The 57,671-nt window shown below is 40.8% G+C and carries 52 protein-coding genes, 2 tRNA genes and 2 rRNA genes (1 of these 56 running past the window's edge); 19 read left to right on the top strand and 37 right to left on the bottom strand.

Annotated elements, in window-relative coordinates; translation table 11 throughout:
• Window positions 1-100: 100 nt before the first annotated feature.
• The 4 genes from NLX65_RS00005 to NLX65_RS00020 all read right to left on the bottom strand — a co-directional run bounded on the left by NLX65_RS00005 (window position 101) and on the right by NLX65_RS00020 (window position 5,401).
• Entirely contained in the window at window positions 101-433 is a 333-nt protein-coding gene (locus NLX65_RS00005; protein WP_260535794.1) for a hypothetical protein, read from the bottom strand.
• 285 nt (window positions 434-718) lie between these two features.
• Window positions 719-830 (bottom strand): 5S ribosomal RNA (rrf, locus tag NLX65_RS00010).
• 81 nt (window positions 831-911) lie between these two features.
• A 23S ribosomal RNA gene (locus tag NLX65_RS00015) occupies window positions 912-3,809 on the bottom strand.
• Window positions 3,810-4,531: 722 nt separating this feature from the next.
• On the bottom strand, window positions 4,532-5,401 hold the full coding sequence (locus NLX65_RS00020) for a hypothetical protein (protein WP_260535797.1): 870 nt from the start codon (window positions 5,399-5,401) through the stop codon (window positions 4,532-4,534).
• A gap of 966 nt (window positions 5,402-6,367) precedes the next feature.
• On the opposite strand from NLX65_RS00020, the gene NLX65_RS00025 reads away from it, so the two are divergent.
• Window positions 6,368-7,162 (top strand): thymidylate synthase, encoded by a 795-nt coding sequence (locus NLX65_RS00025; RefSeq protein WP_260535799.1) that lies wholly within the window; start codon window positions 6,368-6,370, stop codon window positions 7,160-7,162.
• A gap of 164 nt (window positions 7,163-7,326) precedes the next feature.
• Here NLX65_RS00025 and NLX65_RS00030 read toward each other — a convergent pair whose 3' ends face one another.
• Window positions 7,327-7,665, bottom strand: coding sequence for a hypothetical protein (locus NLX65_RS00030; RefSeq protein WP_260535801.1), 339 nt, complete (start codon window positions 7,663-7,665; stop codon window positions 7,327-7,329).
• A gap of 42 nt (window positions 7,666-7,707) precedes the next feature.
• On the bottom strand, window positions 7,708-8,184 hold the full coding sequence (locus NLX65_RS00035; protein WP_260535803.1) for an N-acetylmuramoyl-L-alanine amidase: 477 nt from the start codon (window positions 8,182-8,184) through the stop codon (window positions 7,708-7,710).
• A gap of 193 nt (window positions 8,185-8,377) precedes the next feature.
• Here NLX65_RS00035 and NLX65_RS00040 point away from each other — a divergent pair, with 193 nt between their 5' ends.
• The 3 genes from NLX65_RS00040 to NLX65_RS00050 all read left to right on the top strand — a co-directional run bounded on the left by NLX65_RS00040 (window position 8,378) and on the right by NLX65_RS00050 (window position 10,612).
• Window positions 8,378-8,881 (top strand): methylated-DNA--[protein]-cysteine S-methyltransferase, encoded by a 504-nt coding sequence (locus NLX65_RS00040; protein WP_260535805.1) that lies wholly within the window; start codon window positions 8,378-8,380, stop codon window positions 8,879-8,881.
• A 161-nt stretch (window positions 8,882-9,042) separates the two neighbouring features.
• The gene (locus tag NLX65_RS00045) at window positions 9,043-9,558 is read left to right on the top strand and encodes a metallophosphoesterase family protein (protein WP_260535807.1); all 516 of its coding nucleotides are present in this window, start codon (window positions 9,043-9,045) and stop codon (window positions 9,556-9,558) included.
• Window positions 9,559-9,853: 295 nt separating this feature from the next.
• Complete coding sequence (locus NLX65_RS00050) at window positions 9,854-10,612, top strand: TatD family hydrolase (protein ID WP_260535809.1); 759 nt, start codon at window positions 9,854-9,856, stop codon at window positions 10,610-10,612.
• Between the two features lie 417 nt (window positions 10,613-11,029).
• Here NLX65_RS00050 and NLX65_RS00055 read toward each other — a convergent pair whose 3' ends face one another.
• The 14 genes from NLX65_RS00055 to prmC all read right to left on the bottom strand — a co-directional run bounded on the left by NLX65_RS00055 (window position 11,030) and on the right by prmC (window position 22,324).
• Complete coding sequence (locus NLX65_RS00055) at window positions 11,030-12,346, bottom strand: CIS tube protein (RefSeq protein ID WP_260535811.1); 1,317 nt, start codon at window positions 12,344-12,346, stop codon at window positions 11,030-11,032.
• Between the two features lie 14 nt (window positions 12,347-12,360).
• The gene (locus NLX65_RS00060) at window positions 12,361-12,531 is read right to left on the bottom strand and encodes a hypothetical protein (protein ID WP_260535813.1); all 171 of its coding nucleotides are present in this window, start codon (window positions 12,529-12,531) and stop codon (window positions 12,361-12,363) included.
• A 174-nt stretch (window positions 12,532-12,705) separates the two neighbouring features.
• A complete protein-coding gene (locus tag NLX65_RS00065; RefSeq protein WP_260535815.1) occupies window positions 12,706-13,155 on the bottom strand; it encodes a phage tail protein in 450 nt (149 codons plus the stop codon).
• A 33-nt stretch (window positions 13,156-13,188) separates the two neighbouring features.
• Entirely contained in the window at window positions 13,189-13,644 is a 456-nt protein-coding gene (locus tag NLX65_RS00070; protein ID WP_260535817.1) for a hypothetical protein, read from the bottom strand.
• Window positions 13,645-13,706: 62 nt separating this feature from the next.
• Window positions 13,707-14,279: a palindromic element RPE1 domain-containing protein gene (locus NLX65_RS00075; protein WP_260535819.1), complete on the bottom strand. Its 573-nt coding sequence runs from the start codon at window positions 14,277-14,279 to the stop codon at window positions 13,707-13,709.
• Between the two features lie 90 nt (window positions 14,280-14,369).
• Window positions 14,370-15,830 carry a phage tail sheath family protein gene (locus tag NLX65_RS00080; protein ID WP_260535821.1) on the bottom strand — a complete coding sequence of 487 codons (1,461 nt, stop codon included), beginning with the start codon at window positions 15,828-15,830 and terminating at the stop codon, window positions 14,370-14,372.
• A 72-nt stretch (window positions 15,831-15,902) separates the two neighbouring features.
• On the bottom strand, window positions 15,903-16,754 hold the full coding sequence (locus NLX65_RS00085; protein WP_260535823.1) for a hypothetical protein: 852 nt from the start codon (window positions 16,752-16,754) through the stop codon (window positions 15,903-15,905).
• Window positions 16,754-17,314, bottom strand: coding sequence for a DUF4255 domain-containing protein (locus NLX65_RS00090; RefSeq protein ID WP_260535825.1), 561 nt, complete (start codon window positions 17,312-17,314; stop codon window positions 16,754-16,756). Before NLX65_RS00090 ends, NLX65_RS00085 begins: the two co-directional genes overlap by 1 nt.
• A 362-nt stretch (window positions 17,315-17,676) precedes the next feature.
• On the bottom strand, window positions 17,677-17,919 hold the full coding sequence (locus NLX65_RS00095) for a FoF1 ATP synthase subunit delta/epsilon (RefSeq protein ID WP_260535827.1): 243 nt from the start codon (window positions 17,917-17,919) through the stop codon (window positions 17,677-17,679).
• Between the two features lie 260 nt (window positions 17,920-18,179).
• Entirely contained in the window at window positions 18,180-18,326 is a 147-nt protein-coding gene (locus NLX65_RS00100; RefSeq protein WP_260535829.1) for a hypothetical protein, read from the bottom strand.
• On the bottom strand, window positions 18,286-18,972 hold the full coding sequence (locus tag NLX65_RS00105) for a hypothetical protein (protein ID WP_260535831.1): 687 nt from the start codon (window positions 18,970-18,972) through the stop codon (window positions 18,286-18,288). Before NLX65_RS00105 ends, NLX65_RS00100 begins: the two co-directional genes overlap by 41 nt.
• A 565-nt stretch (window positions 18,973-19,537) precedes the next feature.
• Window positions 19,538-20,488 (bottom strand): Ppx/GppA phosphatase family protein, encoded by a 951-nt coding sequence (locus tag NLX65_RS00110; protein WP_260535833.1) that lies wholly within the window; start codon window positions 20,486-20,488, stop codon window positions 19,538-19,540.
• Between the two features lie 53 nt (window positions 20,489-20,541).
• A complete protein-coding gene (locus NLX65_RS00115; RefSeq protein ID WP_260535835.1) occupies window positions 20,542-21,399 on the bottom strand; it encodes a porin family protein in 858 nt (285 codons plus the stop codon).
• 31 nt (window positions 21,400-21,430) lie between these two features.
• Window positions 21,431-22,324: a peptide chain release factor N(5)-glutamine methyltransferase gene (gene prmC, locus NLX65_RS00120; RefSeq protein WP_260535838.1), complete on the bottom strand. Its 894-nt coding sequence runs from the start codon at window positions 22,322-22,324 to the stop codon at window positions 21,431-21,433.
• 298 nt (window positions 22,325-22,622) lie between these two features.
• On the opposite strand from prmC, the gene hflX reads away from it, so the two are divergent.
• Entirely contained in the window at window positions 22,623-23,822 is a 1,200-nt protein-coding gene (gene hflX / locus NLX65_RS00125; RefSeq protein ID WP_260535840.1) for a GTPase HflX, read from the top strand.
• 23 nt (window positions 23,823-23,845) lie between these two features.
• Here the strand turns inward: hflX and NLX65_RS00130 are convergent, their stop codons facing one another.
• From NLX65_RS00130 to NLX65_RS00165, 8 genes are all read right to left on the bottom strand, one after another.
• A complete protein-coding gene (locus NLX65_RS00130; protein ID WP_260535841.1) occupies window positions 23,846-24,961 on the bottom strand; it encodes a bifunctional (p)ppGpp synthetase/guanosine-3',5'-bis(diphosphate) 3'-pyrophosphohydrolase in 1,116 nt (371 codons plus the stop codon).
• Window positions 24,962-25,303: 342 nt separating this feature from the next.
• A tRNA-Leu gene (locus NLX65_RS00135) sits at window positions 25,304-25,390 on the bottom strand.
• Window positions 25,391-25,463: 73 nt separating this feature from the next.
• Window positions 25,464-25,534: transfer RNA gene (locus NLX65_RS00140), tRNA-Cys, on the bottom strand.
• Between the two features lie 12 nt (window positions 25,535-25,546).
• On the bottom strand, window positions 25,547-27,313 hold the full coding sequence (locus tag NLX65_RS00145) for a 30S ribosomal protein S1 (protein WP_260535842.1): 1,767 nt from the start codon (window positions 27,311-27,313) through the stop codon (window positions 25,547-25,549).
• A gap of 491 nt (window positions 27,314-27,804) precedes the next feature.
• Window positions 27,805-28,476 (bottom strand): hypothetical protein, encoded by a 672-nt coding sequence (locus NLX65_RS00150; protein WP_260535843.1) that lies wholly within the window; start codon window positions 28,474-28,476, stop codon window positions 27,805-27,807.
• Between the two features lie 539 nt (window positions 28,477-29,015).
• Window positions 29,016-29,792, bottom strand: coding sequence for an enoyl-CoA hydratase/isomerase family protein (locus NLX65_RS00155; RefSeq protein ID WP_260535844.1), 777 nt, complete (start codon window positions 29,790-29,792; stop codon window positions 29,016-29,018).
• Window positions 29,793-29,995: 203 nt separating this feature from the next.
• Complete coding sequence (gene lpdA / locus NLX65_RS00160; RefSeq protein WP_260535846.1) at window positions 29,996-31,390, bottom strand: dihydrolipoyl dehydrogenase; 1,395 nt, start codon at window positions 31,388-31,390, stop codon at window positions 29,996-29,998.
• Window positions 31,391-31,466: 76 nt separating this feature from the next.
• Entirely contained in the window at window positions 31,467-32,954 is a 1,488-nt protein-coding gene (locus tag NLX65_RS00165; protein WP_260535848.1) for a potassium/proton antiporter, read from the bottom strand.
• A gap of 220 nt (window positions 32,955-33,174) precedes the next feature.
• Here NLX65_RS00165 and truA point away from each other — a divergent pair, with 220 nt between their 5' ends.
• Both truA and mnmE read left to right on the top strand, forming a co-directional pair.
• Window positions 33,175-33,936, top strand: coding sequence for a tRNA pseudouridine(38-40) synthase TruA (gene truA / locus NLX65_RS00170; RefSeq protein ID WP_260535849.1), 762 nt, complete (start codon window positions 33,175-33,177; stop codon window positions 33,934-33,936).
• A complete protein-coding gene (mnmE, locus tag NLX65_RS00175) occupies window positions 33,926-35,281 on the top strand; it encodes a tRNA uridine-5-carboxymethylaminomethyl(34) synthesis GTPase MnmE (RefSeq protein ID WP_260535851.1) in 1,356 nt (451 codons plus the stop codon). Before truA ends, mnmE begins: the two co-directional genes overlap by 11 nt.
• A gap of 508 nt (window positions 35,282-35,789) precedes the next feature.
• Here mnmE and NLX65_RS00180 read toward each other — a convergent pair.
• The 4 genes from NLX65_RS00180 to NLX65_RS00195 all read right to left on the bottom strand — a co-directional run bounded on the left by NLX65_RS00180 (window position 35,790) and on the right by NLX65_RS00195 (window position 38,872).
• On the bottom strand, window positions 35,790-36,155 hold the full coding sequence (locus NLX65_RS00180) for a hypothetical protein (protein ID WP_260535853.1): 366 nt from the start codon (window positions 36,153-36,155) through the stop codon (window positions 35,790-35,792).
• On the bottom strand, window positions 36,152-37,231 hold the full coding sequence (locus NLX65_RS00185) for a sodium:solute symporter family protein (RefSeq protein ID WP_260535855.1): 1,080 nt from the start codon (window positions 37,229-37,231) through the stop codon (window positions 36,152-36,154). The genes NLX65_RS00180 and NLX65_RS00185 overlap by 4 nt, the downstream gene beginning before the upstream one ends.
• 78 nt (window positions 37,232-37,309) lie before the next feature.
• The gene (locus NLX65_RS00190; RefSeq protein ID WP_260535857.1) at window positions 37,310-38,365 is read right to left on the bottom strand and encodes a hypothetical protein; all 1,056 of its coding nucleotides are present in this window, start codon (window positions 38,363-38,365) and stop codon (window positions 37,310-37,312) included.
• A gap of 132 nt (window positions 38,366-38,497) precedes the next feature.
• Window positions 38,498-38,872, bottom strand: a complete 375-nt coding sequence (locus NLX65_RS00195) for a hypothetical protein (protein WP_260535859.1) — start codon at window positions 38,870-38,872, stop codon at window positions 38,498-38,500.
• Between the two features lie 342 nt (window positions 38,873-39,214).
• On the opposite strand from NLX65_RS00195, the gene NLX65_RS00200 reads away from it, so the two are divergent.
• From NLX65_RS00200 to murC, 4 genes are read left to right on the top strand one after another with little or no spacing between them, the layout of a single operon-like run.
• Complete coding sequence (locus NLX65_RS00200; protein ID WP_260535861.1) at window positions 39,215-40,516, top strand: anaerobic C4-dicarboxylate transporter family protein; 1,302 nt, start codon at window positions 39,215-39,217, stop codon at window positions 40,514-40,516.
• A 24-nt stretch (window positions 40,517-40,540) separates the two neighbouring features.
• A complete protein-coding gene (locus NLX65_RS00205) occupies window positions 40,541-41,677 on the top strand; it encodes an anaerobic C4-dicarboxylate transporter family protein (RefSeq protein WP_260535863.1) in 1,137 nt (378 codons plus the stop codon).
• Between the two features lie 12 nt (window positions 41,678-41,689).
• Window positions 41,690-42,697 (top strand): glycosyltransferase family 2 protein, encoded by a 1,008-nt coding sequence (locus tag NLX65_RS00210; protein WP_260535865.1) that lies wholly within the window; start codon window positions 41,690-41,692, stop codon window positions 42,695-42,697.
• 57 nt (window positions 42,698-42,754) lie between these two features.
• A complete protein-coding gene (gene murC, locus NLX65_RS00215; RefSeq protein ID WP_260535867.1) occupies window positions 42,755-44,173 on the top strand; it encodes a UDP-N-acetylmuramate--L-alanine ligase in 1,419 nt (472 codons plus the stop codon).
• Between the two features lie 472 nt (window positions 44,174-44,645).
• On the opposite strand, the gene NLX65_RS00220 is transcribed toward murC, so the two are convergent.
• The gene (locus NLX65_RS00220) at window positions 44,646-45,320 is read right to left on the bottom strand and encodes an ankyrin repeat domain-containing protein (protein WP_260535869.1); all 675 of its coding nucleotides are present in this window, start codon (window positions 45,318-45,320) and stop codon (window positions 44,646-44,648) included.
• A 65-nt stretch (window positions 45,321-45,385) separates the two neighbouring features.
• On the bottom strand, window positions 45,386-45,586 hold the full coding sequence (locus tag NLX65_RS00225) for a hypothetical protein (protein ID WP_260535871.1): 201 nt from the start codon (window positions 45,584-45,586) through the stop codon (window positions 45,386-45,388).
• Window positions 45,587-46,174: 588 nt separating this feature from the next.
• Between NLX65_RS00225 and NLX65_RS00230 the strand changes: the two genes are divergently transcribed.
• Entirely contained in the window at window positions 46,175-46,933 is a 759-nt protein-coding gene (locus tag NLX65_RS00230) for a hypothetical protein (RefSeq protein WP_260535873.1), read from the top strand.
• A 126-nt stretch (window positions 46,934-47,059) separates the two neighbouring features.
• Window positions 47,060-48,592, top strand: a complete 1,533-nt coding sequence (locus tag NLX65_RS00235; protein WP_260535875.1) for an NTP/NDP exchange transporter — start codon at window positions 47,060-47,062, stop codon at window positions 48,590-48,592.
• A 162-nt stretch (window positions 48,593-48,754) separates the two neighbouring features.
• Here NLX65_RS00235 and NLX65_RS00240 read toward each other — a convergent pair whose 3' ends face one another.
• Genes NLX65_RS00240 through NLX65_RS00250 form a run of 3 tightly spaced genes read right to left on the bottom strand, consistent with a single transcriptional unit; the run spans window position 48,755 to window position 49,905 of the window.
• Complete coding sequence (locus NLX65_RS00240; RefSeq protein WP_260535877.1) at window positions 48,755-48,982, bottom strand: hypothetical protein; 228 nt, start codon at window positions 48,980-48,982, stop codon at window positions 48,755-48,757.
• Window positions 48,983-48,989: 7 nt separating this feature from the next.
• Window positions 48,990-49,463: an ankyrin repeat domain-containing protein gene (locus NLX65_RS00245; RefSeq protein ID WP_260535879.1), complete on the bottom strand. Its 474-nt coding sequence runs from the start codon at window positions 49,461-49,463 to the stop codon at window positions 48,990-48,992.
• A gap of 1 nt (window position 49,464) precedes the next feature.
• Window positions 49,465-49,905: a hypothetical protein gene (locus NLX65_RS00250; RefSeq protein ID WP_260535881.1), complete on the bottom strand. Its 441-nt coding sequence runs from the start codon at window positions 49,903-49,905 to the stop codon at window positions 49,465-49,467.
• Window positions 49,906-50,203: 298 nt separating this feature from the next.
• On the opposite strand from NLX65_RS00250, the gene NLX65_RS00255 reads away from it, so the two are divergent.
• From NLX65_RS00255 to NLX65_RS00280, 6 genes are all read left to right on the top strand, one after another.
• Complete coding sequence (locus NLX65_RS00255) at window positions 50,204-51,376, top strand: FtsW/RodA/SpoVE family cell cycle protein (RefSeq protein WP_260535883.1); 1,173 nt, start codon at window positions 50,204-50,206, stop codon at window positions 51,374-51,376.
• 310 nt (window positions 51,377-51,686) lie between these two features.
• The gene (nusA, locus tag NLX65_RS00260; protein WP_260535886.1) at window positions 51,687-52,928 is read left to right on the top strand and encodes a transcription termination factor NusA; all 1,242 of its coding nucleotides are present in this window, start codon (window positions 51,687-51,689) and stop codon (window positions 52,926-52,928) included.
• 35 nt (window positions 52,929-52,963) lie between these two features.
• On the top strand, window positions 52,964-55,705 hold the full coding sequence (gene infB / locus NLX65_RS00265; protein WP_260535888.1) for a translation initiation factor IF-2: 2,742 nt from the start codon (window positions 52,964-52,966) through the stop codon (window positions 55,703-55,705).
• Between the two features lie 49 nt (window positions 55,706-55,754).
• Complete coding sequence (locus NLX65_RS00270; protein ID WP_260535890.1) at window positions 55,755-56,123, top strand: hypothetical protein; 369 nt, start codon at window positions 55,755-55,757, stop codon at window positions 56,121-56,123.
• A gap of 12 nt (window positions 56,124-56,135) precedes the next feature.
• On the top strand, window positions 56,136-57,194 hold the full coding sequence (locus NLX65_RS00275; protein WP_260535892.1) for an RluA family pseudouridine synthase: 1,059 nt from the start codon (window positions 56,136-56,138) through the stop codon (window positions 57,192-57,194).
• A protein-coding gene (locus tag NLX65_RS00280; RefSeq protein ID WP_260535894.1) for a ComEA family DNA-binding protein crosses the window boundary here: on the top strand, window positions 57,121-57,671 show its 5' portion. The gene runs 85 nt beyond the window's last position; 551 of the gene's 636 nt are visible here — the first part of the coding sequence; it begins with the start codon at window positions 57,121-57,123; its stop codon lies off the right edge, out of view. The genes NLX65_RS00275 and NLX65_RS00280 overlap by 74 nt, the downstream gene beginning before the upstream one ends.

The raw sequence follows: 57,671 nt of genomic DNA on the forward strand, positions 1-57,671 counted from the left end.
AATTAGTCTTTGAAAAAAATAATCAAATCGCTTATCTTAACAACCTAACTGACACATTTAACTTAACGGACAACTTTAATACTTAAATTTTTACTGCCTGTCAGATTAAATCTTGACTACTACATATAATGAAATAAGTAACATTATATCTATCATCCGATGTATGCAAACCATTCATACATGCTTTCGGATATTTTACCATGACCTTTTCTAGACCTTTCCTCCCCCTTTGGAATAAAGCATTAAATTCAACACAGAATAAATTTGGGTATTCTTGCTTCACCAAATCGACTTTTTTGCTAACCTTACTTAAGTGATCTTGACCTATTTCCGGACTATCTATATATAATCCTTTACTTAAAAAAACACATTGCATCAACTGAGTGATACTGATCAACTCAAATAGAAAAGCTTTTATATATTTTCCACACATAGTTATATTAGTTTATAGGTGGGTATAAGCTCGCTTACATTAAAGCAGTTTTTAATATGATTTATGAAATAAATTATATTAAATCAACCTATACACGGCAATACACTATAGTTTTATATACTGCATATTTTTATGCTTGTGGTTTAAGTAACCTATATATTACCGAAGCAAGAAGGATTCCAAGGTTAAAGTAAGGAAGTAGGGGATTAAAGTAAGGGTTCAAAGGGCAAGAGTAAAAAAAATGCCATGCAATAAATCATCACTGCATGGCACAAAAAAAATAAAAGATGGCAACTACCTACTCTCCCGCGTATTACCGAAGTACCATCGGCGCTGCTGGGCTTAACTGCTCTGTTCGGAATGGGAAGAGGTGCACACCAGCGCTTTCGTCACCTTTATTTTTAATATTTTAATCTTTTGAAATTATACCAAATCAAAAGAAAGTAATTGACTACTGTAAAAGCAAAATCAAGAAAAAAACAAGAAACATTCGGGTAATTAGTATTGCTCAGCTTTGCCATTTCTAACTTTACACCTGCAACCTATCAAGGTCATCATCTTTAACCACCCTTATTGAAGTCTCATCTTGAGGCGAGTTTCGTGCTTAGATGCTTTCAGCACTTATCTCTTATAAACGTAGCTACTCAGCAGTGCAACTGACGTCACAACTGATACACCAGAGGTTTACCCAACCCGGTCCTCTCGTACTAAGGTCAGCCCCTCTCAAACTTCTAACGCCCGCAATAGATAGAAACCGAACTGTCTCACGACGTTCTGAACCCAGCTCGCGTGCCACTTTAATGGGCGAACAGCCCAACCCTTGGAACGTGCTTCAGCTCCAGGTTGTGACGAGCCGACATCGAGGTGCCAAACCTCCCCGTCGATATGAGCTCTTGGGGGAGATCAGCCTGTTATCCCCAGAGTACCTTTTATCCTTTTAGCGATGGCCCTTCCATACGGAACCACCGGATCACTATATCCGTCTTTCGACTCTGCTCGACTTGTTTGTCTCACAGTCAAGCACCCTTATGCTATTGCACTCTACGTACGATTACCATCCGTACTGAGGGTACCTTTGAAAGCCTCCGTTACTTTTTAGGAGGCGACCGTCCCAGTCAAACTACCCACCAAACACTGTCTCCTTATACAAAAGGATTAGATAACACATAGATAAAGGGTGGTATTTCAACGACGACTACTTACGCAGCCTCCCACCTATCCTACACATTATCCACATATTATCAATGTTAAGCTATAGTAAAGGTTCATGGGGTCTTTTCGTCCCATTGCGGGTAGACGGTATCTTCACCGCCACTCCAATTTCACCGAGCTCGTGGCTGAGACAGCGCCCAGATCGTTACACCATTCGTGCAGGTCGGAACTTACCCGACAAGGAATTTCGCTACCTTAGGACCGTCAAGGTTACGGCCGCCGTTTACTGGGGCTTCTATTCAGCGCTTCAATCTTGCGACTTAACACCTCCTATTAACCTTCCAGCACCGGGCAGGTATCAGACCTTATACTTCATCTTTCGATTTTGCAAAGTCCTGTGTTTTTGGTAAACAGTCGCCTGGGCCTTTTCACTGCGGCCTATTGACCCTCCTAAAAGGATCAATGAGGCACCCTTTCTCCCGAAGTTACAGGGCTATTTTGCCGAGTTCCTTGGCCACGAATCACTCGAACACCTTAGGATATTCTCCTCAACTACCTGTGTTGGTTTGCGGTACGGTTAGCTAGCACCTAACAATTAGAGGCTTTTCTTGGAAGTATGATTAGGGTCATTATCTACGCCCCCGAGGGATTGTAGTACTATCACCTTCGACAGATATGGTGGATTTGCCTGCCATACCTATATCTACGGGCTTTAACCTCCTAAATTCGTCAGAAGGCAGACCTTTCACTCCTTCGTCCCCCCTTCTCTATTACTAGCTAGTATCGGAATATTAACCGATCTTCCATCGCCTACGCCGTTCGGCTTCAGCTTAGGGCCCGACTAACCCATGGATGACAACCATCGCCATGGAAACCTTAGTCTTACGGTGTAATGGTTTCTCACCATTATTTTGGTTACTCATGCCTACATTTTCTTTTCTAATCAATCCACCAAGCATCACTACTCAGCTTCAACTCAATTAGAATGCTCTCCTACCCCTTGCTATACTTAAATAGCAAGGCCATAGCTTCGGTAATATACTTAATGCCCGTTCATCATCGACGCTTTGTCGCTCGATCAGTGAGCTGTTACGCACTCTTCAAATGAATGGCTGCTTCCAAGCCAACATCCTGACTGTCTAAGCAACTAAACCTTCTTAGTTCAACTTAGTATATATTTGGGGACCTTAGCTGATGGTCTGGGTTCTTTCCCTCTCGGATTAGGACCTTAACGCCCTAACCCTCACTCCTAAGCAAAACTGATAGTATTCGGAGTTCGTCTGGACACGGTAGGTTACCCCCCTAGTCCTATCGGTAGCTCTACCCCTATCAGTATACACTTAAGGCTGTTCCTAAAAACATTTCGGAGAGTACGAGCTATCTGCCGGTTTGATTAGCCTTTCACTCCTACCCACAGCTCATCCAAGGACGTTACAATATCCACTGGTTCGGTCCTCCACGTTGTTTTACCAACGCTTCAACCTGGCCATGGGTAGATCACCGGCTTTCGCGTCTAACTCCTCTGACTAAAACGCCCTATTCAGACTCGCTTTCGCTTCGGCTTTTCCTTTCAAAAGGATTTACCTTGCCAGAAAAGATTAACTCATAGGCTCATTATACAAAAGGCACGCCGTCATTTTATAAAAAAACTCCGACTGCTTGTAAGCGTATGGTTTCAGGAACTATTTCACTCCCTTATTCAGGGTACTTTTCACCTTTCCCTCACGGTACTTGTTCACTATCGGTCTCTTAGGAGTATTTAGCCTTACCGGATGGTGCCGGCAAATTCAGTCAGCCTTTCACCGGGACTGACCTACTCAGGATACTAACTAAACAAATAACAATTACCTTGACAGGGCTTTCACCTTCTATGGCTTACTTTTCCAAAATAATTTAAGTTTTTGTTATTCACTTTTAACAGCTAGTCCTACAACCCCATAACAGCCGAAACTGATATGGTTTGGGCTAATCCACGTTCGCTCACCACTACTTATGGAATCACTATTTGTTTTCTCTTCCTCTGGGTACTTAGATGTTTCAGTTCTCCAGGTTTGCCTCCCTTATTTAATTAAAGGGATACCCTACATAGGTAGGGTGGGTTGCCCCATTCAGAGATTTGCGGATCAAATCGCACAGCCAATCCCCGCAACTTATCGCAGCTTATCACGTCTTTCATCGCCTCTAAGAGCCAAGGCATCCTCCATACGCCCTTAATTATTTCTTACTTGCTCTTGAAATGGAAATAGACTGAATCCTAAAAAGGAATCCGCCTACCCTATTTTGCTTTTACAATAAGTCAAAGAACATCTTTCGAAACCTAACGGAGATCGACCTAGCACGCTTGCACCTTATCATTTGATGCCTTTACCGCTTTGATCTCTTCCACGTTGAATCGTAATACAAAGGTATAACTTTTTTTTTTAACCGCAAATATTTTTTTCAAATAAATGTGGTATTGCTTTGCATCATATCGCTTTTTTAATCTTACCTCCCCTATTTTTGCACGTGATCAGCCAATGGAGTCAAATTAAGGGAAAAGTATGCTAATACAGCAGTACAAAAAGTAGTCTATGGATAGATAGTTAAGTATACTCCTCTGCCCATGGCCGCCAATAAAAAGTTTGGCGCGCAGTAAAAGTAACGAAATGCTCTATTGTTCAGCGGGAAAAACAGAACTCGCCCACTACGTGGGCTCACACAAGCTGTTTTTCTGATCCGCTGCATAACAGCTCGTCTAAAGATTACAAGTTTACTGAAGCGCCAATTTTTTTTATCGGCGGCGATTAGCACCTTATGTTGACGCCATTGGAACAAACGCAATTAATATTATATTTTATTTGACAATCAATAAAATACACTACTTAAGTTGACCTCATTGAGTGATCAGCTAATGGAATTTTTATTCTGCTTTTTTGGAAAGACACTAGCTGTCCTAAATTGATCCCATTACTTACGCAAATTAAATAGATTCAACTTTTTTTTAGGATTAGGTTCTGGGTCTGTAGAGGGGTTAGGGCTCCAGTCACGCACAAGGACCATAACATAGAACGTTGACAACCTTGTCATATAATCCATAATAACATCTTGACTCTTTTTAGTATTTTCTTTTAAAATACCTATCGATTTCAATACGTTATTGATCTGATTTAAGAATTCATTCATACCATCCATTAATGAATCTAATTTCTTGAGCCTGAATTCTTTTAGATTTTCTATAGCTCCTAGTAACAATTTTGGGTCTTTAATTATATCTACATCGTGCTCTGCATCATCTCCATAGGTTTCTTTATAATACTTCTTGTACGTATCGTATAATTCGGACCTTTTCATTCTTGGATCTTTTATCGAATCAAGCATGTTACAGCTGAATGTTACAAATTCATTCACCTCTCTTTTGAGCACCTCGCATTCCTTCTCTCTAATTGCTATTAACTTTTTTAGGGCTACTGATAACGATATTAGGTATTTATAGTTACATGGATTTACCTTAGAAAATCCACGAATTTCTGTACAAAGCCTCTCATAGACCTCGTATGCTTTGATCTTATAATATTTTAGGGAAGGACTGTCATGTTCAGTTATCTTTTTATAACATTCATTATCTATAGGTAATTTAGGGAGTTCACGGGATTGTTCGGGATGATCGCTATTATTAGAAGATTTGCCTACTGCTTCTACAACCCCATTCTTAACCTGGCTTGTAGTACATCCAAATAAATTGATAAACAAACCATTAGATAAAGTCAATACTATTGGAAATTTTGTTTTTGAAAAGATAAAACCTTTGCGAATCGATTTATTTTTATTTATATCCATGATGTGTAATTGGTTGTCAGTTATAGTTTAGTTTAGTTTAATGCAGGGCCCAATGCATTGAGAAACGATGCCAATGGGCGTATCATGCACCTAAAGCTAAAGGGATCACTTGATATAGGGCGGTTTGTTGTCAGAGCATAACTGCACCTCTGAATGAACCATGATTATGAACAAATGTTCTAGCATGCACTTCAGTTCTATCCAAGTAATGTCTGCTTAACATCAAATACATAAAGTTTAAAAAAAACTACTTTTGAGTTTTTACACTTAAATCTTGTATCCATTCAGTGGTGTGGTTTTTAGGCAATAATATTTTGTATCTATTCAAGTTACTCGTTTTTTGCATTAAAAGAACAACGCCCCTGAAAAAGTCGCGGTTTAGAAAGTGGCATTTTACAGATGATTAGGAAAAAAAGTTTCCTTTGAAGCCCCAAAGGGGGCGCTTCCTGTTTTTCCATCTGTAAGATGACACTTTCAGCGACTTTTTACCGAGGGCTTGATTTTTTGTCCACTTTTTTATCAAGAAAAAAGTGGGATAAAATGCATTATTAACCAGTACCGTGAACAGATACTAAATCTTTAAGTTGAACAATAAGTCTAAAGGGCATATTACGGTTTCCCTATGGGCAGAAAAATCAACCCACTGCCTACTAGTACAGTAAAAGCTTTTGCAGAATTATCTATTTTACAGGGTAACCGCAACTTTCTATAAAAGCTTATCTGTTTTTTTACGCACTGTCCAGCACTAATCCACTGCGTGAGTTATATCAAGAAAAAACTTCATCGATTACAGCTTCTACGACTTATGGATGGTTCGCCTGCTTCCAGTTTATATCCATCCTAACAGCTTAAATTGTCTAACAAGTGGTTTTTATACTGATAAGATAAAAAATCAAAAAACTTGTTCGAAGAGCGGATTTGACCTAAATTCCATAATTCCATCCCAGAAAACGATCAACCATACCGATGAAACCATATTTAACTTTATTAGCACATATCTTAGCAGAGGGAATTGACAAAAAAGATAGGACTGGAACAGGAACCAAGAGTATTTTTGGCTACCAGATGCGGTTTAACTTAGAGGAGGGCTTTCCATTGCTTACTACTAAAAAAGTGCACCTGCACGCTATTATTCATGAATTACTTTGGTTTTTAAGCGGTAATACCAATATAGCTTATCTACAGCAACATGATGTTACAATATGGGATGAGTGGGCAACTAAAGAGGGGGAACTAGGCCCTATTTATGGCCATCAGTGGAGGAGTTGGCCTACCGCAATAGGAGAAAAAATTGATCAAATAAGCGCCATTATAAAGGAAATAAAAGCAAACCCTGATTCTCGTAGGCTATTGGTCAGTGCATGGAATGTGGGTGAAATTCCTAAAATGGCATTGCCGCCTTGTCATGCGTTTTTTCAGTTTTACGTAGCGAATGGAAATCTATCTTGTCAGTTCTACCAACGTAGCGCGGATGTTTTTTTAGGAGTACCTTTTAATATTGCTTCTTATGCGTTGTTAACGATGATGATGGCGCAAGTATGCCAACTACAACCTGGAACGCTAATTCATACCTTGGGCGATGCGCATCTCTACCATAATCACCTGGAACAGGCAAATTTACAACTCCAACGTAAGCCATACGCATTGCCTAAGATGCAACTCCGCGGGACCGTAACCGATTTGTTTGATTTTGTCTATGAGAACTTTACACTACTCAACTATATACATCATCCAGCTATTAAAGCAGCTATTTCTGTGTAAAAGTCTCTCGTTACTTTTTTCAACCCAATTGAGTGCTTTTTCTATTTTATCGCCTGCCTATTTTACCTGTTGCCAGGCGAATCCACTTTTACCACCTAATTTTCTATCCATATTCTAGCTAAGCCATCTTAGGTACTATCCACCATTATTATAATACTTCTCTATTAAATTTTTGGCAATAGCAACTGTTTCTGGATCAGGTTCACCTGAATAGTTACTAGGCCTAAAATGCATCTGAAACGATGTGCATACATATCGGGTAGCTTGATCCAACATGCCTGTAAGATGAATGGATAACCATAGGTATTTAAATCTTTTTGAAATTGCTCAATATCTATGCTACCTTGTTCTTTTACATCAAGCTCAGATCGATTATACCAAGCACCTATACCATTTTTATAAAGTTTTTCCCAAGGAAAGGCAAGACCTGGGTCCTGCTTTCTTCCAGGTGCCAAATCAGCATGGCCTATTATATGAGTAGGCTGCACACCATATGTTGTCATAATCGGCTGCGTTAAGGCGATAACAGTATCTATTTGATAATCTTAGAAAGGATCCCAAGTACGCTTACCGGCTACATCCTCATAGCCTACATTCACTATTTTTACACCTATCGAGGTACTATTGACATCATTAAAAGCGCCCCACTGACCAACACCTGCATGCCAAGCCCGCTTAGCCTGAGGGACCAAACTATAAACCTTCCTCTGGTCACCTATAGCTCTTTTGGGTACTAAATAATGGGCACTAACGCGTGCAGGCCTAGATGCATCTGTTAAGATTTGCAAGGACCTTTCCAAATCTGCTACAGTATAATGCATCACCAGTGTAGATATAGCATTCGATCCACGCTCATTGTAGTTGGGGGAGGGACGACTATAATCCACTACAATTGGATTATTGATCAAATTACTTGAATACCCAGGACTATACATTCCATTACGGAACCCACTACACGATGAAATAATAGGTTTAAGACCTGAAAACATCAATGCTAAGCATAAGCTTAGATAGATACGCATGGTAATATTGTTTAGATTTTAGCAGCATACTGCGCATACCGAATCATTACTTTACCTAATACATAGGATTTAAAAAATATTAGATTAATTCTATACTATTAAACATAAATGTAAATAACAAGTATACATTCTGTAAAACCATTATCATAAAATTATACTTATACAATACAACTGCTTGCAACTATTAAAAAATATGGAAGGCACAAAGGATACATTTTACTACAACTATACCACTACACCACTTGGCAAAATACTGCTAACCACCCACGCCAACCAACTAACGGGGCTATATCTGGAAGGAGACAGACCTTTTCCTATCATGCCAACCCAGCGGGAATACCATACTACACCATCGGTTTTCAAGGAGATAGAGCTACAACTGCACGAATATTTTAATTTAAAAAGGACTACTTTTACAATTGATTATAAGTTATATGGAACTGATTTTCATATAAATATATGGAAATCCTTGCTCAAAATTCCCTACGGGGAGGTCTGCACTTACAAAATGCTTGCCTCTTTAACAGCGTACCCGCATGCAATCAGGGCAGTAGCTTCTGCTATTGGTAAAAACCCTTTGTCTATTCTATTACCTTGTCATAGAGTGATTAGAAGCGATGGATCACTAGGCGGATATGCTGCCGGGATAGCTGTAAAAAAACAGTTGCTTACATTAGAAGCGCAAGCCATAAACTAGTTTATGGCTTGCGAGGCATGACACCATTCAAATTGAACGGCCGAAACCACTAGGTTATCTTGCCTTGAACAATAATTTTGTATCTTATTTTTCATAAGTAGCAGATCAGGTTTTAAGTAGCAGATCAGGCTATGGTAAAAAATGCACACAACGCACGAATTATGAAAATTGGTTTACTCTCAGATACCCATGGGTGGTTGGATCCTAAAATTTTTGATCACTTTGAAAAATGTGACGAGGTGTGGCATGCAGGGGACATTGGTGACTCTGAGTTACTTCCTGTATTTGATCGTTTCAACCATTTTAGAGCGGTATATGGCAACATTGATGACCGTACAATAAGAAATAAGCACCCTGAATTTCAATCATTTCAATGTGAGCAAGTGCATATATGGCTGATACATATATCGGGTTATCCGCCTTTATATACGCCACAAATACGCACCAAATTAAGCGTAGAGCAACCTGATATTTTGGTAGGTGGCCACTCACACATCTTACGGGTGATGCATGACATCAAGCGTCCTCCGATGCTTTACCTGAACCCTGGTGCGGCTGGACGCCATGGTTCCCATTATATGCGTACGCTATTGCGTTTTGAAATCAATAATAAAAAGGTTCACAATATAGAGGTTATAGAGCTAGGCACTAGAGCGGCATTAGTAGAGTATGATTAAGATTTCCGTTCAAAACATTGGCGAAAAGGTAATTTGGTCTTTGCTTCCATTGTGTTAATTTAAATAGTACATGGCCGTCGATAAAAAGTATTTATTCAAGTCACTGGTTTTTATGTTAAAAGAAAAACGCCACTGTAAAAAGCTTTTTGCTGAGGGCTTGATTTTTTTTACTTTTTTATCAAGAAAAAAGTAAAAATAAAACAGTGTATTGAAGAGATACGATATCCCTTCAGTTGATGCCATTGGTTGAACACATACAATAACTAAAACTATACAGTTAACGACTGATGAGATTATGAAATTTATCGATACACATGCCCATATATATGACCTTACATTACCTTTGGTTGTAGAGAATGCGCAAAGAAACGATATCCAAAAAATCTATATGCCAAATATAGAGGAAGAGACGATCGAAAGAATGATGGATGTAGCCGGAGACTATCCTTGCTGTTTGCCTATGATGGGGATCCATCCTTGTCATATCAGAAAAGATTTTACCAAACAGTTATATATAGTAGAGGAATGGCTGGATAAAGGTGGGTTTATAGCCGTTGGGGAAATTGGTATAGATTTATACCATGATACTGCTTTGCTTGAAGCACAACAGGAAGCATTTAGCATTCAACTTTCTTTAGCCAAGCGCTATCATTTGCCTGTATCTATTCACTGCAGAAATGCCTTTAAAGAGGTCATCAACCTATTGGAAATAGAACAGGACGGCAGTCTAAAAGGAGTGATTCACTGTTTTACCGGGGACTTGCGTGAAGCAGAAAAATGTATAGCGCTGGATTTTTCGCTAGGGGTTGGCGGGATTATTACAATACCGAAAAGTGGACTAGCCGAAACCATATCGGCTATAGATCTCAAACATTTGGTCTTAGAAACCGATAGTCCGTACTTAGCACCCTCACCTTTTCGAGGGAAACGCAATGAGCCAAGCTACTTACGCTATATAGCAGAAGCACTTGCAACCATCAAGGAGGTCTCCTTAACAGAAGTGGCATCTATAACGACACAAAATGCTGAGGCAATTTTTGAGGCAAAGAGATAATAAGGAGTGTTTATCTTACTTTTGTATCTGTTCACGATACTGGTTAATAATGCATTTTATCCCACTTTTTTCTTAATAAAAAAGTGGAAAAAATCAAGCCCTTGGTAAAAAGTCGCTGAAAGTGTCATCTGTAAGATGACACTTTCAGCGACTTTTTACAGGGGCGGTGTTCTTTTAACGCAAAAAACCAATAACTGGAATAGATACCTAATAAAAACCACTGCGCTGAACAGATACCAAAATATTTTTGCCTAAAAACCACACCAATGAATGGATACACTATTTTTCTTTTCATCTGTAAACTCTGCTTTCTGATCGTGATTTTTTACAAGAGGCATTTTTCTTGTTTTGGGACAGTGTTTCCAAATGACTGAATAGATACGAAAAAAAGTATGATATAAAATTCTTTTTACTGTCCTAAATCTTTTTTACTAATTTTTTTCCGGCCTCATATCCCTTAGGGGATACTTTTTTAGTAAAATTTTTGAGCCTTCTCCAAAAACTCACTTTTCCCTTGATACTCCCTAATTTTGCTTTTAGGTCCAATCCTTTACGCAAACTATCTGCTCCACTTGCGGCTGCGGCTGCTACTGCTGCACTACCAACTACACCAGCAGCTACCATGCTACCGGCTTTAAAGTTACTATCTTTTCCTTTGACCTTACCACTACCTGGAACCACATTATTTTTGGGAGATCCAGTCCCACTGCCTGCTACATCGCTAACACTAGTTGCACTAGATTTACTAACACGGCTATTTGCTCCTGAAGCAGCAGGAGTCCCTGCAGATTTTCCTGGCCCATGGCCTCCCCCGCCAACTCCTCCTCCACTCCCGCCAGGACCATTACCCGCCACACCACCTTGTAAGCCGCTACCAGAACGCCCAGTATCAGCATCATTACTATAGACACCATGGCCAGAGGAGGCCGGCTTTACACTAGAAACAGGCTTGCCAGACTGAGCCGTAGCCACACTGGATGAGGCATAGACCGCCCCACCAGCTTCATTAGATCCATGATAAATCTGGTCAGCCCCTCCATCATAGGCCCCCGGTGGTGCACCACTGTAGGCCCCATTCATCCCATTAGGGCTAGGTGCAAAGGCTTCCTGCTGCGGTGCAGCAACGGCTGCCTGATAAGAAGTGGGGGGGGCAGCGACCTCCTGATAAGAGGGTGGTGGACCACCCCTTTGACTAGATGGTCCCTTGGAGGTTGCACTTACACCCGATGCTTTTGCATAGTCGTTATCTACACCTGAAGCAGATTTCCCTGTCCCTACAGGAACTAGCTCCTCCAATACAACGATATGTGCCTCGGCTCTAACCAACGTACCATCTACTTGAAACATAGAATAGACAATGTCTAGATCTACCAATCTACCTTTAAAATCAATCTGCCCCCATATTACACGAATGTAATTGGGCGCATTGTTTTTTTTCTGGACGCTATAAGCAACCTCTTGTAGTTGTTTGACTTGCTCCATTACAGCAATGGTATTGCTACCAGGCATAATCCCTGTATTGTCAAATAAAAGACTAAAAGAAAGTACCTTGGGAGGGGATCCACGGTATTTAAGCAAATGCGCACTAGGAGGAGTGCCTCCAGGAATATGGTAGGATACGGCACTTTTAATAACCAAGTTCTCTGGATTAATAGATGTAATAAATTCTCCTGTAAAAGAGGAAAATTTATTGTCCCTACATGCTTTAATAACTAGCTTACTAACGTTACTCATACCTGGAGGCTATTTTACCTTGCTTCTCGATCTTCTAATAATGCGTTGACCATATCCTTTACCAATTCTTGCTGCTGCGTCGTATCCAGTAAACAATCAACTGGCTTATTGGTCGTATTTTCTACTGGTTGAGTGGGTTTATGCACTGCAAACCTAATCACGAATTCATGAATTATAATTGACATAATCCATACAATTTATTTGCTACACTAGACCTCTTTCGAAACCGTTTTCGCATGGTCATTTGGCGGTACAGCTTGTCTATGCCGCTCCGCATACATTTATAGTATGCGGGTGGCTATGTCACTGGTCACCATTGTACACGACAAATAGGTTGCGAAAAAGGTCTATTACTGCTATCACTTAGTACGCACCAACCTAGAATAGCCAAGCGTAATGGTTTCTCCTACCTCAAATTCGGTTGGACCATTTAACTGGAATGGTGTAATGGCTATGCCCTTTGGATAGACATCTTCTATCTTCCACTGTGCCAGAATTTTACCTTCCTTATTAAGGACCAAAATATGGGCTTGCGTAAGCTTAAACAATCCTTTATCAATGGCTTCTTCGCACCAAACGGTTATTTTAGTTTTCCCCTCTACTAAGGGCCTCGTCAAGATTAAATCAGTCGTTTCACATGCATTGGCTCTATAATAGGGCCTATTCGCCCCTCCAGGTAGATAGGGCTCCATACGCAAAGCATTATTTAACCCTTCTACCTTGTAGAAATATTCTGGTGAACTACCATCTGTTATACCCAATACTTCTACTTGAAAAGAATAGGTATGGACCAAATTAAAATCAGCCATAAATATCAGAACAAGGTTACAAACATCATGTGACTACTTTTTATCTGGACTCAAGCCTTGTAAAGTAAAACGTATACGGATATATCCCATTTCACCTGTAGCCTCGTTTTTTCTATTTAAAAACAACTCTGCTTTCTGGACAATAACGTCATTTACGGTTGTTTTGGTATCTATTGAACCATCTTTTTTATGTACACAAAGGGTAAATGGCTCTGCGTTATATTTATCCTCCAGTACCTCTTGAACCAAGCTATATGCTTTTGTTAACAACTGTTTACCAGTTATAAACGGCAAAAACTCTACAGTGAAAGCGACCACTTCTTGAGCGCTGTGCTGATTTTGAAAAACTGGCGCTTTGGTTGACGTATCATATACGGCCGCTTTTGTAGATGTCTTTTGATTAGGCATACCAACAGCCGAAACACTACAAGTTTTACTATCAAAACCTGCTTGATTAAAGTGTTTATAATCAATAGTTACTCTTTGCATAATATTTCAAATTCTAGTTAAACTACTTAATATCCGAAAAACTCAATAACGAATGGAGCAAGCTATTGTTTAATAACAAAACTAACTGGATCATAAACTGCCAGCTCGGCTGTGACTTCCTGTAGTCCAGTTTCAGGATCTACTTCACTACTCATTTCACTCACATACCCCTGAAATTGTATATGGGTAAATGGCTTATCATCATTGGTTGCAATACTAAAAAGCATATTTTCCACATATTTTTTAGGATCACTTTCCTTGGTGGCTTCTAAGTTTTTTTCTATTTTTTTAATATCATCATCAAATTTTTTATCTGGTGTTTTCAGTATAGAAACTTTAATATCAGTTGTCTGTTCAATTTCACCTCCTTTGCGTATCGCATAAACAGATTTACCTTGTGCATTAATGGACCTAATATATTGGCATTCATTTCCTAAGGCAATTGCTATATGGTAATCCGTTATACTAACTTTCGAGGAGCCCAAATTAAAATGGACGATAGCAGGTATTAACAAATTCTCAGCCATGATTATTTCAGTTTTAAATATTTTTAGAACAGACCTCTTCCGAAACTCCACTTCTGCTGGTAATTTGCTCGTTAATCCGGTACTCAAATCCTCACGTATATTTAGCACACTCCCGTTTTGCGCGCCGCCTCTCCTACAAATTCCTTAGGACAAGTGGGTTTCGAAAAAAGTCTATTAATTTACTCTCTATAGGTATCGTTACCCATCTGCACCCATTTTTTGTTCAAAGGTGATCACAATAAACTCAGCTGGTCTAGGCGCTGCTACTTTTACGGAAATGCGCATAATGCCTTCATTCACGTCATCCTGAGACATCGTCTCACCTAATCCACAAAGGACGGTGAATGCCTCTGCAGGGCTTGCGCCTACCAAAGCACCTTGTCTCCAAAGATTGGTCAAGAAGTTGGAAATCATTCCCTGTACCACTGCCCAGGTAACAGGAACGTTTGGCCTAAAGACAACGGAAAAGGCTGCATTTTTAATCGATTGCTCAATAAGGATAAACAAACGCCTAACGTTAATATACCGCCATTCTGGACTATTTCCTGCCAAGGTTCTGGCACCCCAAACAACTGCCGCACCGGCTCCTTTAAAGGTTCGAATAGCATTGATAGATTTACCGCTAATGCCATCTACGTTCAATGCTTCTTGCTCTTCATGGGTAATCTTAACCATAGGCTCTACCACAGAGTTTAAGTTTTGGTTAGCCGGCGCAATCCATACCCCTCTTGCTTTATCCGTTCTGGTATACAACCCAGCCATAGCCGGAGCAGCTGGAAGAATATTCAACCGATCAGCAATGGTTTTACGCAGTAATTTATACTCCTTACTGGTATTCTTTAGTCCAGCATCCCAATAGACTTTTTCTTTCTCTGTAGTAGCACTGATTAGATTGGCCAGCATGGTTTTGTGCTCTTCTTGTAATACACCTTTGAGCGACTCTAAATCAAAGTTTCTGTAATCAATGCTATTCAATGGGATAATATTGGTTTTAACCCATGGATAGTAGGCAGCACCATAACTCAAATTATCTAATCCAATATATTCACGAAACCTGTTGACATATTTGTTTTTATCCTCGATAGATAATTCCTTGTTTCCACCCCATACATCAAATAATGCTACTTTATTCAGATACTTACCACAATGGGCGAGCCCATAGGTCTGTACCGCATAGTAAGAGGCATCTTCCTCTTCTAATAAGAGTGAGTCTGGCATTAGCAACATGGTTGGCACCTCTTCTCCAGCTAAGGTGTCTATGCCTTGTTTGAATACATCTGGTGTAATTTCTAATTGTACATTTGGGTCACCATATTGACCAACAGAAACAATAAAACAATCTGCTCCACCATTATCAAAGAATAGCTTTAAACTATTATATAGGTAAAATGTAGAATTTAGACTCTGTTCCATAACATAAGACTTGCCATTCATCACCAAATCTTTGTCTCCACTGGTTACCTCCTTAATGGTATAAACAGGTACTGCTGGTCCACCAAAAAACAACTCAAATTCAGAAAGCGAAGAGATCTGAACGGGTTTCATATGAAACGACTTTCCATTAATTTCAGCTCTTTCTGTAAAGCCTATAAAAGCAGGAACTGCGGTTGATACTTGAACCACGGCGTTGGCACCCGTATCCTTCTCGACGATGTACACGCCGGGAGTTTTTAAATTTTCAGCCATTTTATTTGATTTTATGAATTATATAAAAGTTAAATTAAATTTAAACTAAACATATACAACTATATCACTATAGTGTTTCTTCCCCTTATCCTTTTTAAGCGCGTCATAGGTAGGATAAGGCAATTTTTCTAATAATATGGTCTCGCCTTTTGCACCGCCTAGTGTGCAAAGTGAAAAAGAACGATCGTATCGATCACAAAGCTCCATGGGCATAGTAGATTCTGCACAATAGGTATTGGGGCATTCTGGCAAAGCCTTTACTACACCAAAGTAAGAGGCATCTCCTTTGGATAGAATCTTTAGCGCCTTACCAAGCTGTTGGTTGGTATCTACGAAATAATACCGCCAAAAGGTAGCACGGTTTTGAATCTTAATGGTATAGGTAATAGGTGCCACCAAGGTACGCTCTTTTTGATCGGATAAAGCATGCACGAAACGGGTAAGATCTATATCAATCATGGCAAAAACATTCCAACCTGGCCCGGTTGGGTAATGAGGCACATCTTGAATTTTTACTAGATCTGATTTGCCCATAGAGGCTTTACTATGTAGCAGATGATGGTCCGTATGCCCATTATGCAAATAATAGACTTGACCGGTTGAGTACCCTGCTTCTAACTCTGCTAGATTCAATAGTTGGCTATTTTTTAATGTCACCACAAAGGAAAAGGTAATGCCCGCTGCCTTTTTTTTAAACAACGCCAATGGATGATCATAATCCTGTGAAAGCCATATCAACTCTATGCCATCTGGGTGACCCAACAGACGCACCCTACGTGCGGCCATCCAAGAAGCAGTAGCCTTTGTTGGCTCTATATCGAAGTCATTCTGAGGTTTATTAGATTTATAATAACCATTTGAAATAACTATACGAAATAATTTTGTTGTAAATGCCATTACCGCTCACGTGATAAAAATGCGGATACTACCTTTAAATCCATCGTAGCATCTCCTATAAATATGAGACCTACCTTATAGAGCAAAGAAGGACTATAAGACGTATGCAAACTTTTCCAAAGCATGGACCGCTCCGATGGCGCCATCTTGACTAACTCAACTGAAAAACTTTCAATCCCAATCTCCTGCAAAACAGGTGTATTAGAAGCATCAAAATGCGACTTATTTTGAAAAAATGCTGCCACATAAGCGAGTAATTCTAAATTTTTTAATAAGCTTTCTGCGTTATAATCAGTAGAAAATAAGAAATAAAGGTTAAATGCTTCTGGCATTTTACGCATGACAAAGCCATCTCCCTGTGGCACATATTGCGTAGGATTACTACGCAGCTCTACTGAAGCAATATCCACCAACCTCATAAAAATTCCCTTGGAAGATTTGCTTTCTATTTGGGAATTTCCTAAAATTGACAGGGATATAGCTGGCCCCTTTACATTCGTTTTAGACTGAATGTATTGATTTACTTCAGATAATATAGTACTAGTGCAATGATGCAACATGTTGAGCCATTTTATTATTCATGATACTTACTTGATACTTACTGCATACGCGCCATAACGATTGTATACAAAGATGCCATACAGCAGGTGCACTCGGCTCATCACTCCGCTTGCCTAGCGGTTCATATAAAAAAAACGCTTTATAGCTTAAATATATTACATTTTTAGATCTTTCTTTACTCAAGGCTACAAGCATTATAATTTTTGCTTAACAGTCGTAAACCATACCAGTTATAAGCCCCCTTAAAGAAACGCAGCGGCTAGGCAAACATAACCAAAAGCCCATGCATTTAAACGCAAAACAGAGTTACAAAACCGACACTTGAATAACCAACAGCTGCGCGCTATGCGGCTACATCCTTCTACACGCTAGGCTCACAAACTACCCTAACCTGGTTATTAGCTACCGAGGTGAAACCACTCCTTACTGAAATGGAAAATGAGGTAGACCCAACCGTATAAGTGATCTTCCCTGCTATGAAACTACTTAAAGTAGGTGCATGATCAGAAAGTACCTGAAATGGACCAAGTGCACCTGGCAACATTACACTATCCACCTCTCCATTAAAAAGCCTATGATTAGGCGCAATGATAGATAAATGCATATTGAAACTATTTACTTTTGGTAGACAATCACGCTCAATAACTAATTGCGCTTCCTATTAACTGAAAGGTAACTAAAAGGTTTTTTAAAAGCAAATGGGCTGAAATAGATTATGTCATAAATAGCCTACCATTTGTACCCCCCTCTAAGGATAGCCTTCTTCCAAAACACTACAGGTCATGTGAAGATCAGCTACATGCGCAAGTGTATGCAAAAAAGGCCATTATAAAATAAATGGTGTCAGGAATATAGTATATAGTATTATGCAACAGCAGTAACAAAACGCGCTGCAGCAACAGCACGAGCCGCATAACGCTGCGCAACAGCAGCAGAGCGCTCAGCAGCCTTGGCAAAATCACGAACGACATCAGCAGCTGCTGCTGCAAAAGCAGCAGCTGCTATCCGCAACAGTCTTAGCAGCGTCAGCAGCAGCATAAGCATAAGCAGCACAAGCAGTATATAGATAAGCCGCAGCACGATCTGCAGAACGAAAAATAGAAGCAGCATGAGCAGAGACCCTGCATATACAGCCAACCGTAGCAGACTCAGCAGCAGAACGAGCAGCAGAAGTAGCATACGTAGCAGCAGTAGCAAAAAAAGCAGCATACGCACCGGCATACGCAACAGCAGCAGCAAAGGACGCGGCAGCAGTAACAGCAGAAACAGAAGTACAATTATATGCATCCGCATAGCCAGAAGCATAGGCATAAGCAGCCGCATAGCCAGCAGCATGCGCAGCAACACGCATATAAGCAGCAGCATTAGAACAAGCAACAACAGCACGCCCATAAAGAGTAGACGGACCAGAAGTACCACCATCAGGAGCAAAAGCACGCGCAACAGCAGTATCAGCACGAGCAGCCGCAACCGCACGCGCATCCGCAGCAACTGTATCGGCAACCACACGTGCATCCGAAGCAGTCCTAAAATCAAAAGCAACAGTAGAAGCAAAATCCGCAGGGCCGGAAGTATGGGGAAGATGCACAACTGCATCGCGCAGCAAAAGATTGAACCCCGGGATGCACATCCTGCCTAATGCCCGTATGGCAGCCACCTAATAGGAGCAACGACAATATAAAATGCACCTATGTTCCATGCTTTTCTTAGCTAATAGGTGTGGCCCTACACCGTTAAACTATGACTTACCTAAATGCCTAGCTGCGGTAATATGCATACCCTAAACCAGGAGGCATATATAAAATAACATATAAAAATGCAACAATAAGATATCTATATTGCACTTTTTTCTTGATAAAGCAGTGTACAAGAAACCAAACGCTGATGAAAAAAGCGCATACGTGCACAAAACCATAGCCACAAATGCTGTCTTAACCTTACTTACGAAAGTATTTGTCCCGTACGTAATGAAACAACAAATAATTCATTGTAATCATGTATAATGCGATCGCAATGGCAAAACCAGTTTTAAAGGATATCATAGACAAAAAACAATAAAGTTTAATAGAAAAACATCATTAATCTACAGTTATTATGGAAACAATCCAAAAAGGTTTGTAGCAAACTAGATTATATTAGGCTACATAAGATGAGCGGCGCATACATTGGGAACGAGCACATTGCGTCTATATCTACAGGAGCTATATAGTTGTTGTAACCCTTTAAATCAACCTTTCTTGTTTTAAGCGGCCCCACTCTCGTATAAATAAACCTGTTCTTAGAGAAGTATCTGAAATAATAATCTCTTTGAGCTTACATGTCGTCAGAATCACCTTAATAAGGATAGCTGATAAGGGGATTAATTTTAAAAAAACGGGTTCAATAGGAAGTTGTTTTTGCCAAATATGCACAGGTGTGGTTTGTATAACATGATAGATGTTAAAAAACTGCTCTGCCGACACCCTTTTTATACTACTATTTTTTGTTTGAATAGGTAAAAAGTTATAGTGGCATTTGTACAACATCAACAATGTACGGAAAGCACCAGAACTGCCAATGAGTTGACTGGGTCTATAGCGGTTAGTGGCCAGAAAAAGCGGGGCCAAAGCCGTACGATAATAGTTTTCTAAAAGGGCTACTTGAGGAGGGGTAATAGGGTCGCTATAAGCAAACTGAGCAGCAACACGGCGTATGCCGAGTTCAAAGCTTCTTTCCCATAATGGTTCGAAATGGTTAAAGATAATACATTCCACACTCCCACCACCTATATCAATAATCAAACCGTGTGCATCTGTTAAGGTAAAGCAAGAGTTAATACCATGATAAATTAACGTAGCCTCCTCTATACCGGAAATAACTTCTACTTGAATATCTGTTTCAAGACGAATCGCTTCAATGATCTCAGCTGCATTAGGTGCATCGCGTAAGAAGCTGGTCGCCTTGGCAACAATACAACGAACGCCATCTATATCTAGCTTTCTTTTAATCGCTACTAAGGTAGCTACAATATTGCCTTGCTCTTCTAATGAGATATGCATCCCGTACAAGGGATGCTGTACCATTGCTCTTGTAATTTTTTCTTCATAAAGTATGGTATATGTTTCTTGGTCAACTACTCCTACCAATACATTTATAACATTCGTACCTAAATCAATAACAGCTAGTTTGGACATGTTATTAAAATTAAAAAGCTGTTCTATGGTTTATGGTGTGGCACACTCTACATCTAAATAACGATTTTCTTTTCTAAGAAAGAAATACTCCATTTAAGATACAATACGATATCGGGCATGATTTTATGTACTACTTTGCCATAGCCTGGAATAGAATAGTTCGACACACGCGGATCATCATTTTGTTTGCCATGCAAAAAGTGGGCTATGCTAAACTGCATACCTCCATAGAGTTGCGCTGCGAATCTAAGCTCAGAAACGCCCACGCACTTTATCCAACCTGCTACAAAGGGCTTGACGCTAGAGGTATGATCATTAAAAAAGGTAATCAGGTCAAAACGACTCTGCCCATAAGCAACACCAAAATAAGCATTACTCAGACGATTCAGATGGAAGACATACAAAAGGGCGCCTAAGACATATCCACCTTTTGAGCGATAGCTTAATACGTTGGTATAGCCTATCTCTTTAGGCTGATCAGACAAATAGCCAAAATCAATCGACAACTGTATGGGACCACGGAAATGGAGATCAACGCCTCCCCCATAGCGTCTCTGCCCATTGGGCCACAAGTTCCGTAGGAAGGCCAACCAATTTATTCTCAACCCAATCTGCTGTACAAGAGGGGTGTAACTAGGTAGCTGCATGGGCTTAGCAACCAAAAAGCGGTGTAAAAGATCCATTACATTGCTATGGCCCCCTTTGACCAAGGGCAAACCCGCTTTGTCTTCTATAGGCAGATGGCCTTCAAGTCTATTGGCTACTTCCATCGGAGGATCTGCTTTTTCAGGGAGCCAAGCATATCTGGTACCTGGCACCTGATTGCTAGGATTGGCCCCAACGGGGGTAACGTTAAACCATGCATAGGCAACGATTAGGAATAAGGTTCGTATGTTTAATAGGGACCGCATAGTTATTAAATACCAATATTGAAATGTACACTCAGCTACCATGCTTATCTTCGAGCACGGCTATCACCCATCTTTCTTTTTGATGCATATCCTTATATAAGCATATTTGCTTAAAATTTGCACGATATAGCAAATCTACAACCTTTTCGCCTAATGCTTCATTGATTTCTAAACAGAGTATCCCATTGAGACTCAAATGACGCACCGCAAGTTGGATAATCCGCCTATAAAATAGCAATCCATCATGCACAAATAAAGCTAAATGGGGCTCATAGTCTAGCACATTTGCATGCATAAGGGACTGCTCCTGCAGACGCACATAGGGAGGATTGCTAACGATTAAGGACCAATGGGTGGCAGGCAGTGGCTCCGTTAGAATATCCATTTCTATAAAATGCACGGCTACACCTAACTGCGCTGCATTATAAGCAGCAATGGCTAGTGCTTCTTTGCTGATATCAATGGCATCTACTGCTGCCTGTGGGAAGTGCTGCTTGAGGGTAATGGCAATACAACCACTGCCGGTTCCTATGTCTAGGATAGAGGTGGGAGGCGAAAGTTGATGCATTAAAAATGTGACCCACTCCTCTGTTTCTGGTCGTGGAATAAGTACAGCAGGCGTTACTTTCAAGCGATTACCTGCAAAATAAGTAGCGCCAATAACGTATTGAATGGGCTCATGCTTGTTTAGTCTACTGACTGCATCTAACAACTTTTTTTGAAGGGCAGGTGAAATGGTGCACAGTGGATTGAGTATATAGTCTGCCAGCTCAACCTGTAAATAAGCAGCCAACAACTGCTGCACTATAGCACGACATTCTAATGGGTTGGGTATAGGCAATGCTAGCGCTTTACACAATAGATCTGATAGCGTGCGAAGGGGTATGGACACTACAGGAGATGCTGCATTAAAAAGTAAACTCATGAGATATTTGTAATATGATTTGCTAAGGTAAGCCACCCTATTTGCGCTTTTTGTAGCCAGCCCACTCAACCAACTATTTTGCCTGATCGTACATGTAATGCATATAAAAAGTTCACGGATAAACTAATATAAAAACGTATCACCCATCGGATGTTATTTGGTCTACATGTGAAATAGCCACTAAGGTTGATAAAATATAGTACAACGGTCTACAAAATTAGTAAGGTTAAATTGGTTTTTGTAATTTTTTTTATAAAATTGTGTTTCGTATTTTGCTTTTATAATTTACTTAATCATCATGTTAACGCACAGGCATAATCAAACGAACCTGGTAGCCCATGGGGAGGACAAAACTGCCATCCTAATCGCCCTTGTTACCCCCCAACAACCTTTAGCCAAAACAGAAGAATATCTTATAGAACTCGCCTTTTTGGCAGATACTTGGGGATTGAAAATTGTTAAAAGATTTATACAAAAATTAGACCATCCACATGGTGCTACTTTTGTTGGCAAGGGTAAACTAGAAGAAATAGCTGCTTGTATAAAAGCGGAAAAGGTTGGTTATGCTATCTTTGACGATGAACTTTCTCCTTCACAAGTGCGCAATCTGGAAAAATTACTATCCTGTCAGATATTAGATAGAAGTTTATTGATCCTGAATATCTTCTCTATGCGTGCCCAAACCAAACAGGCAAAAACACAGGTGGAATTAGCACAGTATCAATATTTACTACCACGACTTACCAGGATGTGGACCCATCTTTCCAGTCAAAAAGGGGGTAGTGCAGGTATGCGTGGCCCTGGAGAAAAAGAATTGGAGACGGATAAGAGAATTATTCAACACAAAATCACGAAGTTGCGTGAAAAATTAAACAGCATTGCACAACAATGTATAACCAGGCGTAAAGGTCGGAGTGATTTGGTTCGTGTGGCATTGGTGGGGTATACCAATGTAGGAAAGTCTACTTTAATGCAGCTGCTATCCAGGTCAGATACCTTGGCTGACAATAAGTTATTTGCTACAGTAGATGCGACCGTACGCCGGGTAGTATGCAATGGACACCCATTCTTATTAACGGATACAGTAGGCTTTATCCGTAAATTACCCCATACACTAGTGGAATGTTTTAAATCTACCTTATCAGAAATTAAAGAAGCAGATTTGCTACTGCATATCATAGATGCTTCACATGCGGGTTTTGAAGAGCAAATAGACATCGTCAATCAAACCTTAGCAGAAATAGGGGCGGTAGATTTGCCAAGGATTTTAGTATTCAACAAGATGGACGCCATCAATCAGGAAAGCATACCCAGTACTACACACGCAATAGATAGCGCAACGGGTTTAAAGACAACAACCTATCACGACACCATTGATGGTTACCCTTCCGTTTGGATCTCCGCAACAAAAAATATACATATCGACCTGCTAAAACAAGCGATTACAGAAGTAATAGAACGGATTCAGGTAACGAGATATATCAAAGCTAATTATTAACAGTTACTCAGCCTTATAGGCTATTAATCCAAATGTTTATATTTCCAATGCGCTGCCTCGCCATGCTCTGCTATATAATCCATTCGTTCTGTACGTACTTGCATCTCTAGCCTTCCATATTGATAGGTTTCAAAGGTAAGATGGAGCGACTCATAACTACTATCTCTTGGTATACTAATCCAATCTCTCATAATATTACAAATCGGACTATACAGATCACTGACAATGGTCAGTACGCGCCAACAAGCTATCTTTTCTTCTTGTAGGGTTTTACCATCCATACCTGTTAAAATGACTCTAATCGCGGCAAGATCATGTATTTGATCGACATTAACCTTTAATCTTTGAATTTTATGCCAAATAGAATAAATAGATTTAATACGCTTCTTTAAAATAAAATTAATTCCATGTGCTTGGACGGCTGAATCCACCTCTTCAGAAATAAGGTTTAACTTCTGCTGCCTTTGAAGCTTGGTCATACCGAGCTTAGCAGTAATAGAGTAATAGCTCAAGCTATAGGTATGCTTTAACCAAAAATCTGCTAACTTAGCTTGAATATTATATAACCGCATTCTATGGGCAAGTGGAATATAAAAACACTTCAGATCAAGTAAAAGCTTCGTGCTAGTGTAATAGAGCAGTTCTGACTGCAGATGCTCCAACGGTACGCCACTATAGTTTACGCGGATGATGTCACAAATTTGTAACAAGATGGCTAAAATACGGGGTGCAGCTACATCAGGGGCACTACGACCGTTTAAAATAACGCTACGACACAATTTGCAACGCTTTAATCGATTCAGTTCTACCAGTATAGAAGCTATTTTTAAGCCAAACCGGCTTTGAATGGCTTCTTTTCTGACTAACCCTTTTAAGAAAGGTGGTGCTAAGATCGCAGCAATAACCGTAGAAAGCCCCAAAGACATCTCCGTAGTAGCAATAACAGCTACTTGGATAGACTCCCTTAAAGAGCGCTTAAACATTTTTGAATGGGTCTGCTCTGCAAAGCTTTCTGCCCATGAACACGCTTCCTGGATACTGGACCAGGTGTGCTTCATAGCTTTTGGCGTTTCAGAAACTGCCCTTGCAAGCTGATGCAAATTCCAATCATTTAGATCAAGCATTTCATGTTTTTTCATGGCTCTATACAATCAAAAGTTTCTTACACAAACCAATTCCATATATGGATTTTGGCTCATGACTCCCTTCAAGTAAAGTTTACTACTTCGCTTCAAAGTTACAACTTTATACATTTGTATGGCACACAATAGAAGAAGAAATGCTTCAAGTTTGAGACCCTCTAAAACGAATGAACTATAATTTTAAATAAAGTATACTAAAATCAAAAAAACAAGTTCGGCCTTTTTATGCTTTTAGATAACCTTCGCACAGCTAGCAGGCCACCATATAACTACCTTTTTCTTGCTTAAAGCGTAAAAAAACTACTGCTTACTCTTTACTATTAGGCATATAGTATGGAATGGTACCTGAGGCCGGAATCGAACCGGCACGATATCACTATCATTGGTTTTTGAGACCAACGCGTCTACCAATTCCGCCACTCAGGCAAAAAAACAAAGGAACTACCTAATAGGAATAGTTTTTTTTCAATCTACTCAATCTATCCAAAATAGATAGTAGAGGTCGCGAGTGGGTTCGAACCACCGTAAGAGGTTTTGCAGACCTCTACCTAACCACTCGGCCACGCGACCCAAAGGATATACCTATGCCTTATCTTCTCCTTGTGTGTTTTGTTCTAGTTTTTCCTTCAGGTCAGCAAAAGCTTCAAACCCTCTAGGAACTTTCTCTGTTTTGACTTTTGACTCCGTTTTTACTTTACCCTCAGTCTTTGCCTCTACTGCTGGATTAAAAATAATTTGATGCGATAAAATTATTTTTTTATCTGCTTTAGCTAATTTCAACACTTGAAAGTCTAACTCTTCGCCAACTGCCGCTTCCTCTCCATCTACTTTAATTAAATGCTGCTGAGGCACATGACCTTCTATGCCATGAGCCAATTCAACAATGGCGCCACGACCTGGGGTCTTTTTCAAAATCGTACCTTTATGTACGGTACCTATTTGGAAAATCTTCTCACAAGCATCCCATGGATTTTCTTGCTTAAGCCCAAGTGAAAGACGCCTATTTTCTCGATTAATACCCAGTACAATCACTTCTACCTTTTCGCCTAACTTCAACACGTCAGCAGGGTGTGCCACGCGCTTGGTGCCGGAAAGGCGCGAAACGTGTAGCAAACCTTCAATACCAGGCTCTAACTCTATAAAGGCACCAAAATGGGTTAGATTACGCACAATACCTTCATGGCTGGCGCCCACTGCATAAGTAGATAAGAATGCATCCTGCTCCCATGGATCTCCAGTTAATTGCTTAATTCCCAAAGATATTTTATGATTCTTCCGATCCAAAGACAATATACAGGTTTCAATGGTATCGCCTATTGCATAATGCTCATTGATGTCACGCAAATATTGCGACCATGAAATATCTAAAACATATACAAAACCCTCCACACCAGGCATCAATTCTATAAAAAGACCATAATCGGCGATATTGGTGATGGTACCTTTAATGGTAGCGCCTACCTGAACCGTTTCTGGCAGCGCATCCCATGGGTGATCTTGGAGTTGTTTCATACCCAAAGAAATACGTTTCTTATCCTCATTAAAGCCAATAACCACTACACGTACTTTTTGGCCAAGGGTGAAGAGCTCCTCTGGATGGTTGACTCTACTCCAGGCCATATCTAATTTATGGAGCAAGCCATCTACCCCTCCTAAATCAATAAACGCACCAAATTTGGTTATATTTTTCACATAACCCTCTAGGATTTGCCCCTTTTCAAGCTTACTCATGATTTCGAGTTTCTGCCCTTCTAGTTTCTTCTCGGTTAATGCTTTATGGGAAACAACCACATTATCATTCGTATGATTGATTTTAATAACCACTACATCAATGGTTTTACCTACAAAGACATCAAAGTCCAATACAGGCCTGATATCAATTTGGGAACCAGGCAAAAAAGTTTCAATATCAAAAATCTCTACAATCAACCCTCCTTTCGTTCTGCGCTTGACAAGGCCTTCTAATACCTCTCCATATTCTATGGCATGTTGAATCTTCTCCCAAGCTCTGACCAACTTTGCTTTTTTACGAGAAAGTACCAATTGACCTTTGGCATTTTCTGTTTCTTCTATATAGACCTCAACCTCATCACCTGGTTTTAAATCAGGCAGATCCCTAAACTCAGAAGCAGCAATTAACCCATCGGATTTGTACCCTACACCTACAACCACATCTTTATTGGTGAGGCTTATCACGGATCCTGTTACTACTTCATACTGATTAATAGCGCTTAAGGTAGCTCCATATATGGCAGCCATATCTTCTCTTGCTTGATCTGTATATGTACTACCTAATTTACCAACTTTGTCATATTGATCCCAGTTGAAAACGCCTTCTGTTGCACTCATAAGGGGGAGATATTGTCTTTTATGGTTACTTAAAAACAGCTATGCGAAACAATGCGTTTTATGCTGTTTTAGTTGATTAAAAAATGAAATTAAATATACCGACTTCTATGTAAAAGCAACAGCTTGGTGTAGCTAAAAGTGCCTTACAACCGATAAAGTTACAAAAAAAAAATATGAAGACCAATCAGCCAGTAGGGCTTTATATTTTTACCCACTTTTTTTATCAAGAAAAAAAGTAAAAATAAAATTGCCTTATTGACCAGTGTCGTGCATAGACACGAATAAAGCTCATTATCAACCAGTAATGTGAACAGATACAGCAAGCAATCCGCAACTCAACAGATGAAAAGAAAAACAGCTTTAATGGGGACAAATGATGACATACCCCTTTATCCCCCCCCCCTTGCCCATTGAGCACCTTCCTGGTCATAATTTTTACACGGGGCATTTTTAAGCGGAAAGAAAAAGCCGCAAAGGACATTTAGAAGAAGTTAGGCGGCTTCGGGACAAAGGAATTGAGCATCCTCATCATCATGATTAGGGTCTACGATCTTCGAATCTGAACCCTGGTGCAAAGAATAGCCAGCTACATTCACCGCACCATCATAAACAGTAGAAGCAACGTATGTCATGCCATTATAAGCATTAATAGCAACCCACCTAAGACCATTAAAAGCATAGGGCGCAACCCATACTAACCCACGCGCAGTCATGCGAAAAGTATATCCACCAACAGGAGCTGCAACAGAGGAAAGAAAATGCGCACCGCCAGAAGCACCATCTGCTATGCCTGAAGGAATATATTTTCCTTGATAAGCAGCACAACCACCACCCCCAATAGCACCAATTCCGCCTCCAAACACAGCCCCACAAGCACCAAAACTGAGCTCGCCAATAGCACCAACCACACCAACAAAGGTATCAGCTATAGAACACGTATCTTTTGCTTCATTTCCCCCAACTTGGGTTTCTTTTTGATTCTTAGAGGTATCAGATACTATTGTTTCACTTATGGGTGATTCACACGGCGTTTTTCTGCCCCCAACTACTGCCAGTATATCTAATCTAGCTTTGACACCACCACTGCATCCAGGCAATCCTAACGAAAGAAAACAAAAAACACCTACCAACAACAATCTATTTAAATGGCTATGCATAACCATAATTATGTGCCTAATTTCCATCTTATTTATTATAAACCAGCTACATGAAATTTAATCTATCGGAAACAGAACCGACTCTACAAGTATAGATAAATAACATATGTTATCCAAATTATTCTAACTATGCTCTAAAAAAGATGTGCATAACACTAGAGAATACTCGCGACAAGCTCAACCTGTTTTGACTACAAAAAAGACAGAAAGCAAAGGACACGAACGATTAGATGGGCAAATATACATGGTTATCCCGCATCAAATGCACTTACCCAATAGTAGTTCGGCCAACGGCGTCAACTTAAGGGAGATCTATTCTAACACAGAGATAGAAATAGCTAATGCGTATACGTCGTTTCCCCTGTCCGCCAACTTTTTTTATCGGCGACCATGAGCGCCTTAACTTGACGAAATGATAGCAAACGCCCATTAATGGGGTAAAGTTCATCATTAACCAATGGCGCGAATAGATACTTTTATTTGATAATCAATAAAATATATTTTTTAAGTTGACACCAATAGTAGTTCGGCTAAGGTAGAGTAGGCTATTTCATTTCTAGCAGCACTTTTTTATCTGCAATCTTCATGAGTTGTTCTTTAATATCTGCTGCTTTAAAACAGTTGGCAAAGCCATTGGCTTCTGTTTGAAAACCATTTTCATCTGGGTTTTCAGCCGCGTTTACACAAGTTACCAAAATGCCCAGTGCTAAATCTGCATTATTGACAATAGCGGTAAGCCACTTTTTAGCCTTCTTAAGCATCTCTTCCTTATAACTCACCACCTCACTCACCAAACCCATGCGCTCTGCATCTTCTGCTCCCATACGCTTACCAGTCATGAGGTACTCTAATGCTTTCGTCTTGCCTAATAACTGTGTCAGCCGCTGCGTACCGCCAAAACCAGGAATAACCCCAGAAGAAATCTCTGGGAAGGCAAAAACAGCATTCTCAGAAGCAAAACGAAAATGACAAGCCAATGCCAACTCAAAGCCAGCACCGAAAGCATATCCATTAATAGCAGCTAAAATAGGCTTGGGGCAATTTTCTATAAAAGCCAATACCTCTTGACCATGTTCTGCAAACTTTCTTGCATTCAATTCACTTAACTTGAGTAGTTCAGCAACCTCTGTGCCTAAGGAGAAGATCTCTTCTCCCTCTCCAGTAATAATTACGCCCTCTATGGCCTCATCGTCATATACGTCTTGAATGACACTACGCAATTCAGCAAGCCTTTTATCTGTTAAAGTAAAGGAGCCGGCTTTAAAGGTAATAGTTAAAATACCATCTTCTAGATTACTTTGTAATGATTCTGTTTTTTCCATGCTGAACGCAAATTTGTTTTATAGCTTAATTAACCAAACAATAGACAATAGATAACATTGCACTTTTTCTATATACCCCATTCAATATTCCATTTTATTCCAAAGCTAAAAACCATAATACCCAAATATACAGGATATTTAAATAGTTCAACCATTTCTTTAGTCTGTATCCTACCATACCGATAGATTAACGCCATATTATGTTAAAGATGAATCACTTCTCCATAAGCAGCAGCTACTGCTTCCATAATGGCTTCGGACATAGTCGGATGGGGATGAACACTATTTTGGATCTCATAGGCAGTTGTTTCCAGCTTACGTGCGACCACCACCTCTGCAATCATTTCTGTAACATGGGCCCCTACCATATGTGCGCCCAACCATTCTCCATACTCGGCATCAAAAATCACTTTTACAAACCCTTCTGGTGCACCAGCTGCATGTGCTTTCCCAGAAGCAGAAAATGGGAAAGTACCTACTTTAATCTTATACCCAGCTTCTTTTGCAGCTTTTTCTGTATAACCTACAGAAGCTACTTCAGGTTGTAGGTAGGTGCAAGAGGGCAGATTATTGTAATTCAATGGATCTGGTGTAAGACCTGCTATTTTTTCTACACAAACAATACCTTCTGCCGATGCTACATGAGCTAAAGCGGGCCCTTTGACGAGATCGCCAATCGCATAAACCCCATTACAACTGGTCCTATAATAGGGATCTACTGCAACTTTCCCTCCTTCCATAAGAATACCATTTTCCTCTAAGCCGATGTTTTCTATATTAGGCTGCACACCAACAGCAGAAAGGACTAACGCACTGTCCATCTGTAAAACGCCCGATTGGGTAGCCATATGTACCGTAGAAGAATCGGCCATCACCTCCACTTTGGTAACCTCTGTAGCCGTATAAACCTCTATACCTTTTTTTGTAAAAGATTTAATCACTTGTTTGGATACGGCTTCATCTTCTAAAGGCAATAGATAGGGGTTATACTCCACTAAAGTGACTTTTGTACCTATTGTATGGTACAAATAAGCGAACTCACAGCCAATAGCCCCCCCGCCTACAATCACTATAGAGGAGGGTTGCCTCGTACATGCCAATGCTTCTCTATAGCCTATAATATGGACGCCATCGATAGGCAGTTGGGGCAACTGACGGCTTCTTGCACCCGTTGCTAAGATAATGTGTGGTGCACGGTAGAGGTGGGTTGTACCTGCTGGTGTGGCAACAGAAACGGTACTATGAGGTAATAACTTGCCACACCCTGCTAAAATGGCGATTTTATGCTTTTTAAAAAGATGATGGATGCCTTGGCTCATAGTAGCCGCCACAGTACGACTCCGCTGCATGATAGCCTCAAAGTTGGGCTTGGCGTGGGTTACTTCAATACCATAAGCTGCAGCATGGTTCACATAGTCAAAGACCTGGGCGCTTTTTAATAATGCCTTTGTAGGAATACAACCCCAGTTGAGGCAAACGCCACCAAGTGCTTCTTGCTCTACAACCGCGACATGCATCCCCAACTGAGCGGCTCTAATAGCGGCCACATAACCACCTGGCCCACTCCCGATTACAATAAGATCATATTCCTGAGACATAATGAGTTGTTTACTTTCAGCATATATGAAAAAGTGATAGTTGCTGATATGGTAGACAATTATAATTAAAAACCAGCTAATGTACTATACCCAGCTGCTCCTTTATGAGATGAATGGCCTGTTTTTTTTCTGCCATAATCATCAGCAAGTCAAAGGCAATAATAACGGTATCACCTCTGGGAATAACATAAACGCCATTGCGTTTTATAAGGACAATCAATACATTTTCTGGAAAACTCAACTGAACTATTTTTTTACCAATAGCAGGAGAGTCTTGGGGAACAATGACTTCTATTAATGCACTATCTACTTCTTTGGATAACTGAATCGTAGGTTCATGGGGTTCCACCTTTGGGGCTTCTAATTGTAGCCACTTGGCAAGTGGCGAAAGGGTCGTGCCTTGAAATAAGATAGAGGTGAGCACAACAAAAAAAACAATATGGTAGATCACATCTGCTTGGTGAATGTTATCTAACAACGGATAGGTAGCAAACACAATCGGAACAGCCCCTCTAAGACCTACCCAAGAGATAAAAATCTTATGTTTTAAATGTAACGTTTTAGAAAAAAACAAGGAAATAAATACACTCAATGGACGAGCTATGAACATTAAAAAGATGGAAAGCAAGAGGCCAATGCCAGCTATAGGTATGAGTTTGCCAGGATAAACCAATAGCCCAAGCATAATAAACATTATGATCTGCATCAACCAAGCAACGCCTTGGCAAAATTGAATGATGCTTTTTTTATGTGGGAAATCCTTATTGCCTAAGATCAATCCAAGCAGGTAAACAGCAAGAAAGGCATTGCCATGCAAAAAATGGGTCGCTGAATAGGTAAAAATAACCACAGCTAGCATCAAACCGGGGTAAAGGGAACGGTTGGCCAAACGAAGTTTATCCAACAATACCAACATGATTTTACCAACTAAAAGGCCAGCTACACCACCTACAACCATCTCCTGAATAAAGATCCAAATAGCCTCCATAGGGCTAATGACTTGGTTGGTAAGCAGCAATGTTCTAAATAAAAACATCAAAAACCAGGCCATGGTATCATTGCTACCCGACTCTAATTCTAGCATGGGGCTCAAATTGGCCTTAAGGTGCATGTTTTTAGCCCGAATGATTGCAAAAACAGCAGCTGCATCGGTAGAAGCTACAATCGAACCCATCAATAGACCTTCTAACAGGGTGAATTGGATGCTACCTGCCCAGAGGGCTGTAATCCCCCAAATAAATAGGCCAACACTAAAAGTAGTAATGAGAATACCTACAGTTGCCAGTAATATACCATTCCAAAGAATGGGCCGTATATGCTTGTACTCGGTTTCTATACCCCCTGTAAAAAGAATCAAACTCAAGGTAATAGCGCCAAGCAACTGAGCGGCTATAGGATTATGAAAATCAATACCGCCCCATTGTTCATGACCTGCCGCCATGCCTACTAATAAAAAAATAATCAAGGCTGGAATGCCTAACCGAGTAGATAGCTTCGTAATGAAAATGCTCAAGAAGAGTAAAAAAGAACCGGCAATAAGCAAGCTTTCTGGAACTAAATGCATGGATTTTTATACTTAATAATAACATACAAGGCTAAAAGGGCACAACTGGCATAGGTGCACTGCATGATGGCCAATGCCCTAAATTTAAGTAAAAATTAACTGGATCCTACTCAAAAATGCTCCATTATGGATAAATCACTTAACTATGTTTAACTTTATAGTTGTTTTTATGCTTAGCTATATAAAATAGCGGGCTTTATCCACTAGGCCAAACCACCTCATGCGTTATTTCATCTACATATCCTATCTGGGCAAAGGCTACAGTGGTTGGCAGATTCAAAAAAATGGATATACTGTACAACAAGTGATTGAAGAAGCACTTGGCAAGCTCTTATCCAGGACGATTACGATCTCAGGCAGCAGTCGAACGGATAAAGGGGTACATGCCACGCAACAGGTGGCCCATTTTGATTCTATAACGCCTATAGACCCTGTACATTTGACCTATAGACTCAATAGCGTTTTGCCATCTGATATCAGCATTACGGCCATTCGTCCAGTAGTAGAGGCTGCACATGCACGTTTCGATGCATGTCATCGTAGATATGCCTATACCATTATTACACATAAAGATCCTTTTTATAGAGATCGCGCAGTTTGGCTGCGCCGCACGCCACCGCTTGGCTTATTAAACCAAATTGCTGCTTTATTTTCTGTACAGGCTGATTTTGAATTTTTTAGCAAGACAACCGATGCCACAAGGGGTTTTATCTGTAACATAGAGGAAGCTGCTTGGGTAGCAATAGACGACAAAATTGTTTTTTACATACAAGCCAATCGCTTTTTAAGGGGTATGGTTCGAACGATCGTCGGTACCATCCTTAAAGTAGCCACTGGTAAAATGGATAGCGCTACTGTAGCCGAATTGATTCAAAAAAAGCCCAACACACGCCCTATACTTACTTTAATGCCAGCACACGGCTTAACCTTGGTGGAAGTAGGTTATCCACCATCCTTATTTGTACAACAAAATGTATCCTAACCAAGATCCTATTGTGGCGCTCGCCACGCCACAAGGCGTGAGCGCCATTGCAGTGGTGCGCCTATCTGGAAAGGGCGTAATTCACATCGTGAACCAGCTGTTTTATGGAAGTGACTTGACCAAAAAAGCCTCCCATACGGTTCATTTTGGCATCCTAAAAAAAGGCGACACCCAAATTGATGAAGTCCTAGTTTCCATTTTTATTGCGCCCCATTCCTTTACCAGGGAAGAGGCAGTAGAAATCTCTTGCCATGGCGCGCCTTTCATTGTCACACAATTAATAGAGCTGTTGGTAGACCAAGGTGTGCGGATAGCTGAGCCAGGTGAATTCACCAAAAGGGCTTTTTTAAATGGCCGCTTTGACTTAGCCCAAGCAGAGGCGGTAGCAGATTTAATTGCAGCCGATAGCATGCTGGCTCATCAAACAGCCCTTCATCAAATACGTGGGGGGTTTTCGGTAACGTTACAAGCGCTACGTAAAGACCTGCGCCATTTTGCAGCAATGTTGGCATTAGAACTAGATTTTTCCGAGGAAGATGTTACTTTTTTAGAACGAAAAGAGTTACAAACATTGGCGGATCAACTGATGCAAACTTTAACACGCCTAATCGATAGCTTTCAACTAGGCAATGTGATTAAACAAGGTGCTTCCGTTGTGATTGTGGGCAGACCCAATGTAGGCAAATCAACACTATTGAATGCCTTATTACAAGAAGAGCGGGCCATTGTCTCGCCTATAGCAGGCACTACGCGCGATACCATTGAGGGCACACTACACCTAGGAGGCATACGGTTTAGGTTCGTGGATACTGCTGGCTTACGGGAAAAGCCTTCGGATGCCATAGAAGCGATAGGCATCGAACGGACCAAAGCGCAACTTAACAAAGCTTGTATCGTGCTCTACTTGGTGGATCTATCTCATATGACCTTTCAACAAGCAGAGGCTGATCTGGTTGCCTTAGGGGACTTACCCCTACTGAGAATTGGCAATAAAATGGACCTTGCACCACCTGCTGTGCTAGAAGACTTTAAAGATTATTTGTGCATGGCCGCACAAACTGGTAAAGGACTCAATGAACTTAAAGCGCAGCTTTTACAATTGGTCACACAAAAACCTACTGATGGGTTAGCCACTATTGTGATCAATGCACGCCATTACGATCGACTACAAAAAAGTAGAGCAGCTTTAGAAGCTGTGATGGCAGGACTTGCGCAACAACGATCCAATGAATTACTGGTTGTAGATATCAACCGCGCACTATATGCACTGGGTGAAATTACAGGAGATATTACCACAGAAGAGATTTTAGGAGAGATTTTCTCTAAATTCTGCATTGGGAAATAGTATGTGTTCAGCGCGATGGCGTCAACTTAAGGGAGATCTATTCTAACACAGAGATAGAAATGGCTAATGCGTATACGTCGTTTCCCCTGTCTGCCAACTTTTTTTATCGGCGGACAGGCGCTATTTAAATTAACGCAATGGAAGCAAACGCCCATTAAAATGATAGGTATCTGTCATTCAAGTCGCTGGTTTTTTGCGTCAAAAAAACCGCCCCTGTAAAAAGTCACGGTGTAGAAAGTGGCATTTTACAGATGATTTGGAAAAACAGATCCCTTTCAAGCCCCCACAGGGGGCACTTTCTGTTTTTCCATCTGTAAGATGACACTTTCAGTGACTTTTTACCGAGGGCTTGATTTTTTGTCCACTTTTTTATCAAGAAAAAAGTGGGATAAAATGCATTATTAACCAATGGCGTTAATAGATACTTTTATATGACAATCAATAAAATATATTCCTTAAGTTGACGCCATTACGTAAACAGATAGGGGAAATAAGCGCGCACCTAAGATTACATTGGCTTAGATGCACCATCATCTGGCTCTTTGCCCTCTTTTGACCGTGTCCATAAACGGTGTACCACTAGCATCACTAAACCATTGACCACCATACAAGGAAAGACGCCATCATTGGTACCCAGGAGGGGAAAAATCCACTTCCGCCAAGCCAAAACAGCTAACGCACCTGCAGCCATACCGGCTAAAGCGGTATGTGGCGCACTCCGCAAGCCTAAAACAGCTAAAACAAATGGCGCCACGACTACAGGCACATACCAACGGTTATAAAAAAGTGCCACCTTTTCCACGATATAGTAGCTACTACTAAGGGCCAACGGAATGGCCAAAATCGCCACAATCAAGATCGGTAGATGGGTCATCCTATAATGGTGTGCAAAAGATTTTTTTTTCTAAAACGCACCGGTAATATATCATAGCTGATCATAACCGAACAGATATGGAGTCTAGAGTCAGCTGTGGACATCGTCACCGCTAGTAAACAAGTACAAATGATCCCTTTTAGCCAAGGGGAGGTATGCGCAATGATGTAATGCCAAATTTCCATCCCTGATAGATTTTGTGGCACCCATGCAAAAACAAACAAACCAACTAATGAGAAACATACCATTATAACAAAACCAGCTATACCAGCATATAAGAACATTTTTTTTGCTTGGGAAGGACTAGAAGCCATATAGACATTTTGTATATAAGCAGGTTCTATACAGTTGACCATAGTAGCTAGATAGCGCAATATAGCTACTGACTTTCTGTTATAAAGGAACAAGTGACCTAACCCAAATTTTTTTTGAGTGGCTGCAAAAGCAATGGTTTCACCAAATGAAGCATCTGTTTTCTTAAACATAAACCATGCGAAGAGGCCAATAACCGCAGAAAAAGTGATCAACTGCCACATATCCGTTAAGACAACGGCACGAATACCACCAAATAGTGCATAGGTCACCAGCACGAAAGTAGCGAGGAGGGTAATGGATAATGGACTAGCTGAATCGATGCATATACTTATCCCCCGGCACATAATACGAATTTGCATCGCAATCACAACAGTAGAATAACACAGGCTCAATAAAGCAGTAATCATCCTTGGATACCTGCCATATACCCGCCCTATGGTCTCTGGCATTGAGATATGATAGATAAACTTGGACATATGCATGCCGAGCCAACTAAGCGTAAAAAAAGCAGCCACAACACCAAAAATCCGCCAACTGACCCAGAAAAGTCCACCAGAGAATTGGGTTACATAACTCATCAACGTAGCCCCACCATAATAAGTGGCCAATATAGTAGCCACTAAATTAGCGGTAGAAAACGCCCTATTGCCTACAGCATAGGCACGAAAGGTAGTACCGCTTCCTTTAGTAGCATAACACGCTACTGCTGAAGTAGCTAATAAAAAAACAATTACTATGAGTAATGGAAGATCAAATAACATAACACAATATAGTTGAATGCATTTTATGCACGGAATCCACAAGTTGCATGAACCTTTTTATTAAAGCCTATCATTTCATTAACTACCCTGGGTTTTACCACTTGAATCATCAGACTCCTGCTTGTACCTATTTATCGATACATCACCCCACACAATAGGCCTACCAAGCAGAGATCCCTCACATAGGTGCATAGGGTGTGATACCATGAGGTGTTGCACGGATGCACACCAACACTGTATTTGTTGTGACGCTTTGGGTATAATGGTCCTGAAATCATTGTTATTGCCCAGTGCAGCTTTAGCAAAAAGAGTACCTCTCTGCTCCACGTATGTTGGATGCCTAGGATCCCCATACTGTGCCAAACAGGTCATTGGGATTCCACTTTCTGGTATGCCATAATAATAGTTTTCACATGCCAGCTCGAACGGTGTAGCGCCTACTTTATTTTTTATATTTAAACATTCCAACAGATAACCGAACACACGGTTCCATGCTGCCACTTGATTTTGTTTTCCTACAGTTTCAGTTATAAGAGAGGTATACGTGTCTATTAAGTAGGCCACCATGTCTGGCGCTAAGTCACATGCGTTCACTGCTTCTTGGATAAGGGTGAATTTTCCAGGACCGAACCTGCTGCAAAAAACCTTCTGATATAATGCACCTACATCAACACCACGGAGACGTTCCAAACAATCAACATAATAACGAAGCTTTGCAAATAATAATTTTAGTACATCCAGATCCCCTTTAACCACTGCCCGAGTCAATAGAGGTATTTTCATGCCTATTATTGTTGCGTTTCCACAGCCAGTTATTAAGTATATTACCTTTTCAAGAGGATACTTTGTAAGGTCGAGCTCGATGTATCCCAGCAACCGATCCAGCAGATCTATCTCACCCATCTCTATTACTTGACAAAGCGCAGTCTTCTTATCGTGCACTTCACACAAATCAGATGTAGACCAGTTAAAATGATCATGACACATACCATTAGTTTTACACTGCACCTCTATCTGACCATCTGAATGATAACATACTGCTTCTTGCAAGCCACAATACCCACTGTAGTTAAACAAAATAGATGTAGTATACATACTACAGGAAATAGTAAATAACAAACATGTTACGCACATGACTGTTATTAAGCGTGGAAATCTATTGTTACACATGATACTTTATACAAAATCCCGGCCGTTATTTAAAAGTAAGAAATTATAATAAAATATTTTTTAATATAAAACAACATCTAAAGGCAGGAGATCTGTTCAGTTCACACTTACAGCGTGGGGCATATCTAAAAAAGAAAGCTCATTTGACTGATATTGCTTAACACGCTTCGCTCCCTGAATACGTCCACTTGATGAACTATCAGAGTCCTGAACACTGTTTCGCTTACGCCTTTTAGTAGAGTCAATAGGCCCTGGATGCGCATCGCATCGCCTTTTTGTACCCTTAAGTTTATCGGTGATGTGCGTTGAGAGGCCATACTTTTCGAACACACCCGCTATCGATACTTCCCATAAAGACCGCAACCGTGCGTGGTTATCATATTGGTAAGCCGAACTAACCTCTCTGTATATACGCATCAAACAATTTTGAGCTTCCACAATGTTTTGTATAGGTATAGCTGCATTTAACATTTTTACAATTATGCTAAGCATATGCGGACTTATTCCCCAAATCTATTTGAGACAAAGGCATGTTTAGCCTTATTTTTTGCTTGACAAAGCAATAAGAAAAAGTAGCTGTTTTTCTATTCATCTATCTGGTTACGATTACTAATCGCAATTTTTATAGGAGGCGTTTCTTGCAAAAAACCATAGCATTCCCATGAAAAATCACCTGATGTAAATATTTTATTGTTTGTAGCGTTTTTTATGTATATTAGCCTAATTTTATTTTATCGGTTCAAGTGCAACCACAAAGCTATAAGCGGTTTGTAGCTGATTTTCATCATTAAAATATAAACGAACAGAGACAAAATGCTTCTGATAGGTTTAGCGATACTTTTGCTTGCTTCTTTTTTGGGTGCTCGGTTACAAGGTCTAAGCCTTAGTATGCTGGGTGGGCTGGGTGTATGGTTGTTTATGGTGCTTTTAAAGGCCACACCAGCAGATCCTCCTTTTCAAATCATGCTTTGTATTGCTGCAGTAGTTGCTGCAGTAGGTACTATAGAGGCTGCAGGGGGGTTGAGTTATTTGGTACAACTGGCTGAGCTATGTATTCGCAAACATCCACGTAGCATCATCTACATCAGTCCTATGGTGACCTATGCGATTACCTTTTTGGGTGGTACCAATCACATCGCCTATTCTATTCTGCCTGTTATAGCAGAGGTATCTAAAGAAGTAGGCATTCGCCCAGAAAGGCCTTTATCGCTTTCTGTTATTGCCGCTTTGCACGGTGCACTGGCCAGTCCTATTTCTTCTATAATGGTTATTTTAAGCGGGTTTTTAAGGAATGCTGGCATAGAGATGGTGACCATTTTTAAGATTGTCATTCCCTCAACACTGGGAGGATTATTAATCGCAACATTTGTAACCAGTCTATTGAATAAAAAGATGCCAGCGACTGCAACGGTTCCAGAAAAAGCCACAACAGACAAGGCCGTGACCCTGCTCCCCCGTGGGGCTAGGGTAGCGAAGCTTTCGATTATTTGTTTCTTACTGGGTAGTTTAGCTACGGTTTTAATAGATGCCATGCCATTTTTACGCCCTTCATGGGAGGTAAATGGCTTAAAGGCATGCTTACCATCTGCCTATATTATGCCACTGGTCATGTTATCTACTGCTGCATCTATTATGTTGTTATGCCGGATTGCACCTCAATCCATTACCCAGGGCAAAGCATTTACTGCTGGTCTACAAGGCATGTTTGCGATTCTAGGTATTGCTTGGCTAAGCAGTACATTCGTGCAGAGCAATCAACCGGTTTTACTACAGTTTATATCCACTTACCTTACTGAGCCTTGGCAATTTTCTATTATTTTGCTCTGCATGGCTTCCATTATGGGCAGTTCTGCGGCCACCATTAAAGCGGTATTTCCACTAGGTATTGCCTTAGGGATTCCGCCTAAAATATTACTGGCTTCTGCAGCAGCTGTTAATGGGGTTTTTATTATTCCGATTTATCCAACTATGTTGGCGGCTATACATTTAGATACCACAGGCACCACACGAATTGGCAAGTTCCTTTTTAACCATAGTTTTATGTTGCCAGGTTTGGTGTCAATCGCTGGCGCAATCAGCATCGGATTCTTACTGGTTTATATGAACGGTTTATAGTCTAATTATACATTACATATCAAGATGGTTACAATTGGATGGCCTATGCTGCTATTGCTGCTTATAATAGGTTTGCGCTTAGGTGGGGTGTCACTTGGTCTATTGAGCGGCCTGGGATTGGGGGTTTTAACCTTTTTCGTACAACCTGCCGCTCCGCCCAATGACTTAATGCTCCTACAGGCCACCTGGTTGCTGCTCATGGCTACACTAGAGGCAACTGGTTTTTTTTACTTGCTGGAAACCAAACTCAGGAGTTCCCTAATGCAAACCTGCTCTGCTTATGGGTGGTTGATGGCGCTGTTCTGCTATGGGTTGGTCTTTCTAACAGGAGATAAAAAATGGGTGCATCGATGGGTATGCGATCCAGATAGACCGCCTAATGCCAAACTGCGGTTTGCTATGGGGATTGCTGCACATATGGCCTTACTGGCTAGTCCTTTATCTATTTCAGGTATCTTGCTCATCGTGACAGCAGGAAATAGTGGGCTAGCTATACTAGATCTGGTGGGGACAATCGTGGCCATCACGGCCAGCCTCACGGCAGTGAGTGGCCTGCTGGTTGGGTTTATACCGGATAGGTGGCAGTTAGCTCTATGGCCTAAGCCAGCTACTCAGGATAATGTTGAGGTTGTACCTGCATCAACAGGTAAAGTGCAACTTGCCTTTTTGCTTGTACTACTGGCTGAAGTGCTGTTTTTACTTATCAAACCTGAAGTCCATAGGGCAACCAGACTAAGTAGTACGGTTTTTCCCGTTAGGTTGCCTATATTTTTTGCTTTAGTCATGCTTTCCATAGCAGCTGTAGCTATGTTGGGATGGAAGATCAAGCCTGCTCAGATTTTGCAAACCAATCGATTTAAATCAGGTATTCAGCAGTTTTTTATATTTTTAGGTTTAACTTGGTTGCTAGATAGCTTAATCAGCCATGACAAAACTGCACTCATGAGCTTATTATCTGGTGGTAACGGCTATTACGGTTTTTACTTTATGGCACCACTATATCTGCTTTTAATAGATATGTCTATGGTCATTTGGCTGTTTATGGGCCTCTTGCTCGCACCGGATTGCACTACTTTAACCCTTGCCCTATGGCTGGTTGGCATACATAGCCTAGCGCCTATAAGGTGTTGGCTCAGCAAGATTGCACAAGTCAAAAAATAGAGGCATGGAGCGATGATCCTTCTACCTAGTGTAACCATTGTTGTATTAAACTACAATGGCCTAGCGCTACTAAAAGTCTATTTACCTACCCTATTGCTGCATAGTAAAGGCTATCCCATCATAGTTGTGGACAACGCTTCTACAGATGGATCTGTAGCCTATATACAGCACCATTTCCCAACAGTAACCTGTATCGTGCATAAGGGAAATTATGGGGTGGCCAAAGGGTATAACCTAGCCTTACAACAGATTCAAGCTACCTATTATCTACTGTTGAATAATGACCTTTTGGTTACTGCAGGCTGGTTAGAATCGTTATTGGACCTTATGGAGGGGGATCCTTCTATTGCATGCTGCCAACCGAAAATACTTTCTCTTAAGCAACCAGATCAATTTGATTACGCGGGTGCAGCGGGTGGATATATAGATAGCTATGGCTATCCTTTTTGTCGAGGAAGAATTTTTAATCGCATAGAACAAGACCAAGGGCAATACAATGATACAAGAGCTGTTTTTTGGGCCAGTGGGGCTTGTTTATTGGTACGTGCCACTGTTTTTCATAGCCTAGGCGGCTTTGACGAGTTATTTTTTGCCCACTTTGAAGAGATTGACCTTTGTTGGCGTGCACAGCTTGCCGGTTGGAAGGTCTATTACTGCGGCAGCAGTAAGGTGTACCACTTAGGAGGAGCTACATTGTCCTATAGGAGCCCTAAGAAAACCCACTTAAACTTTAGAAATAGATTATTGATGCTCTATAAGCATCACCGCAATGATCTGGTATTTATACTAACCAATCTAGGTCTAGATTTTCTAGCTATCTTTTGGATGGGTGCGCTGGGCAAGTTTGCACATAGTTGGGCGATTCTAAAAGCACAGGTAGACTTTTTTAGGCTTAAAAAAAAATGTGTAGCCAACCCTACTCCCTACTTGCCCAATCGTTATAAAGGAAGCATCTTGATGGATTACTTGCTTAAAAAGAAGCAATATTTTTCTGAACTTAGATCCGATCGGTTTAGATAAGCTTTTTTAACGTACATTCATAACTTTCAACTTATTTCCAATTCTACGCCCAGAATTATGTTGCCATTTAACGACTACAGTTTTATATACTTTATAGGTATTGGTGGTATAGGCATGAGTGCCTTGGCCCGGTTATGCGCCAGACAAGGCTACCAAGTGTTTGGCTATGACCGTACAGCCTCGCCTTTAGTAACACAATTAAGTAAAGAAGGTATGGTAATCAGTTGTAAGGATACAATGGAGGCGATTCCTGAAGTTATTTGCAACCACCCCAACCAAACCCTAGTGGTTTATACACCTGCTATCCCTACCGATAACTTGATCTTAAATTATTTTAAACAGGCTGGTTACAAGATCCAATCACGTGCAGTAGTCTTAGGAGCTATTTCCAAACGACTGCCTACCATAGCCGTGGCGGGTACACATGGCAAAACGACTACTTCCGCCATGATTGCCCATCTACTCTATCAGAGCAACCTCTCCATGGTAGCCTTTGTAGGCGGTATAATGCATCTATATGATGCCAATTTATTATATAACCATTTATTGGATGAGGTCAAGCTAATGGTAGCAGAAGCCGATGAATTCAATAGATCTTTTCTCCACCTTAGACCTACCTTTAGTATTGTGACGGCTGCAGATGCAGATCATCCAGAAACCTATACAACAACCGCCTCTATGGAGACTAGTTTTATAGAATTTGTTCAACAAAATCAAAAACATTTACTTATCCAATACAACGCTGCAAAGCAACTAGCAATAAGCAACTACTACCATAAACCTTTCCTAACCTATGGGCTACATCAAGGAGATATTATAGCGGCTAATATAGGTATTGCTCCCAACCAAAGTAGTTTCGACTACCTAGGAAGCAATCAAACGATCTCGAACTTAGTCTTGCCTATAGCTGGGCTGTATAACATTGAAAATGCATTAGCAGCCATTACGATCTGCCTGACACTTGGCATAACAGAAAACCAAATACGCACTGCTTTGGCCAACTTCCCAGGCATAAAAAGGCGATTTTCCTTGGTTTGCAACCATAAGCGTTACCTCTTTATAGATGATTATGCGCACCATCCTGCAGAGCTTAGCGCTTTACTAGGCTCGGTTAAAAAGCTCTATCCGAATAGCCATATAACAGCCATCTTTCAACCCCATCTTTTTTCACGTACCCAGGCTTTTTATAAAGCGTTTGCTACAAGTTTAAGTCTATCAGATCAGGTTTTTATATTACCGATCTATCCAGCCAGAGAAGCCCCGATACCAGGTGTTACGTCAGCGCTTATTTTTGATGCACTCACCTGTTCCCAAAAAGACTTAGTAGCAATGGATGCTTTGCCGAATGCACTGGCTGCTTGTGCCAGGATTCAAACACATCAGGTCATCTTAACCATTGGTGCAGGCGATATAGGTGAGGCGGTTCCGGGTATAGCTGCGTGCTTACAACAGATTTTTAGTACCTGTTTAAGATAGTGGTAAAAAAGGCATTTTTAGTATCTATTCACAAAATAGCGTCAACTTAAGTATTTTTTCATTGATTGTCAAGTAAAAGTATCTATCCTCTCCATTGGTTAATAATGAATTTTATCTCACTTTTTTCTTGATAAAAAAGTGGACAAAAAAATCAAGCCCTCGGTAAAAAGTGGCTGAAAGTGGCATCTTACAGATGGAAAACAGAAAGCGCCCAGGTAGTGGGCGCTTTCTGTTTTCCATCTGAAACAACCGTTCGTCATTACTTTTACTGTGTGCCAACTTTTTATTGGCGGAGATAAGCAGCGCCGTACGAATTAGCCATTTCTATCTCTGTGTTTAGAATAGATATTCCTTAAGTTGACGACATTGACTGAACAAATACAAATACAATCATACATTGATAGTAAGACTGGTCTTGCCACACATGCTACACACATTCCTTCACGCCATGGAGTTTTTCTATAGCTGCATTTCATCTTTCTATAATATGTGGGAAGGTGGATTTTGTATGGGCTTGAACAGTTTGACCTTTTTTATCTTTTATGCATGGATTTGCGCCCTTTTCTAGTAAAAAGTCAACTATATCCTCAAGACCGTTTTGTGCTACTATCATTAAAGCTGTGAGCCCATCACTAGTTTGTGCATCCACCTTTGCCCCACGTTCTACTAGAAATCGTATGGCAGGTTTATTGCTAGCGAATGCTGCGTAAATCAATAACGTCGACCCTTGGTTATTTGCATCTATCTTTAAGCCTTGATCAAGCAAATATTGTACCCTTTCTTCCGAAAAACTACTATCCTTAGTATATGCTATGAATTGCTCATCTAAGACCATTGGATCCTTTATTGGTGGCACGCCATCATCTGGTTTTACAGTAGTAGTAGACGGTTTTGAGGTAGTAGTAGACGGCTTCTTGGAAGGCTTTTTAGACGGTTTCCTAGATGGCTTTTTTGTAGTAGTGGATGGGTTTTCTGTAGTTGTACGATTACCCCATTCTTCTTCGCCCTTTTCTAGCGCCTTAGTAACAACTTCTTCCAGATGCGTTATATCAGTTCTGTTATTAAGCATACTACTGCTATACCCATCTGTTGAAGTAAAGGGACCAGGAGTAGTTACACCCGTACCATTATTATGAATAATAGGCATATTGGGGCTATTTCCATCATAGTTACGCAATTTCAACAGATAAAACAGAGCAAAACAGGCACCCGTTAATGTAAGAAATGCCCCCCCACCTTCACCTGCTTAGCAGCTTTCGGATGTCTTGCCTCCGCTATTTTCATGTTACGCCAGCAAAAGGACCCACAACCTAGCTCTTGCCTGCTGGCATGGACAGAAGAAAACCATATATTAAAGCTGAATAGCCCAATGAATAGGCCTACGCTATAGTTATAGTAAGTATACTTTTTCATAACATGGATGTTTAATCATAGGGTACCATCATGCTTAAACAAAATGGCTGCAAATTATATTTCATCATATATACATATATACCATCTGCTTAACGCTAAATCAAGCAAAAAAACCTTATTTAAGATGTAAGGCCAACCAGGCATCCTATTGCAAGCTGTAATAAAAATTAAATAAAATTCCAAATATTCATAGCCAAATGTACCACAGCTGGAGCCATAGCAAAACTACCCAAATGGCCATGCCCTAGCTACCTAGGGCATGGCCATAGGCCCAACCAACCATATATCAACGAAGTAAAGCAACAGGAGCATAAGGCATGAGATGCACAATGGGTGTGTAGCATGGATGACATACGGGTTACTAAGGGGAATCATTAGTTGAAAAAGTCCTTTGAAAAGACTATATTTGGCCCTTAGTACTAGGTCCGTTTCTCATATTAGGTTCCCCCACCTGGACCAAGGCGTAACCTAACATAGAACGGAATCACTAAAGTTATCATACCCGATTGTATCGCTGCAAGGTTTAGCTACCTCTGCCACACTTAGTGCTACTGCAATATGTAACCTTAAGCCAAACCATCTATAAATATGGAATATAACACACTCCTATACCGCTTTTTTTTTGATCCACTTGCACATGGTATCGCTTGTATGGTCGTAGCCTACTTAGTGGCACCTGCTCAGTTTGTAAAAGTAGTCTACCAAGAAACCGGTGAGCCTTATACCTCTATTGTGACCAGGTGCATACGTACTAAAAATTTTAAATTATTTTTTTCCGGCGCACATATTTATGCACTGCGACAGGTTATAGCGGCTTTGGCTTTTGGGGTTTCTCAGTGGCTTTTCCTCTGCTCTACTGACTATTATGCGATAACTAATTTTGCGCTACTGGTCATCTGGGAATGCTTCCTAGCCGGAATGGTAGAAACAGCCGTGACCATATATAGCGAAACAAAAGAAATTGCTGCTAATAAAGGGGCTTTAATGAAACGAAAAGAAAGGATGATGGATATTGTGACGCCGATCTTTTTAAGGAATATATTGAGTAGTTCGGCATGTATATTGGCTTATGAATTTACAAAGGATATAAGTGGGGTGTGGATCAATATGATGGTTAGTACGGTATTGGGTATCGCTGTATCTGCTTTAACGATGCCATTTGATCTGATCGCCACACAAAACTGTGGCTCAGAGGTGCCTATGACTTGGATAGGACGACTTAAACATAACATTACAGTAGAAAAGAAGTTTCTTGCCATCTTTAATGGATTAACCATGCGCATCTTGCAAATTGTTCCCTACTCTGTTGCCCATAGCCTAGTAATGCTTTTCTTGGGCAAAGCTTAAAGGGGAAAGATGTACCTACTCGGTTTGGACTGCGCTAAGTAACTTGAACTGTTCAAGACATGGTGTCAATGTAAGAATGACACCATGGACCAATTGTAACCCCTAAGGAATTTTTAGTCTTACTTTATGAAACATGTAACAGCCCTACTAAAAAAATGGTATCCTATGCAGTGGCCTATTAAGGGCAGCGCCCTGCAAAAATTTTTTTCTATGGCTATTTTGATGTTTCTTATCTTACTGAATCAAAATTTAATCCGTGGCATAAAAGATGGTCTAGTAGTCACCTTAATAGGGGCAGAAGTATTGAGCTTTATTAAGCTATTTGTTGAAATGCCTGCAGGAATTTTATTTGTAGTTATCTATACAGTCTTATGTAATAAGGTGACCACAGAAAAGATTTTTAGAGGCATTATCATCTTTTTCCTCTTTTTTTTCCTTTTATTTGGCTTTTTTTTATTCCCTTATCAGGAACTCCTGCACCCTGACCCTTGTAAGGTGGATGCCTATATTAGGCTTTACCCTTACCTGAAATGGTTTTTTATCATGTGGGGTAAATGGACCTTAATACTCTTCTATATGTTAGGTGAACTTTGGCCTATGATTGTCTTTACCTTGCTGTATTGGCAATTAGCCAATAAAATAACCACAACAGAAGAAGCGGGCCGCTTTTACTTTTTTTTCAATTTGATTGGACAAGCCAATCTGCTTATCTCTGGCAGTATCATGGTCTACTTTTCGCGTGCTGATCACTTTTTATTGCCTTTCATAGGTAAGTATAAAGTGGCAACAGCCCCAAAAATAGCCACACTCATGATTGTTATTGCCACGCTATGCCTCTGCATTCTACTTTTACACAAATATATCGAGCAATATATCATCTGCGGCCAAAGGGTACAAGGCAGACGCATCCCCAGACTACAACTAGGATTATATAAAAGTTTTAAAATGATTGCTAGGTCTACATACCTTTCATTAATTTGTATATTGATGATCGCTTACTCTATGGTTGTGCATTTAATAGAGGGGCTCTGGTTTTATGAAACCTCTCAGCTGTATCAACAAGATCCTACCCGTTTTATTACCTACCAAGGTAGGGTATTATTCTGGACGGGCATTTGCACATTGTCTTGTGCTTGTTTTGGCCATGTAGTAATTCGGAAACTAAACTGGCTAGGGGCAGCACTGATCACACCTGTTACCACCCTTATAGTAGGTGGTGCTTTTTTCCTGCTGATTATTGCAGTGGATTACCACTTTGTATCAAAGGCGATCATGGGTATATCCACTTTAACGGCCATTGTAGCAATTGGCGGCCTGCAAAATGTATTGGCAAAGGGAACGAAGTATTGTTTTTTTGATGTCACTAAAGAGATGGCCTATATTCCTTTAGACCAAGAGATGAGCACAAAAGGAAAAGCAGCAGTGGATATATTAGGGGGAAAAATAGGGAAGTCTGCGGGGGCGCTTGTACAAGTCATCTGTTATACTATCTTTGCAGCTGCCGAGCCGAATCAACTGGCGCCATTTTTAATGGTTCTGTTTTTTTTAATTTGCCTAACTTGGATTGCAGCAGCCCGGGTGCTTGGAAAAAAATACCATCACCTAATAGGAAAGGCAGATTCCACAACTTGCGGGTCACGTGCAACCAACATGCAATAGCACCTTGTTCACGATACTGGTTCATAATGAATTTTATCCCACTTTTTTATCAAGAAAAAAGTAAAAATAAAATTTCCTTATAGCGTCTCATGTCCGTCGATAAAAAGTTGGCACGCAGTAAAGGTAATGAAACGAACGGTTTCCCAGCGGGAAAAACAGAACTCACTCGCTGTGCGGGCTCAAACAAGCTGTTTTTCTGATCCGCTGAACAACCGTTCGTCTAAAGACTACAAGTTTACTGAAGCGCCAAGTTTTTTTATCGGCGGACATTAGCGCTTTAAATGGACGCAATGGAAGCAAACGCCCCTTACAATGATAGGTATCTGTTCCAGATTGTTCTTTTAACGAAAAAAACCACTGCGCTGAACACATACCATGCAATAAGACCATGCATCTACTACGCTATACATTGCTTTGCTTGATCCAATATGGCTATCTTAGACTTGGTTTTTTTATTTGGAATGGCTTTGGCTAAAGACCGCGCTGTGTTACCTTGATGATCTGCTATACATGGATCTGCTCCATGTTCTATTAAAAACGAAGCCATGGGTGCATCATTTTGCTTGACTGCTATCATGAGACTCGTAGTTCCATCCTTACTTTGTGCATTCACATCCGTTCCTTGATCTATTAAGGATTGCACAATATGCCGACTATTATACCATACGGCATGCATCAATAAGGTGTATCCTAGTTTTTGGTCCGGTTCATTTATATCTAGGCCTTGCGCAAGCCACTCTGCTATCTTCTCTATTGAAAACTCACTAATAAGGTCACCCATGACCTGGTCATCTAAAGGGCGTGAAGATACTGCGTTCCATTTTGGCGTACCAATCGCATCGATAACGAATTGTTCCTTTTCCGTAGTCATGTTAGCGGTGCTGGACATAGTGGTTGCCTCTAACATGAAATGCGAAGGGGTGGTTACATTGGTACAATGATGGCTGAAGTAGATTGGATGGACCTACGCAATAATCAAACCAATTATGCAAGGCCGTCAGTATCAAGCAACCCGTTGCTACACATCCCAACACACACCCTAACATCCTATAAATTGTAGTATTTGGTTGTTTAATATTTAGCTGGCTGCTATTTTCGCCGCGCTCCATGTCCAAGTCTAGTGCCTGCTCTGTAGATAGGCTGCCCCTACAACCTACTGCTGCTCTTGTATGTACACAAGCCGATAAGGCCTGATGGTGCTTATCACCACTTAAACAGCATGATTTCAAAAATAGACATACCCGCATCAATAGGGCAGCCATCTGCTTGAGCCCTAGATAAGTTAAAAAGCAGGCGTAATGGAACCGATACATTCTATTAACCGGCCTTGAATAGTAAGCGAAAGCAAATACAATTCCAAACACCGGCACTCAAAGATCAACATACTTACTTAAGAGCGGTCCATGCGGTTATTAGGAAGGCTTTTATTAGACGTAGTAGAATCAGTTTGGTTGGGCGTAAAAGCTGCTGAAAGTAAAAGGGGGGTGCCTTATGGTTGCTGCATTAATTTTTGCGCTAATAACAGTTTTATAAAGGTATATCTTATAAATTAGTATATTGTATTATTTTTTCCCTAATGCCCATTAGAACATCAGCCCCTATAGACCACCTATGAAGCAGTTGATTCAAGCAAAACTAAAAGGAGATCCCATAATATGGGGCATAGCATTGGTCTTGTCTAACCTGAGTATTTTAACCGTCTATAGTGCTTCTAGCTCTTTAGCCTATAGACAGATGGACCATAACACTGAATACTATTTGATCAGACAGACACTCTTGATAGGCGCCGGGTTAGCGGCTATGTGGCTCAGCCACCGGATTGATTACCGCTACTATGCCACTATGGCTAAGGTGGCGCTTTGGCTATCAATTCCGCTACTACTGGTCACTTGGCAATATGGCGTAAAATTAAATGAAGCCTCCCGTTGGCTGCATATCCCTTTGATCAATAAATCCTTCCAACCCTCTGACCTCGCACAACTTTCCCTGATTATACGCATGGCCCATATGCTGGCCAAACAACAAAAAAATATTACCTGCTTTAGAACAGCCTGTCTGCCTATATTGACCTGGTCTGGCGTGATTAGTGGTTTGATCGCTTTAACCAATTTCTCTAGCGCGATGCTGCTATTCGGTACTTGTTTGGTACTGATGTTCATCGGTAGAATCCCTATTAAATACCTACTCATGATCATATGCTCGGGTAGCCTAGTGGCAGGAGGCGCACTGCTTTGGGGACAACGTGGCGGCACAGCCGTCAAACGCATAGAAAGCTTTCTTAAGGGGGATGTTTCCTTTCAAGCTGAACAAGCTTACATTGCTATTGCAACAGGTGGACTGACTGGTAAAGGCCCTGGTAATAGCACCCAACGCAACTTCTTACCCCACCCTTACTCCGATTTTATTTATGCCATTTTAATTGAAGAGTATGGCCTTATAGGTGGTATATGCGTTATGGTGCTCTATTTGCTGTTGCTATATAGGGCCATTGCCCTGCTCCCTACAACAAGGCATTACTATGGGGGGCTTTTGGCTACAGGTATCAGCCTGTTATTAGTATTGCAAGCTTTACTGAATATGGCCATTGCAGTAGGCCTCGGCCCTGTAACAGGCCTGCCTTTACCATTTGTGAGCATGGGAGGGACTTCACTTGTATTTACAGGTATTGCACTAGGCATATTATTAAGCATTAGCCAAGGAGAAATTGATAGAGAACTCTTAACTTTAAAAAAAGAAGTGGCAGGTATACGGTATAATAAGTACAAAAAAAATCCTAAACCTTAAGTATTCGTTCCGGGCTGGGTTGTTGCGCTAGGGGGCAGCTGTTTTCCTTTTCATCTGTGCACGCTACTTGAGCACCACATCTTTCTCCAAATCACATTTGCTGCTTGTTTTCGGAGGGTATTGCCAGAAGGATACATCGATAGATGTTTTAGAGCTATTTTTTTTGTATATTGCTAGGATTCTAATCTTACCGGTGTAAACTGGAATCATTCTAAAAAAGCATCATTTTAAGGTTGTTTTAGGGTCCGCTTTGTGTTACCTTTTTGCACCTATTTTTGCTTTGTATACGCGCTTATTGTTTTAGTGATCAATGGATAGTAATAAATTAGTAGAGTCATTTGCAGAATTTGCGAAATCTAAAAATATTGATCGACCCACCGTCATACGTATTTTAGAAGATGTGTTTCGTTCCGTCATGCTGAGTAAATTTGGCAATAGTGACAATTTTGATATCATTATCAACCTTGATAAAGGAGATTTACAGATATGGCGCTTTCGTAATGTAGTAGCTGATGATGCGGTAGATGTAGGTGCACCTAACAAGATATCGCTTTCGGAGGCTAGAAAAATAGAAGCCGACTTTGAACTGGGGGAAGAACTATCTGAAGAAATTAAAATTTCTGATTTTGGTAGAAGGCTAATATTGACCGCTAAGCAAATGCTGATACAAAAGATTCGGGAACTGGAAAAAGAGGCCCTATACAATAAATATGAGCAGCTGGTGGGTGGTTTGATTTCAGCTGAAGTAAATCAAATTTTGAGTAAGGAAGTCATCTTACTAGATGATGAAAACAATGAGCTTTTTTTACCAAAGTCAGAACAAATACCTAAAGATCAATTTAAAAAAGGAGAACATATTCGTGCGGTGATTTACAAGGTAGCCTTTAATAATGCCACGCCCCGCGTTATACTTTCTAGGGCGTCGCCTCTTTTCTTAGAAAGGTTATTTGAAAATGAAATTCCTGAAATACAGGATGGACTTATTGCCATAAGAAAAATTGTCAGAGACCCAGGCGCACGTGCTAAAGTAGCAGTTGAAACCTTTGATGATAGAATTGACCCCGTTGGGGCTTGTGTAGGCATCAAAGGCTCACGTATACATGGCATTACCAAAGAGCTCCAGTATGAAAATATTGATATTATTAATTATACAGATAACTTAGAGCTATATATTGCGCGTGCCCTAAACCCTGCATGTATCAATCGGGTGGAGCAAAGTGGTGAGCGGATAGCGGTCTACTTAGATCCCGATCAAGTGGCACTAGCTATTGGTAAAGGAGGGCAAAATATCAAACTAGCCAGTCGGCTAATTGGCAAGGAAATAGATGTCTATAGAGATATCCCTAGCCATTTAGAGGCGCATGATATTCCGCTTGCTGCGTTTAGTGACACCATTGAACCTTGGATTTTGGAAGCGTTGCATCAGGTTGGTTTAGACTCAGCTAAAAGTGTTTTAACCTTGCCTAAAGCCACCCTTGAACAACGTGTGGACTTGGAGCAGGAAACGATAGATGAAATCTATGCTATATTAGATCAAACGCTTAATGGTTAACCTAAATATACCTTATAGGTAGAGAAAGATAACCCATGAATGAAGAAAAAAACATGCGACTCAGCCAAGTGGCTCGAAAGTTAAATGTCGGAACAGAGACGATTGCTTCTTTTTTAGCCCAAAAGGGGTTTGTCATAGATAACAAACCCAATGCTAAAATAACGGCCGAACAATTTAATATACTAGCTACTGAATTTATTTCAGCTGGTGTAGATAAACAGGAAGCGGCGCACGTCACCATCGGTAAAACCTATGCAAGTCTTTCTGCTCCAGCTAGTAAACATACGCGTACAACCAATACAGAAGTGCGACCCGTCCATAAGCAAACAGAAATGCAAGGCAAAAGAGTGGAACAAACACCTCCTATTCCCCCAGCTCATTACGAAGCCTCTGTTCCGGTTTTGCCTGGCTTAAAGGCAGTTGGGAAAATAGAGTTGGCTACTGAAAAAACGAAAGCTGAGGTGCCCCCTGCTGCTGTTGAGGCTACAGAGCTGCCGCCAGAGATAGCAAATGGCGATACAAGTCACTTGGATGAAGCAACGAAACACCCACCTACCAAACCAGATAAAATAACCTTTTCAGAGCCACTTAAAAGACCTACTATAGTAGGCAAAATGACTTTACCTGAACCTACTTTTAGAAGGCATCGCCCTAGCAGTGGCGTACTGTTCCAAAAGTCGAGTGGTTCTATGGGCTCATCTAAAATAGGCGGCACAAAACCGCACGGTAGGGCTACCCCTCCTACTACCTCTACCCCTGGCGCTAGACCACTAGGAGGTGGTAAAAAAGCAGGGTCATTTAAATCTAACGCAACCGCTGGTGCTTTGCGTAATACAAAGCATCCTAAAACAACTGTAGGCCCCAAAGAGCAAGAAGGCGTATCTGCTCAAGAAATAGAAAGCCAAATTAAAAAAACCTTAGCCAAGTTAAACCAAGGCGCCGGTGATGGCGCACGGTCTAAATACAAAAGAGATCGGCGCAGTGCCCACCTGGAGGCTGAGGAAAAGCGTCAACGTCAGGAAACAGAAAAAGTTTTAAAAATCACAGAGTTTATATCCGCCAATGAACTCGCTTCCTTTATGGACATTACGGTCAATGAGATCCTCTCTACTTGTATGTCTTTAGGCATGATTATCTCTATCAACCAACGTCTGGATGCAGAAGCCATTACCGTTGTAGCGGATGAGTTTGGCTATAGCGTAGAGTTTGTTGACCTACATGATGCAGCAACCTGTAAGGATATAGACGAAGTAGCGGGTGAACTGGTAGAACGTCCGCCTATTGTCACCATTATGGGGCACGTAGACCATGGCAAAACTTCTTTATTGGATTATATTCGTACAACAAAGGTAACCGCAAAAGAGGCGGGTGGTATTACCCAGCACATTGGGGCCTATGCCATTACTACCGATCAAAACAAAAAGATTGTGTTTTTAGATACCCCTGGGCACGAAGCTTTTACAGCTATGCGTACCAGGGGTGCACAGGTAACCGATATTATTGTCATTGTGGTCGCTGCAGATGATAGCATTATGACCCAGACCAAGGAGTCGATCAGCCATGCGCAAGTGGCAGGTTGCCCGATTATTATTGCCATCAATAAAATTGATAAACCACAGGCCAATCCAGAAAAAGTTAAAGAAGATTTGGCCAATTGTAACATCTTGGTTGAAGACTGGGGTGGGAAATATCAATGCCAAGAGATTTCAGCCAAAACAGGGCAAGGGATCAATGCGCTTTTAGAAAAAATTCTTTTAGAAGCCTCACTCCTTAACTTGCAAGCGACCCCTACTAGAAAAGCAAGGGGTACAATTATTGAGTCTTTCCTAGATCCTGGTAGAGGGTATGTGGCCACTGGCATTGTACAAGAGGGGACCCTACATGTAGGCGACATTGTGCTAGCAGGCGTCTACTATGGCAAAGTAAAAGCGATGTTAAACCACCAAAACATCACCCAAAAAGTAGCTTCCCCTGCTACACCTGTGCAAATATTGGGGTTAAATGGTGCGCCCAGAGCAGGCGATACCTTTCGTGTGATGAGCAGCATAAAGGAGGTAGGGGAATTGGCACAAAAGAAGCAACAACTGTTGCGTGAGCAAACATTGCGTACCAAGTCTCACCTTACCCTTGATGAAATTGGCCGTCGTTTGGCTGTAGGCAACTTTAAGGAGCTGAATATTATCATCAAAGGGGATATGGATGGCTCTATAGAGGCGTTAGCAGATGCATTGCTACGGTTATCCCATGAAGAGGTAGAGGTGAATATTTTACATAAGGGTGTAGGGGCGGTTTCAGAGTCTGATATACTCCTTGCTGCTACCGCTGAAGCGATTATTATTGCCTTCCATATTAAACCCTCTGCACAAGCTAAAAAATTAGCCGAAAGAGAAGGAGTAGAAATCAAGCAATATTCGATTATTTACAGTGCGATAGATGATGTGCGTAGTGCGGTACAGGGGCTTTTGGCACCTACCATAGAAGAAATGACTACAGGTCGAGCAGAAATTAAAAAGATCTTTACGTTTTCAAAAATTGGTAATATTGCAGGTTGTCAAGTACAAGCAGGTTATATCAAACAAGCCAATCCCATACGTGTTATCAGAAAAGACCAGGTTATATTTACCGGTGCAATCCATACCATTAAACATGGGCTAGAAGAGATCAAACAGGTCAAATCTGTTTCTGAGTGTGGGATACATATCAGAAATTTTGACGAAATTGAAGTGGGGGATATTATAGAAGGCTTTGAACAAAAAGAAATCAAGCGTCAACTTTAAAAAGAAAGGCAGCTAAAAGGCCTTTTTTTCTTGTTTTTAGGCTCAAGTTATGGGATTTTTTATAGGCAAATCTGAAACAGAGATTAAGGTCAGTGTGTTTTTAATCCTTTGGGGGATTCGGTGGCTATATAAGTATTTGGCTGCTTCTGATGATTCAACCTCCCAGGAGGAACTAGATGAAGCGGCCTATGCAGATGCAAATAAAGTAAAAAATATAGCGCCGCCTATGCCCATCACGCCTAAAGTGGTAGACCAAGCAGCGCAACCGGTTCCTTTGCGCCAGGCAATAACCGCAAATCCTCCACCCGCTGCTCACGTAATAGCGAAACACAAAACGGCCTCAGGCCGTAAGCGACGGTTATTTAGAAATATATTGCTGGTAGATGCGCTGATGCAGCGAAAAAATTTTACAGTATAACTTGGTGTAAGGATGAAAGATGTCACTGAAACACCAGCATATGTCGTTACGGTTACCCAAGAACAGTCCGGGCTTCGTATAGACAAGTTTTTATCTAAGGTCTTACCAATCAGCCGAAACAAAATCCAAGAAGCCATTACCAATCAATGCGTTTCAGTTAATCGGCAACTTATTAAATCCAATTATATCGTTCGGGCTACAGATGCAATAGTAGCACACATACCCAGCCCCATCGACCTTGAAACCCTTACACCAGAAGCCATACCCTTAAATATTGTTTATGAAGATGATCACTTATTGGTTATTTATAAACCCGCTCAGATGGTAGTGCATCCAGATATGGCCCATCGAACCGGTACACTAGCCCATGCGCTATTGTATTACTATAAGCATTTGCCTTTAAAAGACCACATGCCCACCAGGCCTGGATTGGTCCATCGGATTGATAAAAACACATCAGGTCTATTGGTAGTGGCCAAAACAGCAGAAAGCTTGGAAGCTTTGGCGCGTCAATTTTATCACCATACGGTCACACGAACCTATTATGCATTGGTCTGGGGCAATCCCCAAAATGAGACTGGAACAATTGATGTAAACATAGGAAAAGACAGTCATAACCATCAAAAAATATCCGCTTTCCCTGACCGCCAACAAGGGAAAAGAGCCGTTACCCATTACCAAGTCGTCAAGCGGCTGCATGATGTAGCCCTAGTAGCCTGTAGATTAGAAACCGGACGTACCCATCAAATTCGCGTGCATATGAAACATATCGGCCACCCTCTCTTTGGTGATCCGCAATATGGCGGTGACACAATTGCTAGTGGCGAACGATATGCCTCCTATAAGGCCTTTGTGCACAACTGTTTTAAACTGATGCCTCATCAGGCACTACATGCAGCTGTGCTTAGCTTTACCCATCCTGTAACAAAAGTAGCCCACTCCTTTGAAGCGCCTTTACCAGAAAATTTTATTAAACTGATAGAGAAATGGGAAAAATATGTCACAGCTCATAGGCATCATGTTGGACAAATTCAAACATTCGATCAAACAAGCTTTTCATTTCTCCAATAGGGAAAGCAACAGCTTATTAGCCATTATTGTGCTGATCCTATTGGCCATCATTGCACCTAAAATATATCAACTATACGTTAGCCATCAACCAATAGATCACCGTGCAGACATTGCGTTATTAGACAAAAATTTAATCTTGCTGCAAGAAAATGCCCGTACATACACCCTGATTAACATCAACACAGCTACAGCAGACCAGTTGCAAACGATAGCAGGCATCAGGCAGCCACTAGCTATGCGCATCCTACGGTATAGAGACAAGCTAGGTGGATTTGTTTCGTTGGATCAATATAAAGAAGTATATGGTCTACCGCACCACCTTCAAGTAAAACTCATGCAGCGGACCACGATACCAGCCAAGTATAGACCTAAAAAATTATCCTTAAACCAAGCAACCTTTAAAGCATTGGTTTTTCATCCTTATATCTCAGCTGCTATGGCCAAAGCGATTATAAACTATAGAAAGCAACAAGGAAA

This window comes from Candidatus Cardinium sp. TP (assembly GCF_025215055.1).
Taxonomy (GTDB): Bacteria; Bacteroidota; Bacteroidia; order Cytophagales; family Amoebophilaceae; genus Cardinium.

Bases quoted from the DNA above. Each gene is read 5' to 3' on its own strand.
- NLX65_RS00065 (WP_260535815.1), bottom strand. From the start codon at position 13,155: ATGGCTGATTTTAATTTGGTCCATACCTATTCTTTTCAAGTAGAAGTA.
- NLX65_RS00045 (WP_260535807.1), top strand. From the start codon at position 9,043: ATGAAAATTGGTTTACTCTCAGATACCCATGGGTGGTTGGATCCTAAA.
- NLX65_RS00205 (WP_260535863.1), top strand. From the start codon at position 40,541: ATGGTTACAATTGGATGGCCTATGCTGCTATTGCTGCTTATAATAGGT.
- NLX65_RS00150 (WP_260535843.1), bottom strand. From the start codon at position 28,476: ATGGTTATGCATAGCCATTTAAATAGATTGTTGTTGGTAGGTGTTTTT.
- murC (WP_260535867.1), top strand. From the start codon at position 42,755: ATGTTGCCATTTAACGACTACAGTTTTATATACTTTATAGGTATTGGT.
- NLX65_RS00165 (WP_260535848.1), bottom strand. From the start codon at position 32,954: ATGCATTTAGTTCCAGAAAGCTTGCTTATTGCCGGTTCTTTTTTACTC.
- NLX65_RS00005 (WP_260535794.1), bottom strand. From the start codon at position 433: ATGTGTGGAAAATATATAAAAGCTTTTCTATTTGAGTTGATCAGTATC.
- NLX65_RS00180 (WP_260535853.1), bottom strand. From the start codon at position 36,155: ATGACCCATCTACCGATCTTGATTGTGGCGATTTTGGCCATTCCGTTG.
- NLX65_RS00020 (WP_260535797.1), bottom strand. From the start codon at position 5,401: ATGGATATAAATAAAAATAAATCGATTCGCAAAGGTTTTATCTTTTCA.
- NLX65_RS00240 (WP_260535877.1), bottom strand. From the start codon at position 48,982: ATGGTCTTATTGCATGGTATGTGTTCAGCGCAGTGGTTTTTTTCGTTA.
- NLX65_RS00200 (WP_260535861.1), top strand. From the start codon at position 39,215: ATGCTTCTGATAGGTTTAGCGATACTTTTGCTTGCTTCTTTTTTGGGT.
- NLX65_RS00155 (WP_260535844.1), bottom strand. From the start codon at position 29,792: ATGGAAAAAACAGAATCATTACAAAGTAATCTAGAAGATGGTATTTTA.
- NLX65_RS00115 (WP_260535835.1), bottom strand. From the start codon at position 21,399: ATGCGGTCCCTATTAAACATACGAACCTTATTCCTAATCGTTGCCTAT.
- NLX65_RS00040 (WP_260535805.1), top strand. From the start codon at position 8,378: ATGGAAGGCACAAAGGATACATTTTACTACAACTATACCACTACACCA.
- NLX65_RS00050 (WP_260535809.1), top strand. From the start codon at position 9,854: ATGAAATTTATCGATACACATGCCCATATATATGACCTTACATTACCT.
- NLX65_RS00220 (WP_260535869.1), bottom strand. From the start codon at position 45,320: ATGCCTATTATTCATAATAATGGTACGGGTGTAACTACTCCTGGTCCC.
- NLX65_RS00085 (WP_260535823.1), bottom strand. From the start codon at position 16,754: ATGGCATTTACAACAAAATTATTTCGTATAGTTATTTCAAATGGTTAT.
- NLX65_RS00190 (WP_260535857.1), bottom strand. From the start codon at position 38,365: ATGTGCGTAACATGTTTGTTATTTACTATTTCCTGTAGTATGTATACT.
- NLX65_RS00235 (WP_260535875.1), top strand. From the start codon at position 47,060: ATGAAACATGTAACAGCCCTACTAAAAAAATGGTATCCTATGCAGTGG.
- NLX65_RS00195 (WP_260535859.1), bottom strand. From the start codon at position 38,872: ATGTTAAATGCAGCTATACCTATACAAAACATTGTGGAAGCTCAAAAT.
- NLX65_RS00025 (WP_260535799.1), top strand. From the start codon at position 6,368: ATGAAACCATATTTAACTTTATTAGCACATATCTTAGCAGAGGGAATT.
- NLX65_RS00245 (WP_260535879.1), bottom strand. From the start codon at position 49,463: ATGACTACGGAAAAGGAACAATTCGTTATCGATGCGATTGGTACGCCA.
- infB (WP_260535888.1), top strand. From the start codon at position 52,964: ATGAATGAAGAAAAAAACATGCGACTCAGCCAAGTGGCTCGAAAGTTA.
- NLX65_RS00270 (WP_260535890.1), top strand. From the start codon at position 55,755: ATGGGATTTTTTATAGGCAAATCTGAAACAGAGATTAAGGTCAGTGTG.
- NLX65_RS00225 (WP_260535871.1), bottom strand. From the start codon at position 45,586: ATGAAAAAGTATACTTACTATAACTATAGCGTAGGCCTATTCATTGGG.
- NLX65_RS00185 (WP_260535855.1), bottom strand. From the start codon at position 37,231: ATGTTATTTGATCTTCCATTACTCATAGTAATTGTTTTTTTATTAGCT.
- NLX65_RS00095 (WP_260535827.1), bottom strand. From the start codon at position 17,919: ATGCATTTATCTATCATTGCGCCTAATCATAGGCTTTTTAATGGAGAG.
- hflX (WP_260535840.1), top strand. From the start codon at position 22,623: ATGTTAACGCACAGGCATAATCAAACGAACCTGGTAGCCCATGGGGAG.
- NLX65_RS00090 (WP_260535825.1), bottom strand. From the start codon at position 17,314: ATGTTGCATCATTGCACTAGTACTATATTATCTGAAGTAAATCAATAC.
- NLX65_RS00210 (WP_260535865.1), top strand. From the start codon at position 41,690: ATGATCCTTCTACCTAGTGTAACCATTGTTGTATTAAACTACAATGGC.
- NLX65_RS00255 (WP_260535883.1), top strand. From the start codon at position 50,204: ATGAAGCAGTTGATTCAAGCAAAACTAAAAGGAGATCCCATAATATGG.
- NLX65_RS00030 (WP_260535801.1), bottom strand. From the start codon at position 7,665: ATGACAACATATGGTGTGCAGCCTACTCATATAATAGGCCATGCTGAT.
- NLX65_RS00250 (WP_260535881.1), bottom strand. From the start codon at position 49,905: ATGTATCGGTTCCATTACGCCTGCTTTTTAACTTATCTAGGGCTCAAG.
- NLX65_RS00035 (WP_260535803.1), bottom strand. From the start codon at position 8,184: ATGCGTATCTATCTAAGCTTATGCTTAGCATTGATGTTTTCAGGTCTT.
- NLX65_RS00145 (WP_260535842.1), bottom strand. From the start codon at position 27,313: ATGAGTGCAACAGAAGGCGTTTTCAACTGGGATCAATATGACAAAGTT.
- NLX65_RS00070 (WP_260535817.1), bottom strand. From the start codon at position 13,644: ATGCAAAGAGTAACTATTGATTATAAACACTTTAATCAAGCAGGTTTT.
- NLX65_RS00055 (WP_260535811.1), bottom strand. From the start codon at position 12,346: ATGAGTAACGTTAGTAAGCTAGTTATTAAAGCATGTAGGGACAATAAA.
- prmC (WP_260535838.1), bottom strand. From the start codon at position 22,324: ATGAGTTTACTTTTTAATGCAGCATCTCCTGTAGTGTCCATACCCCTT.
- nusA (WP_260535886.1), top strand. From the start codon at position 51,687: ATGGATAGTAATAAATTAGTAGAGTCATTTGCAGAATTTGCGAAATCT.
- NLX65_RS00110 (WP_260535833.1), bottom strand. From the start codon at position 20,488: ATGTCCAAACTAGCTGTTATTGATTTAGGTACGAATGTTATAAATGTA.
- mnmE (WP_260535851.1), top strand. From the start codon at position 33,926: ATGTATCCTAACCAAGATCCTATTGTGGCGCTCGCCACGCCACAAGGC.
- NLX65_RS00130 (WP_260535841.1), bottom strand. From the start codon at position 24,961: ATGAAAAAACATGAAATGCTTGATCTAAATGATTGGAATTTGCATCAG.
- NLX65_RS00275 (WP_260535892.1), top strand. From the start codon at position 56,136: ATGAAAGATGTCACTGAAACACCAGCATATGTCGTTACGGTTACCCAA.
- NLX65_RS00230 (WP_260535873.1), top strand. From the start codon at position 46,175: ATGGAATATAACACACTCCTATACCGCTTTTTTTTTGATCCACTTGCA.
- NLX65_RS00060 (WP_260535813.1), bottom strand. From the start codon at position 12,531: ATGTCAATTATAATTCATGAATTCGTGATTAGGTTTGCAGTGCATAAA.
- truA (WP_260535849.1), top strand. From the start codon at position 33,175: ATGCGTTATTTCATCTACATATCCTATCTGGGCAAAGGCTACAGTGGT.
- lpdA (WP_260535846.1), bottom strand. From the start codon at position 31,390: ATGTCTCAGGAATATGATCTTATTGTAATCGGGAGTGGGCCAGGTGGT.